Source organism: Janthinobacterium sp. BJB304, assembly GCF_002735765.1.
In the GTDB taxonomy this organism is placed as follows: Bacteria; Pseudomonadota; Gammaproteobacteria; order Burkholderiales; family Burkholderiaceae_D; genus Janthinobacterium.
Genome location: NZ_PDZN01000004.1, coordinates 170,593 through 224,879 on the forward strand (window position 1 = coordinate 170,593; position 54,287 = coordinate 224,879).

A 54,287-nucleotide genomic window follows, 5' to 3' on the forward strand; every position below is an offset into this window, starting at 1 on the left:
TCCGGGCTCAGCTCGACTCGTTCCGCGCCGTGCCCGTGGTGGCCGATGGCATGATGCCGACGCGCGCCTTCGTCGTCGATTCGACGGTCGGTTCCGACTTCACGCAAGGCCCGATGCAGCACACGGGCCGCGCGCTCGACGTGGCCGTGGAAAACGGCGGCTGGATCGCGGTGCAGTCGGCCGACGGTTCCGAAGCCTACACGCGCAACGGCGCCCTGAAGCTCAATGAAAACGGCATGCTGCAGACGCAGTCGGGCCTGATGGTGCAGGGCGATACGGGCCCCATGGCCATTCCGCCCGGCGTGACGGTGGCCATCGCCAGCGACGGTACGGTGGGCACGATATCCACGGACGTGCCGCCAGGCCCGTCGACGGTGCTGGGACGCATCAAGCTGGTCAACCCGCCCGAGCAGCAACTGGTGCGCGGCGACGACGGCCTGTTCCGTCTGAAGGATGGCACGGTGGCGCAGGCCGACCAGGCCGTCAAGTTGACCACCGGTGCCCTGGAAGGCAGCAATGTCAGCCCCGTCGACTCCATGGTCAGCATGATCGCCCTGGCGCGCCAGTTCGAAACGCAAATGAGCTTGTTGAAGAATGCCGAGAATAACGCGGCGAAAGCCACCCAGATCCTCGCTTTGAATTGATGGGGACCACCGCATAATGGTCACATAGAAATAGTCTACAGGGCTGACCAGCGCTGTTATTGGAGAAAAATTATGATTCGTTCCCTTTGGATAGCCAAGACCGGCCTGGAAGCGCAGCAGACGCAGATGGACGTGATCGCCAATAACCTGGCCAACGTCAGCACCACGGGCTTCAAGAAGTCGCGCGCCGTGTTTGAAGACTTGCTGTATCAAAATGTGCGCCAGCCGGGCGCGCAATCGTCGCAGCAGACCCAGCTGCCATCGGGCTTGCAGATCGGCACGGGCGTACGCACCGTGGCTACTGAACGCATCCATACGCAGGGCAATCCCCAGGCGTCGGGCAATTCACGCGATGTGATGGTCAACGGCACGGGCTTTTTCCAGGTGCTGCTGCCGGACGGCGCCACCGCCTACACGCGTGACGGCTCCTTCCAGACCGATTCCAACGGCCAGCTCGTCACTTCCGAAGGTTTTGTCATCCAGCCCGCCATCACCGTGCCGACCAATGCGCTGAGCCTGACCGTGGCGCGCGACGGCACCGTCTCCGTCACCTTGCCCGACACTGTTGCGCCATCGCAAATCGGCTCGCTGCAGCTGACCACCTTCGTCAATCCGGCCGGCCTGGAATCGAAGGGCGAAAACCTGTACATGGAAACGGGCGCCTCCGGCGTGGCGCAGACCAACACCCCGGGCACCAACGGCGCCGGTGTGCTGATGCAGGGCTATATCGAAACGTCGAACGTCAACGTGGCCGAGGAAATGGTCAACATGATCCAGACGCAGCGCGCTTACGAGATCAACAGCAAGGCAATCACCACGTCCGATCAAATGCTGCAGAAATTGTCGCAACTTTAATTTTCATAGTCGTCATGCCATCCGCCGCCGGATGGCAGCGGAGGTTCGTCATGCAATACCCCATCATCGCCCTGTTGTCCGCAGTCCTGCTGTCCGGCTGCGCCATCACGCCCACCTCGATCGTGCAGTACCCGACCACCACGCGCGCGCCGATGCCCGAACCCGTGGTCGTCAGCAACGGTTCCATCTACCAGCCGTCGACTTACCGTCCCGCCTTCGAAGACCGCCGCGCGCGCCACGTGGGCGACACCATGACGATCGCCATCACCGAGCGCACGAACGCCGTCAAGGCGGGCGCCAGTTCCGGCAACAAGTCGGGCAGCGTGGGCTTTTCCACGCCAGGCATGCTGCAGGGCCGTCTGGGCGGCACCGTCTCGGCGAATGGCGCCACCAAGTTTGCGGACGGCGACAACCAGTCCGCCAGCAACACCTTTTCCGGCACGATCGGCGTGACGGTGATTGAAGTGCTGCCGAACGGTAACCTGATCGTGGCCGGCGAGAAACAGATTGCCATGAACAAGGGCACGGAATTCATCCGCTTCTCGGGCATGGTCAATCCTGATACCATCGGCACGGGCAACGTCGTGCCATCGACCCAGGTGGCCGACGCACGCGTCGAATACCGTACCAACAGCCAGATCGACCGCGCCGAAATGGCCTCGATGGCGTCGCGCTTCTTCCTCAGCCTGCTGCCGTTCTGATCATGGCCACTTTTACTTTCCCCCGCTTTGCCGCTGTTTTCGGCCTGGCCATCTCCCTGCTGGCGCCCGTGGCGCAGGCCGAGCGCATCAAGGACCTGGCCAGCATCGCCGGCGTGCGCCAGAATCAGCTGATGGGCTATGGCCTCGTCGTCGGCCTCGACGGCAGCGGCGACCAGACCACGCAAACGCCATTCACCATCCAGAGCGTGGCGGCGATGCTGCAGCAGCAGGGCATTAACTTGCCACAAGGCACCAGTTTGCAACTGAAAAACGTGGCCGCCGTGATGGTGACGACGGCCTTGCCCGCGTTTGCCCAGCCGGGCCAGCTGCTCGACGTGACGGTCTCGTCGATGGGCAATGCGAAAAGCTTGCGCGGCGGCACTTTATTGATGACGCCATTGAAGGGCGCCGACGGCCAGGTGTACGGCATGGCGCAGGGCAACGTGCTGGTGGGCGGCGTGGGCGCGCAGGCGGCCGGCAGCTCCGTCGTCATCAATCACCTGAGCGTGGGCCGCATATCGGGCGGCGCCACGGTCGAGCGTACCGTGCCTTCGGCGCTGGGCGCCAACAACACGATACGCCTGGAATTGAACGCCACCGATTTCGCCACGGCCAGCCGCGTGGTCGACGCCATCAACAGCCGCTACGGCGCCGGCACGGCCGCCGCGCTGGACGGGCGCGTGATCCAGGTGCAGTCGCCGGGCGGCAGCGACCAGCGCGTGTCCTTCCTGGGCCAGCTGGAAAGCATCGAAGTCAATCCGGCCCGCCTGGCGGCCAAGGTCATCATGAATGCGCGCACCGGTTCCGTCGTGATGAACCAGTCCGTGACCCTGGAAACGTGCGCCATTTCGCATGGCAACCTGTCCGTCACCATCAATGTCGAGCCGCAGGTGAGCCAGCCGGCGCCGCTGTCGGGCGGACGCACGGTGGTCACGCAGACGGCGCAGATCGATATCAAGAAGGAACCGGGCAAGGTGATGCTGGTTAAGGGCGGCGCTTCGCTGTCCGACGTCGTCAAGGCCTTGAATGCCATCGGCGCCTCGCCGCAAGACTTGCTGGCCATCCTGCAGGCGATGAAGGCGGCAGGTTCGCTGCGCGCCGAACTCGAAATCATTTGATGGACACGCCATGATCAGCCAGACCGACCTCAGCAATACCGCCGCCTATGACGTCAAGGGTATGGATGGCTTGCGCCAGTCCGCCAAGGCGAAAGACCCCGCCGCCCTGAAAGAGGCGGCCACGCAATTCGAAGCCATGTTCATCAACATGATGATGAAAAGCATGCGCGAGGCCACGCCGCAGGACGGCATCATGGATAGCCAGCAGAGCAAGATGTACACCTCGATGCTGGACCAGCAGACGAGCCAGAACCTGGCCAAGCGGGGCACGGGCCTGGCGGACGTGCTGATCCGCCAGCTGTCGTCGTCGAACCAGGCGCTGGCCGCCGACGGCGCCGAAGCGCCGTCGCCCCGTTCGTCGAGCATGGCGCAGGCCCTGGCCGCGTTCCGCCAGCAGCAGGGCGCGCTGACCGAGGGTGCAGGCAGCGCCGCCGCCACCGGCAAGACCCTGAGCGACAAGGCCAACGCCACGCAGGCGCCGCATGTGCGCGCCTTCCAGGAAAAGCTGGGCGTGCATGCGGAAGAAGCGAGCCGCGCCACCGGCATCCCGGCCAAGTTCATGCTGGGCCAGGCGGCGCTGGAAACGGGCTGGGGCAAGCGCGAAATCATCAGCCGCGACGGCAGCAGCAGCCACAACCTGTTCGGCATCAAGGCGTCGAGCGACTGGAAGGGCAAGGTCACGGAAGCGGTTACCACGGAATATGTAAATGGCAAGGCGCAGCGCAAGGTGGAAAAATTCCGCGCCTACGACAGCTACGCGGACAGCTTCAAGGATTATGCGCAGTTGATTACCAACAACAAGCGCTACGAAAAAGTGCTGGCCAGCGCGGGCGACGCCAGCACGTTCGCCCAGGGCTTGCAAAAGGCCGGCTATGCGACGGACCCGAATTACGCTGCCAAATTGACAAAGATTATCAAGAATTCGCTGGTCGGTTAGTCCGCCTCCATACCCTTGTGCAGGCCGCGCGCTTCAAGTTTTCGCCGCGGCTGCCGTAAATACATTTGACGGTAACCAATAAGACACCATGACTTCGAATCTACTCAGCATCGGTAAGAGCGGTTTGCTTGCAGCGCAGGTGGGCCTGTCGACGACCGGGCATAACATCACCAACGCCAACGTGGCCGGCTACAACCGCCAGGTGGTGCTGCAGCAGACGTCGCAGTCCAACTATGCCGGCTATGGCTTTGTCGGCACGGGCACGGAAGTGTCGCAGATCAAGCGCCAGTACGACAGCTTCATGGCCACTCAGGTCAATTCCGCGCAAAGCGCGACCAGTGCGCTCGACGCGTATTACACGCAGATCAGCCAGATCGACAATCTGCTGGCCGATCCCACGGCCGGTCTGTCGCCCGCCTTGCAGGATTTCTTCAAGGGCGTGCAGGATTTCAGCTCCAATCCCTCGTCGGTCGCGTCGCGCCAGGCGCTGCTGTCGAGCGCCGGCTCGCTCGCTTCGCGCTTTCAGGGTCTGAGCGCGCGCCTGACGGAGATCGGTGACGGCGTCAATTCGCAGATCACGTCGAATGTGACGGTGATCAATACCTATGCCAAGCAGCTCGCCGAGCTGAACAAGTCGATTTCCCAGTTGTCGGTCGATGCCAGCAACCAGCCCAACGATCTGCTGGACCAGCGCGACCAGCTGATCACGGAATTGAACAAATATGTGAAGGCGACGGTGCAGCCCGCCGCCAACAATACCGTGACCATTTCCATCGGCGCCGGCCAGCCCCTGGTGGTGGCGGACCGCAGCTTCGAACTGGCGGCCACGCCTTCGCGGACGGACCCGAACCGTATCGAGGTGGGCTATGTCACGGGCAGTACCGTCACCGTGCTGCCGGACAGTTCCCTGACCGGCGGTTCGCTGGGCGGCTTGCTGGAATTTCGCAGCGGTACGCTGGACAATGTCCAGAACTCGCTGGGCAAGGTCGCCATTGCGCTGGCCAGCACCTTCAACGACCAGCACAAGCTGGGCCAGGACTTGAATGGCGCCATGGGCGGCGACTTTTTCAAGATACCCGACCCCGTGATCGGTGCCGACCGCGGCAACAACGCCAGCAGCACCACGGTGCTGTCGGCCAAGGTCAGCGACCCGACCAAGCTGACGGCCAGCGATTACAGCCTGAAATACGACGGCAGCAACTATGTGGTAACGCGCGAATCCGACGGCACGCACACCATCATCAATCCGTATCCGCAAACGGGGCCGCAAACCATCGACGGCGTCGATTTCTCGATCTCGGGCACGGCCGCCCAAGGCGACAACTACGTCATCAAGCCGACGGCGAATGGCGCGGCCGGCTTGAACGTGCTGATCACCGACCGCAACAAGATCGCGGCCGCCGCGCCGATCGCCACGTCGGCGCCGGTGGCCAATACGGGTTCCGGCAAGCTCAGCGCCGGCTCCGTCGACAAGGCCTACCTGACGCCGGGCAATGCGCTGACCGGTCCCCTGACCTTGACGTATGACAAGGCGACCACCTCGCTGACGGGTTTCCCGGCGGGCCAGGCGGTGACGGTCAAGGGCTTGAATGGCGCGACCACGACCTATCCGGCCGGCACGGCGAACATCCCCTACACGGAAGGCGACAACTTCAGCTTTGGCGGCATCAATGTCAGCATGACGGGCACGCCGGCGCAGGGCGATACCTTCGTCATCAAGCCCAATACGGGCGGCGTGGGCGACAACCGTAATGCCGCGCTGCTGGCGGGCTTGCAGACGAAGAATATCCTCGATGGCGGCAATGCCACGTTCCAGGGTTCGTATGCGCAAACCGTCAGCTTCGTGGGCAACAAGACGCGCGAAGTGCAGGTGAGCGGCCTGGCCAGCCTGGCCTTGCTGCAGCAGGTCAGCACCCAGCAGCAGGCCGTTTCCGGCGTCAACCTCGACGAAGAGGCGGCCAACCTGCTGCGTTACCAGCAGTCCTACCAGGCGTGCGGCAAGGTCATGCAGATCGCCAGCACCCTGTTCGACGTGGTCATCGGCCTGGGACGTTAATCAATTTTTGCCGCGGCGTAGCGCGCGGCGGCTTTCTGGAAGGGCAGCATCATGCGCATCAGCACACGAATGATTTATGACCAGGGCAGCTCGCAGCTGAACAATCTGCAGGGCGCCTTGAACCGTACGCAGATGCAGCTGTCGTCGAACCGCCGCAACCTGACGCCGGCCGACGATCCGATCGCCTCGGCGCGCGCGCTGGAAGTGACGCAGTCGCAATCGATCAACACCCAGTTCGTGACGAACCGTTCGAATGCGAAGAACTTCCTGTCGCAGGAAGAGCTGGCGCTGGCCAGCACCACCTCGCTGATCGCCGACGTGAAGGACCTGGTGCTCAAAGCCGGTAACCCTTCCCTGAAGGATGTCGACCGCGATACCCTGGCGAGGGAGCTGGAAGGCCGGCTGACCGACTTGCTGGGCATCGCGAACACGGCCGACGGCGCGGGCGGCTACCTGTTTTCCGGCTACAAATCCACGACCCAGCCATTCAGCCAGACGCCGACGGGCGCCAGCTATGTGGGCGACCAGGGACAGCGCGAACTGCAGGTGGGTTCGGCGCGCTACCTGGCCACCAGCGATTCCGGCGCCACCGTGTTTGAAAACAACCTGACGGGCAACGGCAAGTTCACGACGGCCGCCGCTACCGCCAACTTCACGCGCGGCGGCTCGGGCGTGATTTCGGGCGGCACGGTGACGGACCCGTCGGCATTGACGGGGCACAAGTATTCGATCGACTTCAAGGTCACGGGCACGGGAACGGACGCCGTCACCACCTATACCGTCACCGACGCCACCCTGGGCCAGACGGTGCCCAATCCTGCCGTGCCCATCCCCTACAAGGCGGGCGACGCCATCACTTTCGACGGCCAGCAAGTGAACATCACGGGCAAGCCGGCCGACCTGGACAGCTTTACCCTGGAGCCGAGCGCCAAGGAATCGTTGTTTACCACCGTGAAAAACCTGATCGGCGTGCTGCGCCAGCCTGGCAGCGGCGATGCGGGCCAGGCGCGCCTGACGAACGGCTTGAACGCCGCGCACAATATCCTCGATACGGCCTATGACAATGTGCTGTCCGTGCGCGCCGATGTCGGTTCCCGCATGAAGGAACTCGATTACCTCGACAGCGCCGGCGACGATCTCGACATCCAGTACGCCACCACCTTGTCGGATCTGCAAGACCTGGATATGGTGAAAGCCATTTCCACCTTCAGCCAGCAGCAAGTGACCCTGCAGGCGGCGCAAAAATCGTTCACTTCGATCTCGGGCTTGTCGCTGTTCAATTACATCAGCTGACGCACAGGCATCGCGGGATGGGCCGGCAAGCCGGGGCAGGGAGTGCATCTCCCACCCCGGCTTTTTTACGCGCGGAATCTGGCTGTTCTGGCAATATATGCAGGCAAACTGTGCAGTCTAACTGTATATCTGTTATAGTGGAGTCCGTTGATACACCACACGGCTACCATGACCACCGCGCAAGAAGACCACGAACAAGTTCTGCAACTGGCCGGCGAATTGCGCATCCTGGTCGGCAAATTGCGCCGCCGCCTGCGCGAAGAGGCGCACCTGGGAGACGTCAGCATGTCGCAGGCATCCGTGCTCAGCCGTCTCGAGCGCGACGGCCCCGCCACGGCCAGCAGCCTGGCGCGCGCCGAAGGCATGCGGCCCCAGTCCATGGCCGCCACCGTGCAAGCCTTGACGCAAGCGCGGATGGTGACGGGGTCGCCCGACCCGCTCGATGGCCGGCAGACGCTATTGACCCTGACGGACAGCTGCCGCGCCTGGATCGCGGCGAGCCGCGCCGCACGCGAAGACTGGCTGGCGCGCACCATCGAAACCCGGCTCACGCCGGCCGAAGTCACCGAGCTCGACAAGGCGGTGGCCTTACTCAAACGCTTGGCGGAGTGATCCGCTGAATTTTTCACCACGACCCCGGCAAGGAGCCCGCACGCCCAGATGAACAACACATTCCGTTCGCTACGCATTCCCAATTACCGTATCTGGGCCGGCGGCGCCCTCGTGTCGAATATCGGCACGTGGATGCAGCGCACGGCGCAGGATTGGCTGGTGCTGAGCGAATTGACGCAGCACAATGCCAGCGCCGTCGGCATCGTCATGGCCTTGCAATTCGGCCCGCAACTGCTGTTGCTGCCCCTGACGGGCATGGCGGCCGACCTGCTCGACCGCAGGAAATTGCTGCTGTGCACGCAGGCGGCCATGGGCTTGCTGGCGCTGGGACTCGGGATGTTGTGCATCAGCGGCCTGGTACAACTGTGGCATGTGTATGTGTTTGCGTTCCTGCTGGGCTGCGTGACGGCCTTCGATTCGCCCGTGCGCCAGACTTTCGTGGCTGAAATCGTCGGCGAGGAAGATTTGACCAATGCCGTGGCGCTCAATTCCACTTCGTTCAATGCGGCGCGCATGCTGGGTCCTGCCGTCGCCGGCTTGCTGATCAGCAGCGTCGGCAGCGGCTGGGTCTTCATCATCAATGCCGTCTCGTTTGCGGCCGTGATCGGTTCGCTGTTGCTGCTGCGCGTGGAACTGCTGCGCCATGCGCCGCGCGTCAAGGCCACGCGCGCCAGCCTGGGCGAGGGTTTCCGCTACGTGCGCCAGCGGCCCGACCTGATGGCCATTCTGCTGATGCTGTTCCTGATCGGCACCTTCGGCCTGAACTTCCCGATTTTCCTTTCGACCATGTCCGTGACGGCCTTTCATGCGGGCGCCGGCCAGTATGGCGTGCTCAGTTCCGTGATGGCTTGCGGTTCCGTGGCCGGCGCCTTGCTGGCGGCGGGGCGCGGCCAGCCCACCCTGGCCCTGCTGCTGGGCGCGGCCGCGCTGTTCGGCCTGGCCTGCGCACTGGCCGCCGTGATGCCCAATTACTGGCTGTTCGGCATCATGCTGGTGGTCATCGGCATCGCCGCGCAAACGTTTACCACCAGCGTCAACAGCAGCGTGCAACTGTCGACGGCGCCCGCCATGCGGGGCCGCGTGATGGCCATCCTTTTGGCGATCTCGGCAGGCGGCACGCCGCTGGGCGCGCCCATCGTGGGCTGGGTGGCCGACACCTTCGGCCCGCGCTGGGCGCTGGGCATCGCCGCCCTGTCGGGCCTGGCGGCAGCCCTCGTCGGCGTGCGCTACCTGGTCAAACATCGCCAGTTGCGCCTGAACGTCGACGTGCGGCGCCGGCGCTTCGCATTCAGCAGCGACCAGCCCTGACGCGGTCCGTCAGGGCGGCAGCAGGCCCGTGCGGGCGGCGGCCACGACGGCTGCGCTCAAGCCGTCGAGCAGGCCGGAGGCGGCGCGTGCCGTATGCCAGTGCAAGGGCACGTCCAGGGGCGTATCGGGCAGCAGTTCGACCAGGCTGCCATTGTCAAGATGCGGCTGGATCAGCGCCTGCGGGTGCAAGCCCCAGCCCATGCCGGCCAGGGCGGCCGTGACGAAGGCATGCGACGAAGGCAGGGCATGGCGCGGCAGCTCCACGTGCCGGTGGCACAGGCGCCGCACCCAGCGCGCCTGCAGTTCGTCCTTGGCATTGAAGACGAGGCTGGGTGCCAGCGCCAGGCTGGCGGCGCCCACGCCGTGGGCAAAATAGCGCTGCAGAAAGGCGGGACTGGCGGCCGCCAGGTAGCGCATGGCGCCCAGCGGGCGGCTGTTGCAGCCCGATGCGGGCCGGGCCGTGGCGCTGACGGCGGCCAGCACGGCGCCGCTGCGCAGCCATTCGGCCGTATGGTCCTGGTCGTCGACGGCCACTTGCAGCAGCACCGGGTGCCTGGCCGCAAAGGCGGCGATGGCGGGCGTCAGCCAGGTGGCCAGGCTGTCGGCATTCACGGCGACGGGCACGCTGGCGCGCGACACGCCCAGTGCTGTCTGCGCCAGCGCAGGCAAGGTGCCCTGCAAATCCTGTTCGAGCAACTGCACCTGGTCCACGTGCTGGCACAGGCGCCGTCCCGTTTCCGTGGCGCGGCAGGGCTGGTCGCGTATCACCAGCGCGCAGCCGACGCGCTCTTCCAGCAGGCGGATGCGCTGCGAAATGGCCGATGGCGTCACGTGCAAGGCGCATGCGGCGCGCTCGAAACTGCCTTCGCGGAGGACGGCGGCCAGGGCGGCGAGGGCGGCATAATCGAGCATGAATGAAGTTTTCCTTAACTTACTGCAGTAAAGGTAGTTTGCCTTCATTGCGTGCGGCTGGCAAGATCGCTGCATGACACTTTCGACCGCCACCACCCCACTCGTTTTTTCCGTCTTTCTCCAGGGCTTGACCCTGGGCCTGGGACTCATCGTTGCCATCGGCTCGCAAAATGCCTTTGTCTTGCGGCAAGGCTTGCGCCGCGAACATGTTGGCGCCATCGTGCTGTTTTGCGCGCTGGCCGACGCGGCCCTGATTGCCGCCGGCGTCCTGGGCATGTCCCGTGCGCTGGGGCAGCGCCCCTTGCTGGCCAGCGCGCTGGCATTGGGCGGCGCCGTTTTCCTGGCCGTCTACGGTTGGCAAGCGCTGCGGCGCGCGCGCCGGCCGCAGCAGCTGCGCGCGGCCGAAGGCGGTGCCGGGCTGGCGCTGGGCGCCATCCTGGCCCAGGCGGCCGCATTTACCTTGCTCAATCCCCATGTCTATCTGGATACAGTATTGTTGGTGGGAAGCATCGGCGCCCAGCAACCGGGCGCGCTGCGTGGCTGCTTCATCGCCGGCGCCAGCGCGGCCAGCCTGCTGTGGTTTGCCTCGCTCGGCTATGGCGCGCGCTGGCTGGCGCCGTGGTTTGCGCGGCCCCGGGCCTGGCAAGTGCTCGATGGCTTGATCGGCGTGACCATGTTCGTATTGTCGGCGCTGCTGTTGCGCCACGCGCTGGGCTGGCAGCCTTGATCAGCGCGCGGGCGGCAGCGGCGCAGGCGCAGGCAGTGCCGGGCGCAAGGGATGCGGCGGCGCGGGCGGCGGTGGCCGGTCGCGCGTGGCAAAGCCGCGCGGCAGCAGCCGTGCCGTTTCTATGCCGCGCAGGAACATGTTCTGGAACGGCGTGGCCAGATAGGGCAGGACCATGCCGATCACCAGCAAGCCCACGCCCAGGGTGACGGGGAAACCGATACCGAAAATGTTCAGCTGCGGCGCGGCCCGCGTCAAGATGCCCAGCGCCACGTTGGTCAGCAGCAGGGCGGCGATGATGGGCAGCGAAATTTGCAGGCCGGAACGGAAGATTTCTCCGCCCCAGGCCGCCAATTGCTGGAAACCGCCGCCGCTGATGGGACTCGATGAAATCGGCAGGCTGACGAAGCTTTCCGCCAGCGCCGCCAGCAAGACCAGATGGCCGTTGACGGTCAAAAACATCAAGGTGGCCAGCATGACGAGGAACTGGCTGATGGCGGACGACCTGCCCTTGGTTTGCGGATCGAAGAACGAGGCGAAGCCCAGGCCCATGGTCAGACTGCTGAGTTCACCGGCCATTTCAATGGCGGAAAACACGATGCGGATGGAAAAGCCCATGGCCAGCCCGACCAGCATCTCTTGCGTGAGGATCAGCAGGCCGGGCAGGGACATCGGGTTGATGGCAGGCAAGGCCGGCACGGTGGGGGCGATGATCATGGCCAGCAGCGCGCCCAGGGTCACCTTGACGGTGGCCGGCACGGCCGCGTTGCCGAACAGGGGGGCGGCCGCGATCAAGCCGAGGATGCGGCTAAGCGGCCACAGCAGTGCTGCGATCCACGTGTTCAGTTCGATGCTCGACAGGGTCAGCATGGCAACAATCGCTGCACTAGCCGACCAGGTTCGGGATGCCCGTGAACACCTGGCGCATGTAGTCGAGCATGACGGACAGCATCCACGGGCCGGCCACGACGATGGCGACGAAGATGCCGACCAGCTTGGGGATGAAGGACAGGGTCGCCTCGTTGATCTGCGTGGCCGCCTGGAAGATACTGACGATCAAGCCGATGATGAGGGCGACGAGCAGCATGGGTGCGGCCACCATCAGGGTGATTTCCATCGCATGGCGGCCCAGGGTCATGACGCTTTCGGGTGTCATCGTACTTCCCCTAGTAAAAACTCTGGGACAAGGAGCCCAGCAGCAACTGCCAGCCGTCGACGAGCACGAACAGCATCAGCTTGAACGGCAGCGAGATCGTCGCCGGCGACATCATCATCATCCCCATCGACATCAGCACGCTGGCGACCACCATGTCGATGATCAGAAACGGGATGAAGATGGCAAAGCCGATCTGAAACGCCGTCTTCAGTTCGCTGGTGACGAAGGCGGGCACGAGGATGCGCAGCGGCACGTCTTCCGGACCTTGCAGGGCCGCCGAGCGCGACATCTTGGCGAACAGGGCCAGGTCGGCCTGGCGCGTCTGCTTGAGCATGAAGGTTTTCAGGGGATCGACGCCCTTGTCCATCGCCTGCTGCATGCTGATCTTGTTTTCCTGATACGGTTGATACGCATCCGTATAGATCTTGTCGAACACGGGGCCCATGACGAACAGGGTCAAAAACAGGGCCAGCCCCACCAGCACCTGGTTCGGCGGCGCCGATTGCGTGCCGATGGCCTGGCGCAGCAGGGACAGCACGATGATGATGCGCGTAAAGCAGGTCATCATCAAGAGGGCCGCCGGCAGGAAGGTGAGCGACGTCATCAGGATGAGCGTCTGCACCGGCAGCGAGTAATTCTGGCCGCCGCCCGGCGCCGGCGTGCTGTTGAAGGCCGGGATGCCCGGTTCGGCCAGCGCCCACAGCGGCAAGGCCAGGGCGGCGGCCGCCAGCAGCCAGGTCAGGGGAGTCTTCAAGGTGGACCACGCCATCTGCTGCTTATTTCCCATTGCGTTTTTCGATGGTCTGTTTCAGCCACTCGGAAAAATTGGCGGCCGCGGGGCCGTTTTGCGCCGTCGCCAGTTGCGGCAACTCGCCTTCCTGGCGCGGCATGGTGGCCAGCGCGTTGATCCTGCCGGGCGAGGCGCCGACGACGATCCACTGGTCGGCCACTTCGACGAGGACGATGCGTTCGCGTCCGCCCAGGTTGAGCGAGCTGACGACGCGCATCTTGTTGTTGCCGCCCATGACCTTGGGGCCATAGCGTTTCATGAACCAGGCCAAGCCGATCAGCAGGGCGAGCACGAATACGAGCGCGAAGATGGTTTGCAGCAGGCTGCCGGCCGAGCTTGTCGGCGCCATCGTCATGGGCGCGCCCGCCGGCATGGCGGGCAGGGCGGCGGCAGGCGAGGTGGCCGGCACCGTTGCTGCAGCAACGGGCGGTGTCTCGCTTGCTGCCGCGACGGAAGCGCTGGCGGCGCTGGCCGCCGGCGCCGACGCGGCTGCCGGTTCCGCGTGGGCAATGCTGCATGCCGCCAGGAGCGGCAGCACGGTGGAAATCAACAGGCCAGGCTTCATTTATTCAATTTTCGGATACGTTCGGAAGGCGTGATGATGTCGGTCAGGCGGATGCCGAACTTGTCATTGACCACCACCACTTCGCCCTGGGCGATCAGGCAGCCGTTGACCAGCACGTCCATCGGTTCGCCGGCCAGGCCGTCGAGCTCGACCACGGAACCCTGTGCCAGTTGCAGCAGGTTCTTGATGGCGATCTTGGTGCGGCCCAGTTCGACCGTCAGCTGCACGGGAATATCGAGGATGAAATCGATATCGTTGTGCGTTTCCGACTTCGATGCCTGCTTGGAAAAGTCCTTGAACACGGCAGCGCTCGCCGCGCTGGCCGTAGTGGCAGCCTGGTTCTGCAGCGCTTCGGCTTCCGCCTTGGCCTGCTCGGCAATGGCCGCGCCCCAATCGTCTTCCGCGCTTTGGTCGTCTTGGTTGTCAGACATGTGTTTCTCCTGTTGTACAGATACGGACCGCAGCGCGATCCGGGTATTTCTTAATGGTTATTCATATTGTCGGCATTCGCCAGCAACTTTTCGACTTTGAGCGCATATTGTCCGTTCAACACGCCATACGTGCAATCCATCACGGGCACGCCGTCGACGGTGGCGGCGATCAGTTCGGGAATATTCAGGGGGATGATGTCGCCCACCTTCATGTTCAAAATCTCGTCGAACGACACGCGCGCCGTGCCCAGCGAGGCCACCAGCTCGACTTCGGCGATCTGGATCTGCTGCGTCATCAGGCGGATCCAGCGCTTGTCCACTTCCAGCGCCTCGCCCTGCAGGCTCGAGGTCAGCGAATCGCGGATCGGCTCGATCATCGAATACGGCATGCAGAAGTGGATTTGTCCGGAAACGGAACCCAGTTCCACCGTAAACGTGGACGCCACCACCACCTCGTTCGGCGTGGCGATGTTGGCGAACTGCGTGTTCATTTCTGAACGGATATATTCGAATTCGACGGGGAAGACCGGCTCCCACGACTTGGTATAGGCTTCGAAGACGATATCGAGGATGCGCAGGATGATGCGTTGCTCCGTCTGCGTAAAGTCGCGCCCTTCGACGCGTGTGTGGAAGCGTCCGTCGCCGCCGAACAGATTGTCGACCAGCAGGAAGACGAGGCCCGGATCGAAGACCATCAGGGCCGTGCCGCGCAGCGGCTTCATGTGCACCAGGTTCAGATTGGTCGGCACCACCAGATTACGGATGAACTCGCTGTACTTCGAGACGCGCACGGACCCGACCGACACCTCGGCGCTGCGGCGCAGGAAGTTGAACAGGCCCACGCGCAGCAGCCGGGCGAAACGCTCGTTGATAATTTCCAACGTCGGCATCCGGCCGCGCACGATGCGCTCCTGGGTTGCCAGGTTGTAGGTACGAACTCCCGTGACATCTTCCGGCGTCTGCGCGTCGTCCTGGTCTCCGTTGACGCCCTTCAGAAGGGCATCGACTTCTTCCTGGGAGAGGAAATTATCGGCCATGGCTGCTTATTGAATGATGAATGCGGTAAATAATACGTCCGTCACGTCCTGCTCCGGCCCTTTGTCCTCGAACGGCTGGTTCACCTGATTGATGATTTCGGCCGCCAGCTGCTGCTTGCCTTCCACGGTATTGAGTTCGGACGCCTTCTTGCCGGACAGCAGCAGCAACAAGCGGCTGCGCACTTTCGGCATGTTCAGCTTGATGCTATCCATTTCTTCCGGACTGCCCACCTGCAGAGTAAACGCGATCTGCAGATATTGCTCGCCATTTTCCGGCTGCAAGTTGACGGTGAAGGCATCGACGGGGACGAAAACGGGCGGACCTGCCTTGGAAGCGGCGTGTTTTTTCTTGCTCGGCGCCGCTTCTTCTTTATCGGCCTTGCCATGCAAGAAGTACCAGGCGGCACCGCCGCCGATGCCGCCGGCCACCAGCACCGAGGCCAGCACGATGATCAGAAGCTTCTTTTTCGAGGCGCCGGCGGGGGCCAGGCCTGCATCTGCTTTCGGATCTGCTTTCATTTTTGGATTTGCTTTCAATGGTACTCGGGTGCATGGAAGTGGATCACGACGCCATTATGTCATTATCGGCAAATTCTGCGCAGAAGGATGCAGTGAAAAGAGGGCGGAAGCGCCCTCAACTCGCTGTTTTTATACGAAAAGTTATGCCGCGGCGCGCGCCTGTGGCCTGCGGACGACGAATTGTCGTCAGGCAAAGGTATCCACGGCACTCAGGCTGGGTCGGCTGCGGCCGCCAGCTGCCGGCGCGATGGCGATCTCGCCGCCGGAGGTGCCGCCACCCTGGCCATTGCCACGGCGTTCGCCCGAGGCGGCGCGCTCGCCATGGTTTTGCTGTTCCGGCGTGCCGGCCGAGACGGTGGCGCTGCCGAAGGCGATGCCCGCTTCGCTCATCATTTCGCGCAGGCGCGGCATGGCCGCTTCCAGCGCCTGGCGTACTTCCGGCTGGGCCGACATGAAGGCGGCATCGGCCTGGTCATTGGTGACCGTCAGGACCACCTGCACGGGCCCCAGATCGGGCGGATTCAGGGTCAGGGTGGCGCTCTGGTCGCCGCCGGCCGCCATCCACACGACTTTCTGCCCCAGTTGCTGGTCCCAGGCCGGCGAGCCGACCCGGCCCGTCAGCTTGTCGGCCGGCACGGCCACGGCGGCCGCGGCCTGCTGCAGCGCGCCCGGCTGCAGCTGGGCCGCAAGGCGGCTCAGGTCGGCAGGCGTTTCCTTGAGGATCGGTTCGGCTACGGCGGCGCCCGCCCTGGCGGTGGCCGCCAACTGGGCGTCGACGGTCAGCTTGCCCGGTTCGGCCTTGCCTGCCGGCACGCTGGCGCCTGGTGTGGCGGCCGCCTTGCCCTGGGCCTGGCCCAGGCTGTCGGCAAAGTCGCCGCTGTCCGCTTGCGCGATGACGGTGGCGGCTGCCTTGCCGCTGCCCTGGCCGGCTGCCAGTAACGGCCCGGTTGCCAGGCCCTTGCCGTCGGCCTTGACGCTGGCGCGCGCCGGCAGTTCCGGCACGGCCTTGGCGGCTGCCGCCGGCGGTTGGATGGCCAGCCGGATGCTGCCCACGAGGGCCAGCATCTCGGCGGCCGGGTCGGCTGGCGGCATGACTGTCGTCGCGGGAACGGCGGGCACGCTGGCCTCTGCCGTGGCGCTGTCATTGTCGCCGTTGGCGGGGGGCGCCGCCTCGGTAGCTGGTGCGGGCGGCTGCTCGCTGCTGGCCGCCTGTTCGGTGCCCGCTTGCGCCGGCTTCGCTTCATTGGCGGGCGCCGGCGTTGCGGGTGCTGGCGCGGCCGCAGGGCTGGCGGGGCGTGCCGGCGCCGGCGCTGGCGCTTGCGCCATATTACGGCTGGCCTGGCGTTGCTCGATCTGGCGGTTCAGGGTGCGCTGGAAGTCGCCCGCCGCGCCGCTGGTGGAGGGCTGGCTGCGGTTGGCGGCACCGGGCGTGGCGTTTGGCGAGATGATCTGGGAAATCGGTGTTGGCTGGGTTTGCATGATGCTGCCTCAGTGTTGCTTAGCGTTTGTAATAGGCTTGTCTCGCCGCGTGCTCATCCATTGCTTTCTGGTCGCGCTTGTTTTCCAGCTTCAGCGCCTGTTCCTGCGCCCGGTTGTTCAGGGTGGTGTACGACATGCGCTTGCGTTCGGCCAGCTGCCAGCGCATCTTTTCATTCTCGCTGCGCGTCTGCGCATGCTCGACCACTTGCTGCTGGCCCAGGATGGCGCTGTCGAGCTTGACCATGAAGGCCTGGAAGTTGCGGTAAGCCATGGGCGTGATGCCGTTGCTCATGCTCGCCTCGAAGCGCTTGGCATAATCGTCGCGGTAGCCGGACAGCATGTCGAGCTTCTGGCGGCAATCGTCGAGCGCTTTCAGGGCCGCGCCCAGGCGCTTGGCGCAATCGTCCGTTTCGCGCTGGGCAAGGTCGATCAGGGTTGCAAGTTGGGAAGGAGAAGCCATGGCTGATTATATTCCCGCTATGCAAGTCCTAATCAGTCGAATAGAGCGGTAAGTTGCCCCAAGCTCTCATCCATGCTGACCCGCTCCGTGATTTGCTGTTGCAAAAACGCCTCGATCTTTTCATGCAGGGCGATGGCCTGGTCCAGCACGGGGTCGGTGCCGGCGCTGTAGGCGCCCACGCTGATGAGGTCGCGGCTGCGCTCGTAGCGCGAATACAGCTGTTTCAGCTTGCGCGCCTGCTGCTGGTGCTCGTGCGTGGTGATCGAGTGGGCGGCACGCGAAATCGATTGCTCGATGTCGATGGCCGGATAATGGCCCGCTTCGGCCAGGCGGCGGTTGAGCACGATATGCCCGTCCAGGATGGCGCGCGCCGAGTCGGCGATCGGGTCCTGCTGGTCGTCGCCCTCGGTCAGCACGGTGTAGAAGGCCGTGATCGAGCCGCCGCCTTCCTCGCCATTGCCGGCCCGTTCCACCAGCACGGGCAGCTTGGCGAAGACGGATGGCGGATAGCCCTTGGTGGCGGGCGGCTCGCCGATGGCCAGGGCGATTTCGCGTTGCGCCATGGCGTAGCGGGTCAGCGAATCCATGATCAACAGCACATTTTGCCCCTGATCGCGGAAATGTTCGGCAATCGCCGTCGCATACGCGGCCCCTTGCAGGCGCATCAGCGGCGGCGTGTCGGCCGGCGCGGCGACGACGACGGAACGGGCCAGGCCTTCGGGGCCGAGGATTTGCTCGATGAATTCCTTCACTTCGCGGCCCCGTTCGCCGATCAGGCCGACGACGATCACGTCCGCTTCCGTGTAGCGGGCCATCATGCCCAGCAGCACGCTCTTGCCGACGCCGGAACCGGCGAACAGGCCCATGCGTTGGCCACGGCCCACGGTCAGCATGGCATTGATCGAGCGCACGCCCACGTCGAGCGTATCGACGATGGGCGCGCGGCCCAGGGGATTGGCGGGGCGTACGTTGATGGGGGCGCTGTCGGTCGTGTGCAGCGGGCCCAGCTGGTCAAGCGGACGGCCCGCGCCGTCGAGCACGCGGCCCAGCAGTTGCGGCCCCACGGGCAGATGGCGCGCGCGGTCGCTGGGGCGGCGGCGCGGGTGCGCCACGCTGCCGGGGCGGGGGATGGCCGGCTCGACGGAAAACACGCGCGTGCCGGGCACGATGCCCTCGACGTCGCTTTGCGGCATCAAAAACAGGCGGTCGCCTTCAAAACCCACCACTTCCGCCTCGACCCGGCCGCCATTGGGCAGCGGCACGGTACAGGCGGCGCCGACGGCCAGGCGCAAGCCCACGGCTTCCATCACCAGGCCGGCCACGCGCGTGACCCGGCCTGAAATTTGCATCGGTTCGACAAAGCCGACCACGGCCGAACAATCGCTCAGGTAGGCGCGCCAGCGCGCCGCATGGGCAGTGGGGCCTTTGACGGGCTCGCTCACGGCGCCAGCCAGTCCAGGTCTTTGCCCAGCGCATGCGTCAGGCGCTGCCAGCGGGTGGATGCCTGCGCGTCGATCTGATTGCTGGCCGTGTCGATCTTGCAACCGCCGCGTTCCACGGACGGATCTTCGATGACGCGCCAGCCACCTTTGTCGAGTTCATCGCCGATACCGTCGCGTACTACTTGCGCGTCTTCCGGGTTGAGCATCAGCAAGGCCGGTTGTTGCAGCACAGGCAAGTATTCGATGGCTTCGCGCACCATCGGCAGCATCAGTTCGGGGCGCACGGGCAAGGCGGTCTTGAGCATGCTCTTGGCCAGCTGCAGGGCCAGTTCCATCACGTCGTTGGCGATCAATTCGTCGGCCTGGTGCACGGCCGTGCCGAAGTCGACGGCGATGGTTTGCAGGTGCGCCAGTTCCACGGCCGAGGCAGCCTTGCCTTGTGCATACGATTCGGCATGGCCGTCGGCATGCCCGGCCGCGTGGCCTTCCGCATAGCCGGCAGCGCGGCCTTCCTCGAAGGCCGTGGCGCGCGCTTCCTCGCGGATGGCGTCGAGTTCTTCCTGCGTCGGGTATTCGAGCGGCGGGGCCGGCTCTTCCTCGTGCAGCTCGGCAAATGGATCGAATTCCGGTTCGGGATCCGGTTCGAGCAGCTTGCGCGCCGCCACCACGCTGGGGCGCTCGTCGCCAAACGAGGTCATTTCCCAGCGCTGGTACGCGGTTTGCTGCTCTTTGGGAATCAAATTAGACAAACGAATCCTCGCCTTTTCCGCCTAAGACAATCTGTCCTTCGTCCGCCAGGCGGCGCACGATCTGCAGGATCTGTTTCTGCTGCGATTCCACTTCCGACAGGCGCACGGGGCCTTTCGATTCGAGGTCTTCGCGCATCATCTCGCCAGCGCGCTGCGACATGTTCTTGAAGATCTTGTCGCGCAGTTCCTGCGAGGCGCCCTTCAGGGCGATGATCAGCATTTCCGACTGCACTTCGCGCAGCAGCAGCTGGATGCCGCGGTCGTCGATATCGATCACGTTGTCGAACACGAACATTTCGTCCATGATCTTTTGCGCCATGTCGTTGTCGTAGTTCTTGATATTGTCCATGACGGAGCCTTCCTGCTCGCCGCTCATGAAGTTCAGGATTTCGGCTGCCGCGCGCACGCCGCCCAGTGACGATTTCTTGATGTTTTCGTTACCCGACAGCAGTTTTGTCAGCACGTCGTTGAGTTCGCGCAAGGCAGCCGGCTGCACGCCGTCCAGGGTGGCGATGCGCAAGACCACGTCGTTGCGCAGGCGGTCCGTGAAGTGGCCGAGGATTTCGCAGGCCTGGTCGCGTTCCAGGTGGACGAGGATGGTGGCGATGATCTGCGGGTGTTCGTTGCGGATCAGCTCTGACACGGATTGCGAGTCCATCCATTTCAGCGATTCGATGCCGGAGGCATCCTTGCCGCCCAGGATGCGCGACAGCAGCACGGACGCCTTGTCGTCGCCCAGCGCCTTGGTCAGCACTTGCCGGATATATTCGTCCGAATCGAGGCCGACGGTGGAATTGAGTTCCGTCTGCGCGCGGAAGTCGCCGAGCACCTCGACCACCTGCTCGTGCGCGATGCCCTTCATGGTGGCCATGGCGGCGCCCAGTTTCAGCACTTCGCGCGGGCCGAGGAATTTCATGACCTCGGCCGCTTCGCTCTCGCCCAGTGCCAGCATCAGGATCGATGCTTTTTGCAGTCCCGTTGTCTCAGTCATTATTGCCTATCCATGCTTTGATTACGTTGGCCACCACGCGCGGGTCTTCCTGCGCCAGTTTTCTGGCCATGGCCAGGTTTTCGCGATAACCGCGCGCCGTATCTTCTTCCAGTTCTTCCAGCTCCGCTTCGCTGAGCAGGACTTCGTTTTCTTCGCCCTCCTTGGCCAGTTCCGGCTCGATGACGGGCGGCGGAGCGCCGAAATCGTCGATCTTGCGCATCACGGGGCGCAGCATCGGGCGCACGATCTTGATGAAGATGTACAGCAGGATCAGGGCCGTGATGAGGAATTTCGCCAGTTCCTTGGCCAGCGGCAAGTTGGCCGGGTCGCGCCACCACTCGAGCTTGCCTTCCGGCGCGCGGTCGATGCCGTCGAACGGCGAGTTGGCCACGCTGAAGCTGTCGCCGCGCTCCTTGTTGTAGCCCATCGCTTCCTTGACCAGATTGTTGATCTGGACCATTTCGGCAGGGGAAATCGGCTTGACCGTGACCTTGCCATCCTTGTCGAAGCTGCGGCGGTAGTTGACGACGACGGCCACCGACAGGCGGCGCAGGCCGCCCATGGATTTCTGCTCGTAGCGCACAGTCTTGTCGACTTCATAATTCGTCGTCGATTCCTTCTGTGTGGGCGCCGTCGGCGCGCCAGCCGGGGCGCCCGGCGCCTCGGCCGTCAATGGCGCCGTCGCCACGCCTGGCGGCTGGTTCGACAGCGCGCCCGGCACGCCGGACGGGTTGGCATTGCCGGCGCCCGTCGATTCGCTCGTTTGCTGGCTGCGGATGGTGGACGCTTCCGGCGGCGAGTTCGGCTTGTAGGTTTCGGCCGCCTGTTCGCTTTGCGAGAAATCGACATCGGCCGTCGCTTCGGCGCGCACATTGCCTTCGCCGACGATGGGCAGCAAGATCGATTCGACCTGCTTGATCACGCTTTGCTGCAATTGCTGCACGTATTTCAGCTGGTTCGGGTCCAGGCTCTTGATGCCGTTGGCGCGGTCCTTGTCCTTTTCCTGGTTCGACAGCAGGGTGCCGGCCTGGTCGACCACGGTGACATTGATTGGCAGCAATTCCGGCACGCTCGACGCCACCAGGTGCACGATGGCGCTCACCTGCAGCTGGTCCAGGCCGCGGCCCGGGTGCAGGTTCAGCAGCACGGAAGCCGTCGGTTTTTGCTGTTCGCGCACGAAGACGGAGGGTTTGGGCAGCGCCAGGTGGACACGCGCCGTATCGACGGCGGACACGGATTCGATCGATTTCGCCAGTTCGCCCTCGAGGGCGCGCTGGAAATTGACCTGTTCGAGGAATTGCGAGACACCGAGCTTCTGGTTTTCCATCAGCTCGAAGCCCACGTTGCCGCCCTTCGGCAAGCCTTGCGCGGCCAGTTTCAGGCGGGCGTCATGGACTTGCTCGGACGGCACGAGAATGGCGCCGCCGCCTTCGGAAAACTTGTGCTTGATGCCCAGCTGGTCCAGCGAAGCGGTGATGGCGCCGCCGTCGCGGTCCGTGTAGTTGGAGAACAGGACCTTGTACTCGGGCGGCTGGTTCCACATGTACAGGGCCACGCCGATGGCAACCAGTGCCGCCACGCCCAGGCCGCGCAGGAAATTCTTGCCCATCGGCGTCTTGGCGAAAGCTTGCACGGACTCCACGGGCGAGCGGCCAGGCACCGGTTCCGGTGGTATGCGGTTCACATCGATTTCTTCGGCTACAGCCATGATTGCCTTCCGGGGCGCGTATGTTGGGTAGTGAGTGGGGGCCGCTTCCACTGGAGGAGGGGGCGATATGCAGAATTATCCGCCACTGTCACGCGCTTCAATCGTCCAAATAGAAGGCGCTTTTGCCGCCTGCTCGGCCGAGCGGCTGGCGTTGGCGCTGGTATTGTGGAACCCTGGCAACATGTGACGGAAGTTATTGTACCCGTCGTTGCCTTGCAAGCCAGGGTTTTGTTCTCTGGGTGCAACAGGCATGGAACAGTTATGAAGCACACCAGAATCGGGAGGCGAAGTGAAAACAGGCGGTATCGATAGCAGCAGGATCGAGGCGATGATCGCGCAACTGAAGTCGGCGGCCACGCGGCCGGAGGCGAAAATACCGGCGATCCAGACCGAGATGCCGGCGGCGAAGGTGAATTTTGCCGATGCCTTCAAGAGCGCGCTCGATTCCGTGAGCGGCGCGCAACAGGCTTCGTCGGCGCTGGGGCAGCGCTTTACCATGGGTGACGAAAAGGTCAGCCTGTCGGACGTGATGGTATCGATGCAAAAGTCGAGCATCGAATTCCAGGCGACGGTGCAGGTAAGGAATAAATTAGTTGCTGCATATCATGAGATCATGAATATGCAAGTTTAACGTATCGCCAAAGCTACTGCGCGGCGCGCTTTGCGGCCTGCGATGCTCGCTGTGCTATAGCACAGCTGCGCGTCTCGGCCGCAAATCATCGCCGCTCGCTACGCTTTTGCGAAACGTTAAGCTTTGACTCTGGATTGAATTAACCCAGCCCCGCCATGCGCGCATTGCGTTCTCGTTCAAGGCGCGTGATATAGCGCTGCACGTGCGCCAGCATGCTGCGCGGCAGGTCGACGAACTGGCAGCCGAGGCGGCGGTTCAGCTTATTGTTGAGCAGGGTCATGTCCAGCGAATTGCGAATCTGCAAAGTCGCGGTGACGATGCCGACGTCGGGCAGGTCAATGCGGCAACCGGGATAGTCCCTGCCGATGGTTTCGCCCAGCATCAGTTTATTGTCGAGGATGGCGATGCCGCCGCAGCTGATGTCGGCCAGCGGAAACAGGGTGTCGGCGCCGCCCAGCGAGGGCGGCAGGGGAATCGAGACGCGCACGGGATTGCTCACGGGCGTCGTCATGCGGTAATACTCGCGCCGCTGCAGGCGGATCAGTGTTTCAGGAATGGCAATTTTCAGGGCGGGCGTGCCGCCATAGTTGCACTCTTCCACCAGGGCGCTGGCAAACAGGATACGGATCTTGTCGAGCGAGGTTTCAAACGAAATGCCGGTGGCGGCCACCATGCGCCGGTTCTGGTCGGCGTTCACGGAACGGTCGAGGATGACGGTGTTGTGGTCGGCATCGACTTCCAGGATGGACGTGACGCACACATCGGATTCACCGTGGATCAGCATGCGGATCAGCTGGTTCTTTTCGCTGATGCCGCGCAGCAAGGCAATGATTTCCCGCCGCGATTCCACTTCAAAATCGTGCCAGTTTTCGAGGCCGGAATCCATAATATGTGCTTGCATTGATGCCTGTCTATGTATCGGTGAGGTTGACGCTGGTGTCGGGCGGCGGCGGAATCGGCCCGCCATTCGCAGATTCAATATGATATAACCAGGCCAGCAGTTCCGCAATCGCCCGATACAGGCCGGGCGGAATCTGGCGGTCCAGGTCGACATCCATCAGCAGCGCCACCAATTCCTTCGACTCATGCACGAAGACGCCATGTTCGCGCGCCGTGCTGATGATCTGGTCCGCGATCAGGCCGCTGCCCTTGGCCACCACCTTGGGCGCCGGCGTGCCGCTCTGGTAAGCGAGGGCGACGGCTGTCTGCGGCACCTTGCGCTTGGTGTCGTCAAGCATCGTCTTCTCCAGCCGCCTGCGGCTTGCCGGCGATCGTCAACGATGACAATGGCCATCCGGCCGCGGCCAGCGACGCTTCCAGCCGCGCCGCATGCTGGCGCAAGGTATCGGCGCTGCCTTCGCTGCCCGCTTGCAGCTGGATGGCCACGCTGCCGCCCTGCAACACCACGTGCGCGGCCAGGTCGCCCAGCAGGGGGAACTGGAAGCGCACATTGCTGCGCCAGGCCGTCGCTTCCTCGTCTGCGTCACGGCTCTCGTGCTGCTGTCCTTCCGGCGCATCGCGGCTGATATCCCATTGCATCTTCTGCCCGGGCCAGGCTTCGCCCTGCCATTGCACGCGCGCCTGTTCGTGCGTATGCAGCTGCAAATTGATCAGTTGCGCCGATGCCAGGTCGGTGCCCGTCCTGGCGACGTCGCCCTGTGCCGCCTTCTGCATTTGCGGTTCCAGCAACAGCGAGGCCAGCGGCCGCTTGCCCTCGGCCCATTCGGCCACATGCGATTCATAGAACAGGCCGCTGCTGCCGACGGCATCCTGCAGTTTCTGGGCCACCTGGGCCGGGGCGGCGTTTGGCGAGGCCATCAGCGGCGTCTTGCCGACCAGGGACAGGGGCGCGCCGGGCACGCTTTCCGCCTGGCTGAGCACTGTGCTGATGGCGCGCGCGGTGGTACTCAGCTCCGGCGCCGGCGTGTCGCCGGCCAGGGCGGGCAGCAGATTGGCTGGCGTCAGCGGTGCGCGGCTGAGCAGGGTGGCGGCCGTGCTGCTGGCGCGCGTGCCGGCCTGGGCGGCGCCGGCCTGGGGGCCGCGCAGGTCGGCAGCCTCGGGCTCGGCTTCCGCGTCCGCATATGTCAGCAGGGCGCTGGCGGGCTGGTCGCGGTTATTGCCGATTTGAAAAGAAGGGCGGGGATTGATGCCAATCAAGGTCAGCGGGATTTCCGTGCCCGCCTGGGCGCCCGCGGGCAGCTGCATGCGGGCTGGCGTGCCGGCCACGCGCACGAGAAAGCTGCCGTCGCCCATGCGGGCCAGCACTTGTCCCTGCATGGATTTGCCGATCAGTCCCTGCAGCGAGCGCTGGAACTCGGCCTGGCGCGGGTCGGCGACGGCATCGGCAGCCCGCGTGGGCTTGACCGGGGTCAGGGGCGTCATGCCGATCGCATCCATCTTCGGCAACATGATAGCTAGCCTTGCCCCGTGGGCGTTTAGACGCCGTAGGCGTTGGCCAGGCGCCGCTCGGTGCCCGTGCTGTTGATCAGCTTGGACAATTGCGCCATCCACGGCATGGTCAGGTCGCGGATCTTGCGGTCGTCTTCCAGTATCTGCTTGATCAGGGCGACCTTGCGCTGGCGGCCGGCGGTCTCCAGCACGACTTTTTCTTCGTTCGCCTTCAGCGTGGCCACATGCGCGCTGATGCGCTGTTCCAGCGCTTCGAGCTCGTCCCAGTCGGCGTTGGTGGCGGCGGTCACCATCCGGCCCGTCAGGGTCTGCATGGCTTCGTAGGTGGTCAGGACTTCTTGGTGGGTCATCATGGATCAGGCGCTCGCAAGGCTGGGCATACGTTTTAAATCGGCGCCGGGAATGGCGGCCGGCGTGGCGCCGATGGCGTTCCAGGTTTCGCGCAGGTCGGTCAGCAGGCGCTGTACTTCCTCCAGCATGCCAAGATCGTTGCGGATGTTGGCCGCCAGCAGACGCGCGCTCATGTATTCATACAGGGCGTCGAGGCCTTCGGCGATCTGGCCGCCCACTTCCTTGTCCAGGCTGGCGCGCAAGCCATTGTCGATGATCTGGATGGCTTTCGAGATGGATTTGCCCTTTTCCGGGATGTTGCCTGAATTCATGTGCATCTGCGCGCTGAGCACGGCCACCAGGGCGCCGTCGTACAGCATGACGATCAGCTTGTGCGGCGAGGCCGAGCCGATGCCCGTTTCCAGGCCGACCTTGGCATAGGCGTTGACGCCGCGTTGTTGGGTTCCAAACATATATTTCTCCTGATGATAGCGCTTAACGGTTGGCGGCGATGGAAGCCAACTGCTGGGTCAAATAAGTTTGCGTGGACTGCAATTTGCTTAGCGTAACGTCGAGGCGCGTGTATTGGGCGCGGTAGCGTGCTTCGATTTCGGTCAATTTTGCGCTGAATTTGTCGCGCTGCGCCGCCACTGACTTCAGGGTTTCATTGATGCCGTTCGTACGTCCGGTGATCATGCCATCCGTGCCCAGGAAGGAAGTCGCCAGGTTGTTCAATTGGTAGGCATACCCTTGCGAAAAGCTGACCGTGCCGCGCGAGCCGATGACGCCTCCGGTGACTTCAATTTTCAAGCCTTCGGCTGGCGAGCCCGGGGCGCCCGTCAGAGTCTGGCCCGAGCCGACGACCGGTTGCCCGCCCAGCGTACCGGCCACGTCGCTGCCTTTGACGGGTTTGGCTGTGCCAAACAGGGTTCCAATGCCAGTCCCGGTGTCGCTGCTCACGGCGAGGTTGGAGACGGAACCATAGCGACTTGAGGAAAGGACCAGTTTGCCGGTGCCATCGATCGCGGCGGAAACCGTGGTGCCATTGTCCGAGAAAGCTTTGATGCCGTTGATTGACGATTGCACCAGTGATGCCAGCTGCGTCGGGGTGTAGGTGCCGGCCGGGATCGTCACCTTGGCCGTGTTCTTCGCGGCCGAGGGTTCCGTATCGTTCACGGTGACATTCCAGGTGGTATCGCTGGCAATCGTGGTGCTGGCCGGTATCGCAGCATCCGATGTGAGCGAACCCTGGCTGGCCATGGTGGTGATGGTCAGGTCATAGGTCCCGGGCTTGGTGGCCGCGGTCGAGCTGGTAAACGCGACGTTGCTGTCGCTGGCCTTGCCGATGGCCGAGAACAGGCCGGCGATGTCGCTGAAGTTCGCGCTGATCGCCTTGTCGAGTTTGCTTGTATCCAGAGTCAGGTTGCCATCCTTCTGAAAGGAGATACCCACCTGGCTCAAGGTGTTCATGCTGCTGCCCAGGCCTGTAATCGGCACGCCCAGCTGCCGACGCAACTGGGTCTGGATCGATTGCACGGTGGAGTCGCCGAGCAGAACCCCGCCAGTCTTGGTATCGGGGTTATACGCCGTCATTTTGCCGATCGCGGTGTTCAGATCGTTGTAGGCCTTGACGAAGGCGGTGATGCTGGTTTTGACCGTTGTTGTATCTTTGGCCACCGACAGGCTGGACGTGCCTATTTTGGTAATGCCCAAGGTGACGCCTTCGATCGCCGTATCGACGCTGTTCGAACTGCTGGTGATGGCGATGCCGTTGACGCTGAACATGGTGTTCTGGGCCGCGCTGTTCTGTTTCAAGTTTTGTGCGCCAGCCACATCGTAGGCCAGCAAACCGCTCAAGGCGCTGTCGGCGGGCTGGCCATCACTGCCGCTGAGTGTGATCTTCATGGCTGAATTGGCGCCCGTCTTTGTCGAGCTGAGCACCAAGTGATACGGCTTGTCGCTGCCATCGGAAACGATGCTGGCGGTCACGCCGAGACTGGCGTTGTTGATGGCGTCGCGTATGCCCTGCAAGGTGTTGTTGGTGGAGTCGATCACCACCGAACCAGTGGCTTGCGTGCCATCCTGCGTGAAGCCCGTATTCATATAGGCGCCGCCCGAACCTGCCGTCAGTCCGGCTGCCGCTGGATTGCTGCCGGCGATGGTGATGGGGCTGGCATTGCCCGAAGCCAGGGTGATCGAACTGGCAATCGTCACGTTCGAACCGCTGTTGGCGGCATTGGAGGCATGGCCGATGCCGCCCATGGTGCTGCCCGTGACCACTTCCTCGATATTGATATTGGAACCATCGGCGCGCGTAAATTGCAGATTGCCGCCAGCTGCCGTGCCTGTGACGGTGATATTCGCGGCGGCCAGCGCGTTCGAGACGGCATTCGGGCCCGCCAGTGTCGTATCGAGCGAAGCGGCCGTGATGCCGCTGCCTGCGGCAACGCCGTTGCCTTGCGTAACGATCTCGATGCCGCCAACCGACAGTGAATACGTGCCGTCCGCGCCGGTGGCAATGTTGCCGAAACCGGTGAACATGCTGGCGCTGCTGGCCGTCGGCTGGGCAGTGGCCGTCACGCCCGTGGTGCTGCTCTTGGCGTTGATGGCGTCGGCCAGCGCACGCGCGCTCTTGGTGCTGGCATCGGTCGGGATGGCCGTGCCATTGATAATCAGCGAGCCGTTGCTGACGCCCGTGAGCAGGGTGCTGCCGCCCAGTGCCGTGCCTGTTACACCAAATGTGCCGCCGGCGAGTGCGCCAAGCTGGAAGGACACCGTGGTCTTGGCGCCGCTGCCGATGGTCGACAGTTTGCTGGCCATGCCGCCGGACGTGAGTGTCTGGGCCTGGGCCAGCTGGGAAACATTAATGTTGTAGCTGCCGGCCACTGCCTTGGCGCCAGCGCTGGCCGACAACACCAGCGGGTCCGATGGCGTGGCACTGACGGCGCGGAAGTTATTCGAGTTGGTCAGTGCCGACAGCGAACTCTGAAAACTGCTGACGGAACCGCTGAGCGTTCCCAGCGCGCTGAGCTTGGCCTGGTAGGACGCTGTTTTCTTGTCAAAGGTATTCAGTGGCACGGCTTCGGCCGCCATCAGCTTGTCGATGATGGCGTTCACGTCCAGGCCGCTGGCGCCGGCGGCGATGCCAACGGATGAAATTGTAGGGGTGATGGCCACGGAATGCTCCTAGGAAAACGCTAATATAAGCTGTTATCGGCAGAATCAATCAGGACTTGAGAGGGGGAATTACCGCGCTGTTTTCAGGCGAAACGAAAAGGCGGGAGGAAAAAAGGGAATATTGCTGTATTTGTAATAAAATACGAGGCCCGGTAGTCAGGCTACCTGGCCCCGGTAAACTGCTGATGCGTGCTGCCACGATGCTGCGCTTCCGTGGACAATGCCATCATCTTATGCGCTTTGGCTAATCAGGGAACCCTTGGCCGAATCGAACGTCTTGGCCAGCTCCAGCGCTTCCCGGGTGGGAATCTGGCGCAGCACTTCTTTGGTTTCCTGGTCGATGACCTTGACCACCGTGCGTTGGCTGTCCTCGTCGATGGAAAATTCAATGCCTTGCGTTTTTATTTGCGATGACTGGTTCAGCTCCGATACCGCCTTGTTCAACTGCTCGCGGCTGGGTTCTTTGCTGGCTTGTTGTGGTGCAACTGCGTCGTTTTCCGTCGTCGTGCGTGGCGTTGCCGGGCGCGCCGCCGACGTATCCGTCGCGGTGTAACTCTTGTCTATCCTGGCCGCGGAGGCGGCCGCTATCGTATCGATAGTCATGGTGCTCTCCTAGTGAAAATTCCCCTGCCGAAAAAATCCGGCAGGGGAATCAGAGTTCTACGCTGTTGCCTGGCTAATCGGAGATTAGCCGCGCAGCAGACTCAGGACGCCGTTTGGCAGCGAGTTCGCTTGCGCCAGCATGGCCGTACCAGCTTGTTGCAGGATCTGGCCGCGGGTCATGTTGGCCGTTTCCGACGCAAAGTCCGTATCGACGATGCGGCTGCGCGATGCCGACAGGTTTTCCGTGGTCGATTGCAGGTTCGAGATCGCCGAAGCGAAGCGCGATTGCAATGCACCGTACTGAGCACGTTGGCCATTGACCGTCGACAAGGCTGCATCGGCGATTTTCAAGGCCAGCTGAGCGCCATCGAACGTCGTGATGTCGATCGACGCGACGGACTTCAGTGACGAACCTTGGTTGGCGGCGCCTGCACCAGTCGCACCCAGACCCAGACCGGAACCGGCATCGGTGACGGAGAAGCTGCTGTCCGAGTCGAACGTCACGGTGCCGTTTGCAACAGCGACAGCTACAGCGCCTTTGTTATCGACCGCTGTGGTCTTGGTGCCGTCGAGCTTGTAGCTTGCGACATCGAACTTGGTGTTCGCAGTAGCGCCGTTGGTGAGCTTGATGTCAGCGCCATTGGCATTGCTCAGCTTAATACCGCCGTTTTTCGTGTCGTACTGAGCCGTCACGCCGGTCTTTGCCGATTGGGCATTGATGGCGTTGATGCCTGCTGCGAAGTCGGTGGCGCTGCTTGCGCTGCCGCCAACTGCGAAGGACACGGTGACAGGAGTCTGGGCTGGATCGTTGTCCGATGCGATCTGGAACGAGTACGATTCGGCGGCCAGGGCCAGGTTGGTTTCCGTTTTTGCCGTAGCGGTGACACCGGTAGCGCTGGTTTTCTGGTTGATGCCAGCAGCGATCGATTTAGCCGTGTCCGACAGGACAGCTGGAGGACCTACGGCAGCGGTAGCCGTAGTGTAGGTGGCGGAACCGAGCTTGCCGTTGATGGTGATGGCTTTTGCATCGGCAACGTTGGTTGACGTTGCTTTGACTGCAACAGCATCATTCTCAATACGGTTGTTGCCGTAGGTATTGGTCAGGAAGTTTGCGCCGCTGGCCGAAATCAGCTGATTCGCGTCCGCGCCGACCTGGAAGTTGGCCGTGCCCATGGTGCCGTCCAGCAGCGCCTGGCCGTTGAACGAAGTGGTTTGAGCGATGCGGTTCAATTCCGAACCCAGTTGACCAACCTCGGTTTGCAGAGCCTGACGGTCGCTCGACGAGTTGGTGGCGTTCGACGATTGAACTGCCAGTTCGCGGATACGTTGCAGGATGTCGCCCGAGCTCGACAGTGCACCCTCGGCCGTTTGAGCCAGCGAGACGCCGTCGTTTGCATTGCGGGTTGCCTGCGTCATGCCGCGGATTTGCGACGTCATGCGGTCGGAAATCGCCAGACCAGCAGCGTCATCCTTGGCGCTGTTGATGCGCATACCGGAAGACAGGCGTTGCAGCGAGGTGGTCAAGGCCGATTGCGAAGTCGACAGGTTGCGTTGCGAGTTCAGGGAGGCGATGTTGGTATTAATTACTGCAGCCATGATAATTCTCCAAACAGGTACTACATTGCGCTATGTGCTAGTCACTTTGGCCTGCCCCGCTGTTCCGGGACAATCAAGCCGCTGTTGTTTAGGGTAACGGTTGCTCTGCGGGAAAATTTATAGCGGAAAGTGCTTTAAATTTTAATTTTTAGCCCTTCAGTTTGTGCCTGACTGCGCGCTAGACGACGGCGTTTGAGAAAACTTGAGGGTAAAAATAATTTTATTTTGCTGGGCTGGCTAGGACTATGAGCAGATCGTATCTCCTGGAGTGTTGCAAATGAAATCTCCTGGAGTGTTGCAAATGAAGTCTCTTGCGTGCCCAAGTCGTTGACGGCAGCGTCTTGCTGTTACAGCTTACCTACTTCAGGATGTGGCAGGAATTGTTCTTGTTCAGGCTGCAGCTATCCTCCAATTTCTCGGCTCATCCATCTGATTTTAATATTCTTGATTTTAATTATTTCCCAATGGTCTTTCCAGCGTTATAATTATTTTTTTATCATGTTTGATATTTTTTTTGTTTTAAGACGTCAAATATCATTGGGGTTTATTTTTAATTATATATGCGATGTGCTTGATATGCTCAAAGGAAGGAAGTTGGTATGAAATGTAATAGGATTATTTTTTCTGTGCTGCTATTGCTGGGGGAGGCATTATTTGCACAGCAAAGTTTTGCGAAAGCCGTTGTTATTGCGCCTATGGAAGATGTTTCGGTCTACGGCAATGGGCGCAACGGTAATACCTATTTTTATAGTGGAATTTATGCGGGAAATGTTTTTAATGGAGGCGTAGCCAGAATGTATGAGAAGTTCAGCTTGCCTGCATATGTTGCCGGAAATTCCGTGACATCTGCACTGTTCGAAATATCGTACTCACCAGGGCAGAGCTATATGAATGGTCCCCCCCTGCAAATCTGGGCGATGTCAAATGACTGGGATGGCGGCACGCTGACCCGGGGTAGAACGCCGGTTATCGATTACACTACATTGCTGGGGAAAATCAAGACCGGCATCAATTCCACGGTCTATATCGATATGACTGACTTCGCCAATCAGCAGTATCAAAAAAATGCCGGAGCGATGAGTTTTGTGATCATGTCGAAGAATGAGGGGCGGATAGCGGATGATTTTACTTATTTTAAAGAGAAGAAGTCACTGAATGTGACGTTGACTTCGGCGGTTCCGGAACCATCAACATATGCGATGATGTTGATCGGACTGTTAACACTGCTCTCACAGAAAACTCTATTCTCTCAAGCACTTGGTTCTTGGCGTAGCCGTCAGCGCGGTTAGTTATTGTCAGCAAATGATGAGAAGGTGCCGCTGCCGCTGCCGCGGCACCAACGGAGGTAATTGACTCAATCCGCCACCACCACCCGATTCTTGCCCGTCTGCTTGGCCTGGTACATGGCGCGGTCGGCGCGTTTGACGAGTTCGGCCTGGTCTTCGTTGGGCAGGCGCAGGGCCACGCCGGCGGAGAAGGTGATCAAGACTTTTTCGTTGTCGTGCAGGAAGAAATGCCGGGTCAGTTCGCGTTGCAGCCGCGTCATCGTCGATGAGGCCGCTTCGACCGTGGTTTCCGGCAGCAGGATGAGGAATTCCTCGCCGCCGAAGCGGGCGATGACGTCCATCGAGCGCAGGGTTTCCTTGACGATTTTCACCAGATGTTTCAGCGCGGCGTCGCCGGCCAGGTGGCCATAGGTGTCGTTCAGGCGCTTGAAGTCGTCCAGGTCCAGCATGGCGATGCACAGGGGCGTGCCGCGGCGGTCCGAGCGGGCCGTCTCGCGCTCGAACACGTCGTCCAGGCCTCGGCGGTTCAGGCTGCCCGTCAGCTGGTCTTCCCGCACCAGTTCGCTCATATGCTGGAGCTTCGCTTCCAGCGTGTGGATGCGCTGTTCCGCATCCTGCACTTCCTGGCGCGCCAGCACCATCTTGTCGCGCGCGCGCAAGGCCTCGTTCTGCACCATGCGCGTTTCGCGCAAGACTTCGTCGAGAACGCTGTTCAACTCGCTGATATTTTCCGCCTGGCTGATCTTTTCCGAATAGCCGCCGATTTTTTCATGGAAGTCGCCCGTGCTGGCCGCCACTTGCCCCAGGCGGTCGATGAAGGTCATCATCATGTTTTTGACCGTCAGCTTGACGTCGGACAGGCTGTGCTTGAGCTGGCTTTGCTTGTAGATGACTTCCTTCAGGCTGCGCGTGGCGTCTTCCAGCGCGCGCTGGTCGAGCGGACCGGCGATCAGGTTCTGCACGGCGTCGACCTGGCCGCGCAGCCAGCTGTCGTCGTCGAGCAACTGGCTGACGTTGTCCAGCAGCAGCTTGAACAGGCGCAGCAGCAATTCCTGCTGCTCGGCCGTGTCGCCGCTTTTCAGTTCGATCTGGTAGCACAGTTGTTTCAGGCGCAGGGCCGCTTCGTTCAGCGCTTCTTCCGTATGGGCCAGCTTGATCGCCGCGCCCAGGGACTCTGCCTCTTCCACCAGCGCGGGCGTGCCCGTCAGCAAGGTGGCGACGGCAAAGCCCAGGGTGCGGCTGAGCAATTCACGCAGGGTGCGCGTCTGTTCGCCGTCCGGCAGGGGCGGCAATTCGATGCCGCCGCTTTTCTTGACCTGTTTCTCGGCCAGTTGCGCCAGGGTACGTGCATAGCCATCCCAGTCGCGCGCTTTCAGGGCGCGCTGGAAACGCTTGCCAAAGTCGCCCAGTTCGCCCGCCGATTCGCTCATCTTGGCGGCGAATTGCGTGAGGACGTTTTCCGCGCCGCTCTCCGTGGGTGCGCTGGCAGCCAGTACGGCTCCCGGCGTAGCCGGCGTCTCGGCCGCTTCGCTGATGCCGGCGATTTCATTGTAGATGTCGCGGTAGGCGCTCGGCGTGGGGGCGATGCGGCGCGTGGCCAGGCGGCGAAACGCTTCGCGGGCGATATCGGCCGGGTTCATCGCCGCAGCGGCGGCGGTATTCGTGGTGCCAGCGGGAGCACCTGCTGGTGAAGATGGCAATTTACTGGACATGTAGGCACAGCCTTTTTAGATATTTCTCATTATCCTCATGATATGCGAGTTGGCAAAGAACTTATTGTGCGAGAAGCAAGGAGAAGTCCTGTCAATTCGCCCGATGCCAGCGGGCATGCCGCTTTGCCGTCAATCCACCAGCTGGTTGCGGATGGCGTAATGCGTCAGTTCCGCGCTGTTCTTGAGCTTCATCTTGACCAGCAAGCGGGCGCGGTATTCGCTGACGGTTTTCACGGACAATTTGAGCTCTTCGGCGATAGCGCCCACCGCCTTGCCCGAGGCAATCATGACCAGCGTCTGGTACTCGCGGTCCGACAAGGTGTCGTGCAAGGCCGTTTCGTGGTCTTCGCCCACCGTGTTGGCCAGTTCCTGCGCCAGCGAGGCGCTGATGTATTTCAACCCTTGCGCCACTTGGCGGATGGCCGTGACCAGCTCGCGCGGCGCGCTCTGTTTCGTCAGGTAGCCGGCCGCGCCCGCCTTGAGCGAACGGATGGCGTACTGGTCTTCGCGGTGCATGGACAGCATCAGCACGGCCAGTTCCGGTTTTTCCTTCTTGATCTGCTTGAGTACCTCGATGCCGCTGCGGTCGGGCAGTGAGATGTCAAGCAACAACACCTGGCATTTCGAGCCGCGGAACAGTTTGATGGCGTCGTGGCCATTTTCAGCTTCGCCGGCCACGATGATGTCCTTCGTGTCGGCGAGGATTTGCTTCAAGCCTTCGCGCACGATCGCGTGATCGTCGGCGATGAATACCCGGATGGTGGCTTTTTCTTTCATGACTGCATTGTTTCCTATCTAATTCACCCACTAGGCCGCGTCTGGCGGCGGCCCGCTGTGCGCGGGCGCACTGGCTGCAGCCGCTATTATCGCCTCTCGCGGGGTGGTCAGACGGATTTTTATGCTCAGGATGGTGCCGCCGTCCGGCCCATCCATCAGGCTCAGGCTGCCGCCCAGCGCGCTGGCCCGTTCGGCCATGCCGCGGATGCCGAACGACTGCGGCTTGGCGCGGTCGGACAGGCGCATGCCGACGCCATTGTCGGCGATGGTCAGGCTGATATGCTGGCGCTGCCGGGCCAGGCGCACGCTGACCTTGCTCGCCTGCGCATGCTTGGCGATATTCGTCAGCGCCTCCTGGGCGATGCGGAACAGGCTGGTCGCCTGGTCCAGCTCGAGGTCGATGTGCTGGCGGTTGGAAATGAACTGGCACTCGATGCCGGCCTGGCGCGCGAATTCCTTGACTTGCCAGTCCAGCGCGGCGACCAGGCCCAGGTCCAGCATGGACGGGCGCAAGTCCAGCGAAATGCGGTGCACGGCATCGATGCTGCGGTCGACCAGGGCATCGACATAGTCGGCCTTTTCCTGCAACTGCGGGTCGTCCGGCGGCAGGCGGCGCGCCAGCATGGCCAAGGCCATCTTGATGGCCGTCAGGTTGCCGCCCAGGTCATCGTGCAATTCGCGCGCCAGGCGCGTGCGTTCGTGCTCCTTGACCTTGTCGATATGCGCAGTCAGCTCGGCCAGGCGGGCGCGCGACTGGCGCACTTCGCTCTGTTCCAGCCGGCTTTCCGTGATATTCGTCATGATGCCTTCCCACTGCACCGTGCCGTCGGCCAGCGCGCGCGGCGTCGAGCGCAGGTTGATCCATTTGACGTCCTTCCAGGCATCGATCCAGATCCGGCCTTCCCAGTTCCAGCTCCACAAGGCGCTTTTTGAGGCTTGCATCGATTCCAGGTACGAGGCGCGGTCGTCGGCCAGGATCAACTGGTAAAACAGTTCCGGGCGCGCGTGCAGCAGCGCCGGGCTCAGGCCCAGCAGGGCCTGGCAGCCTTCGCTCAGGTAGGCAAAGGACGCCCGTCCATCCGCATGCAGGCAGAACTGGTACACGAGGCCCGGCGTATTCGAGACGATGGCGTTGAAGCGCGACTGCACCTGCGCCAGGGCGGCGGCCGTCGCCTGCGGCGTGCGCAAGTCTTCGCCCTCGGCCAGCAGCAGGGGGCGCCCCTGGCGCTGGGCACGCGACAGGTGCAGGCTGAGCGAATACAGGCTGCCATCGCGGCGCCGCTGCTGCACGTGCAGCCTGGCTTGCGCGCCGATGCTGTCGTCCAGGGTGGCCAGCACGGCGGCCAGCTGCTGCGCGTCGAGCTGCGGCGCCAGCGTGAAGGGCGTCATCGCCAGCAATTCCTTGCGCGCATACTGCAAGTTGTCGCAGGCGGCATCGTTGGCGTCCAGCAATTGCAAGCTGGCCGCGTCGTACAGGTAGATTTCCGGCGCCGCCGCGCGCAGGGCGGGGGCCAGCCGGGGAGTGTCGTGCATGGAGTTGCCTTTCTTCATCAGCGGCGGGCGCGCCAGAAGGCGGCAAAGCGGCGCAGCACCCTGGCTGGGCGGGAATTATGACGCCCTGGCGTGCCCTTGCGCAAGCGCTGCCACCAGGCGCGGCGGGCGCGGCCCAGCGCGGCCGACAGGCGGCTGACACGGCGCCACGGGCGCGTGGCGCGCAGCCGGGCGATCCAGCGGTCCTTGGTTTCCATGAAGAGGCCATGCCAGCGCGCAAACCACGGCAAACTGAGCAGGGTAGGGCGCGTCAGCGAATACAGGCGCGCGACGGCGGCCGCGCCGCCCAGCTTGGCGATGACGATCACGCCGATGCCGGAAAACGCATGGCCGCGCGCGATCGCCAGCAGGGCCAGCAGCTTGACGGGAAACAGCAGCACGGCCGGCAGCACGAAGATGGCCAGCGCCCAGTACGGCGGCAGGCGCTTGATCCACGCTTCAAGCGCATGCAGGGGCGGAAATTGCGACACCACCTGCATGATGCGCGCGCCCGTCGCCCATAGCCATTCCTCGATCAGCAGGCAGATGGCGGCCAGGTAGACCAGCGGCGCGAACAGCCAGCGCCTGACTCTGTAGAATTTTTTCATCCGTCTCCGTGTGCGGCCCACGTTTGCCGCGATTGCCACGATGATACGTCAAAAAAGCCCGCCTGCCCCCGCATCCCGTGTGCCCATGGCTCCCTGGCGGGGCTACAATAGGCGGATGAATAAAGCCTTTGTAAAAGAATCGGACAACGACGACGATGAAGAAGCGGCCGCGCTGGCGTTGGCCATTCCCGCCGGCGCCAAGAACTACATCACGCCGGCCGGCTACCAGCGCATCAAGGAAGAGCTGCTGCAGCTGATCGACGTTGACCGTCCGGAAGTGGTGCGCATCGTCCATTGGGCGGCGTCGAATGGCGACCGTTCGGAAAATGGCGACTATATCTATGGCAAGCGCCGGCTGCGCGAAATCGACCGCCGCATCCGCTTCCTCACCAAACGCATGGACCTGGCCGCCATCGTCGACCCCAGCGTGCACCATGGCAACGACCAGGTGTTTTTCGGCGCCACGGTTACCTACCGCACCAGCGACGGCGAAACGCACACCATCACCATCGTCGGCATCGACGAATTCGACCCCCTGAACGGCAAGATCAGCTGGGTCTCGCCCATGGCCCGCACCATCACCAAGGCGCGCGAAGGCGATGTGATCACCCTCAACACGCCGTTGGGCGAGCAGGAACTGGAGTTGCTGGAAGTGACGTATCCGGCGCCGGGGGAGGGGTAAGCTTGCGGTGACGCAGGACGCCAGAGGCGCGCGCTGGCACACTGACCTTTCAGTTGGTATCAGGAGTTGCCATGCCCCGTCGCCTTCGGCTCGTCTTGCCCGGCGTTCCCTTACATGTGGTGCAACGTGGCATGAATCGCCAAGCTTGCTTTATTGATGGGCAAGACAAGCAGCGTTATCTGGATTATCTGCACAGTTGTTTGGCGCTTGCACCATGCCATCTGCATGCGTATGTGCTGATGAATAATCATGTGCATCTATTGCTTTCCACGCAAAGCACAACGTCCCTGTCGTCACTGATGAAAATGCTGAACCAGCGTTATGTGCAGTATTTCAACTGGCGTTATGGCTGCACCGGCAGTTTGTGGGAAGGCCGCTACAAATCTTGCCTGGTGCAGGGCGAGCGTTATTTATTGATTTGCCAGCGCTATATCGAACTTAACCCTGTCAGGGCCGGTATCGTGGCATTGCCTGGTCAATATTGCTGGTCCAGTTATCGAAGCAATGCGCAGGGCGTGCATGATGATCTGCTGTCTCCGCATTCTTTATATATGCAACTTGGATGTGATGTGCTTGAGCGGCAAAAGACATACCAATCGTTATTTCAGGATGAATTAGGCGATCGCTGCATCGGACAACTGCGAGAAGCAGTCAATGCTGAATTTGCGGTGGGTGATCAGGCGTTTTTACGACGCGTTGCGGAACTGAACCGGTAGCCCGCAGCGGAGATCCGGGGTCAGTCGCTTCGCGATCGGAATACGTCCCATTGGGACGTATTCCCCCGGCGGGTCTGACCCCAGCTTGTTGCCGCGTGAATCAGTTACGCTCGCGCAGGATGCGGTTGACGCCGGCCACTCTGCGCACATTGCGCAGCAGGGCGGCCAGGTGGACCCGGTCCTTGACCTGCACGGTGAAGCGCAACTGGTCGAGCACGTTGTCCTTGTCTTCGTCCATGCCGACATAGATGATGTTGGCGTCGGACTCGCCGATTTCGGCGGCCACGCGGGCGAGGATGCCCCGTTCGCTGTTGATCAAGACCTTGATGCGGCAGTCGAAGCGGCGGTTCAGTTCGGTTCCCCAGCGCACGGCGATCCAGCGGTCCGGTTCCTTGGCGCGCTGGCGTTTCGCTTGCGAGCAGTCGCTCGTGTGCACGAGCAAGCCCTGGTCGCGGCGCAGCTGGCCGATGATCTGGTCGCCGGGAATCGGCAGGCAGCATGGCGCCAGTTGCACGGACACGCCTTCGCTGCCGCAGATGGTGACGGGGTCGAGTTCGCTGCCGCTGTTGTGTTCCACGGGCATGCTGGCCGCTTCGCCGCCGATCAAGCCGAAGATGTGGCGCGCCACCAGGGTGGCCATGCGCTTGCCGATGCCGATGTCCGCGTACAGCTCGTCCATGGAATTGGCGCTCGATTCGTTGAGCAGGCGTTCGACCAATGGCGCTTGCAGGTCGGCGTCGATGTTCAGGGTGTGCAGCGCCTGTGACAGCAGTTGCTGGCCCAGGGCGATCGATTCGGGCAGGTTGATCGTGCGCAAGTGGTGGCGGATGGCCGAACGGGCCTTGCCGGTGCGCACGAACGACAGCCACGTCGGGCTGGGGCGCGACGAGGAATCGGTGATGATTTCCACGATGTCGCCATTGTGCAGCTCGGTGCGCAGGGGCGAGGTTTCGTTGTTGATTTTCACGGCCACGGTCTGGTCGCCGATGCCCGTGTGGATCGAGTAGGCGAAGTCGATGGCCGTGGCGCCGCGCGGCAGGGCGATAATCTTCGATTTCGGCGTAAACACGTAGACGGAATCGGGGAACAGGTCGACCTTGACGTGTTCGAGGAATTCGGCCGAGTCGCCCGTCTGCTGCTGGATGTCGAGCAGCGATTGCAGCCACGCATGGGTGCGCTGCTGCAGGTCGGACGGGTTCGATTCGCCGCTCTTGTACAGCCAGTGCGCCGCCACGCCCGATTCGGCCGTGCGGTGCATTTCCTGCGTGCGGATCTGGAATTCCACGGGCGTGCCGTACGGGCCGATGACGGTCGTGTGCAGCGACTGGTAGCCGTTCAGCTTGCGGATCGCGATGTAATCCTTGAACTTGCCCGGCATGGGCTTGTACAGGCTGTGCAGGGTGCCCAGGGTTACGTAACAGTCGGCAAAGCTGCCCACCACCACGCGGAAACCGTACACGTCCAGTACTTGCGAGAACGACAAATGCTTGCTGCGCATCTTTTTATAGATGTCGTACAGGGTCTTTTCGCGGCCCGTGACGTCGGCTTCGAGCTCGGCCATGGACAGGGTGCTTTTCACCGCTTCCATGATCTTGTTGACCACCTCGCGCCGGTTGCCGCGCGCCGCCTTGACGGCTTTCGCCAGGGTGCGGTAGCGCATCGGATACAGGTGCGAGAACGACAGGTCCTGCAGCTCGTGGTAGATGTTGTTCAGGCCGAGGCGGTGCGCGATCGGCACGTACACTTCCATGGTCTCGCTGGCGATGCGGCGTTTTTTCGCCGCCGTCATGAAGTCCAGGGTGCGCATATTGTGCAGGCGGTCGGCCAGTTTGATCAGGATCACGCGCACGTCGGACGCCATGGCCAGCAGCATCTTGCGGAAGTTTTCCGCCTGCGCTTCGATCTGGCTCTGGAATTCGATCTTTTCCAGCTTCGACAGGCCGTCGACCAGGTGCGCTACCGGAGCGCCGAAGCGCTCGATCAATTCTTCCTTCTTGACGTCCTGGTCTTCCATGACGTCATGCAGCAGGGCGGCCATGATGGCTTGCGCGTCGAGCTTCCAGTCGGCGCAGATTTCGGCGACGGCGATCGGATGCGAGATATACGGCTCGCCCGAGCGGCGCATCTGGCCCAGGTGCATTTCGTCGGAGAAGCGGTAAGCTTCCTTGACTTTTTTCAGGTCGGCGGGAGACAGGTATTCGGCCAGCTTGTCGGCCAGGTGGCTGACGGAAGCCACGCCGAGGGCGGGCGCTGGCGGTACTGCGGGGGTGTTGCTGCCGGACGTGCCGGCGCCGGGCGCGGAAGCGCCCTGCGATTTTGCCGCCTGGCGCGAGGCCAGGGGCGGCAGTGCTGCGGAAGTCGTGTCGGCTGGGGTCAGACTCATAAAACGTCGCGTTGCTTCACAGTGTGAATAAAGGATACGGTAGAACCAGGGGTCAGCACTGTTCCGGCACGCGGGTTCCCACTTACATCGGGACCTTTTTCAGCATTTCGATACCGACTTTACCGGCAGCGATTTCACGCAGTGCGACGACGGTAGGCTTGTCCTTGGCTTCGACCTTTGGGGTGTGGCCTTGCAACAACTGACGTGCGCGATAGGTCGCAGCCAGGGTCAGCTGGAAACGGTTAGGGATCTGCTTCAGGCAATCTTCGATTGTGATACGGGCCATAGTAACTCCTAAAATTTTTGCGTGGTGCTGTGTGAACTGGCGTGCCGTTGCAGCGTTTTTACTCTGCGTGCAGGCCCAGCTGGGCGAATAGCGATGCGTTGCGGGCCGCTTGTTGCGCAAACCGGCAACGGGCCGCTCTCACGATCGCGCTCAGTTCGGACAAAGCGACCGTAAACTCTTCATTGATAATAACATACTCGAACTCGGGAGCGTGTGCGATTTCGCCGCCGGCCGCCAGCAGGCGGCGCGTGATCACGTGCGGCTCGTCCTGGCCGCGCTTGTTCAGGCGTTCTTCCAGCGCATCGATCGATGGCGGCAGGATGAAAATGCCGGCCGCGCGGGGAAATTGCTTGCGCACCTGGCGCGCGCCCTGCCAGTCGATTTCCAGCAGGATATCCGTGCCGGCGGCCATTTGCTGTTCCACCATGATGCGCGAGGTGCCGTAGTAATTGCCGTGCACTTCCGCCCATTCCAGGAATTCGCCCTGGTCGGCGCGCGCGACAAAGTCTTCCGCCGTCGTGAAATAGTACTCGCGGCCATGCTGCTCGCCCGGACGCGGGGGGCGCGTGGTGGTCGAGATCGACAATTTGATGCCGGGCTCTTGCGCCAGCAATGCATTGACCAGTGTCGATTTGCCGGCGCCCGATGGCGCGGCGACCACGAACAGGCTGCCGGAGAAGGCGGTAGGGTGGCTCATGCGGATCTTTCCATTTGCGTGTGATGGCGGCGTGTGCGCTTGCATGGGCGCCGCCCAATTCGGTATTTTACCAAGAGGCAAGGCGACGAGCCAGCCCTGCGATGCGCCTGCACATATTTTGCTTGTTATCCTGAAGAAATAGTTATCTAATTTGGAATATTTTTTCTTTATCGACAGGATGTGCGCATGAAAAATTTCCCGTTTCTCAGTATTGCCCAGGCCATGCTGTTGCTGCGCGTGGCCATCGCCGTGATGTTCATGGCGCATGCCATCACGCGCATCGCCAACGGCACCATTCCCCGCTTTGCCGGTTTTCTGGAAGACAAGGGATTTATCTATGGCCTGGCTGTCGTGTGGGCGATTACCATCGTCGAGATCGTTTGCGGCAGTTTGCTCATCGCCGGCAAATACATGCGCTGGGCGGCGGCCGGTCTGATGGTGATCTGCCTTGGCGGCATCGTCATCGTGCATGCGGCGAAGGGCTGGTTCGTGGGCGAGCATGGCGCCGGCGGCGTGGAGTACAGCATCGTGCTGTTTGTCGCCTGCGTCGTCATCGCCGCCAGCGACAGGGCGCGCACCGGAGCGCGCCTGGCGTAAGTTGCGTGCCCTGTTTCAGCGGGGCAGCCGGCCCAGGGCGATTTCGCCGCTATTGAGAACGATGGCCCGTCCATTCACATCGGTGCAGTCGCGGTTGCTGATGCGCACGATGGCGCTGTCGACCGAGACTTCCGCGCCCAGGTTGCTGCGCGAGCAGATGCGGTAGGAGGCGGCGTCGGCGCCCGTGTAGATGGCGGCGCCGCGTTCCTTGAGAGCGAAACACCCGGAGGCGCAGCCTTCAACCGCATACGGCGACGGCTGCTGCGCAGGTTGCGCTTGCGCGCCTGCCGCCAGCAGCGCCAGGGTGACGCTGGCGAGCGTCAGGATGCGTGGTGCGGTCATGGTTTATTCCAGGTTCTGCACCTGTTCGCGCATCTGCTCGATCAGCAGCTTCAAGTCCATCGAGGCGTCGGCCAGCTCCTTGACGGACGCCTTGGCGCCCAGCGTATTGGCTTCGCGGTTGAGTTCCTGCATCATGAAGTCGAGGCGCTTGCCCACTTGCCCGCCCTTGGTGAGGATGTGGCGCGTTTCGCCCAGGTGGGCCGACAGGCGCGCCAGTTCTTCGGACACATCGATGCGGATGCCGTACAGGATCACTTCCTGGCGGATGCGTTCCATGGCGTCCTGGCGCGACAGGGCCGAATTCGAGCCCTGGCTGGCCAGGCCCAGCGCATCCTGCATGCGCTCGATGGCTTTTTGCTGGAAGGCCGCCACCACTTGCGGAATCAAGGGCGTGATGCGCTTGACGATGGCTTCCATCGCTTCGATGCGCGACACCAGCACCGCTTCGAGCGCCGCGCCTTCGCGCTTGCGGCTGTCGACGAAGGCGGCCACGGTGCGGCGGGTCAGCGCGCCCACATCCGCCTGCAGGGACTCCTGTCCCACTTGCGCTTCTTCGATGACGCCAGGCCAGCGCAGCAGTTCTGCCACCGTCATGACGGGGGCGGAGACAAAATGCTGGCCCACTTCGTTTTGCAGGCGCGCCAGTTCGGTCAGCAGGGGCACGTTCAGCGCCTGCGTGCCGGCGGTCGCAGCCTTGCGGCCAAAGCTCAGGCGTACCTCGACTTTGCCGCGCGTGATGGCGGACATGACGGCGGCGCGCAAGTCAGGTTCCAGGGCCCGCAGATCGTCGTTGATCCGGAATTGCAGGTCGAGAAAGCGTGAGTTGACGCTCTTGATTTCAATTGTCAGTGTGCCTGCAGCACCTTCGCTGGTGGCAACCGCGTAGCCTGTCATGCTTGAAATGCTCAAAGGATTCCCCGATTTGATCTTGTATACAGTCACTTATACACTTAATCAGCCAGCGCAGGCAATACTGCCCGCGCCGCGAAACAGGACCGAAGTGCCCGATGGCCTGAAAATTGCTGAATAGTGTGCGTTTTACGGCATTGTAAAGAAAATTGTGTTTGGCGGGGCAGGATTGTAGGGATCATGTGTGCGCGGCCCGCCATTGCGCCCTGCGCTGTTGCATGGCTGCAAATGGGTGGGCGCGCGGTGGTAGAATCGCTGCCGCAACCCCAATCACACAGGACATCCCCATGACATTCGAATCCCGCCCGAGCGGCCGCGCCGTCGATGCGCTGCGCGCCATCCGCATCACCCGCCAGTACACCAAACATGCCGAAGGGTCGGTGCTGATCGAGTGCGGCGACACCAAGGTCATCTGTACCGCCAGCATCGAAGACAAGGTGCCGGGCTTTCTGAAGGGCAAGGGCCAGGGCTGGTTGACGGCCGAGTACGGCATGCTGCCGCGCTCGACGCACACGCGCATGGACCGCGAAGCGGCGCGCGGCAAGCAGTCGGGCCGCACGCAGGAAATCCAGCGCCTGATCGGCCGCTCGCTGCGCGCCGCCTTCGATTTGCAGGCGTTCGGCGAACGCACCCTGCACCTCGATTGCGACGTGATCCAGGCCGACGGCGGCACGCGCACGGCCTCGATCACGGGTGCCATGGTGGCCGCGTATGACGCGTTTTCCCAGCTGCAGGCGCGCGGCGCGATCGCCGCCATCCCCGTGAAAAGCTTCGTCGCAGCCATCTCGGTGGGCGTCTACCAGGGCATGCCGGTGCTGGACCTCGACTACGTGGAAGACTCGGGCTGCGACACGGACATGAATGTGGTGATGACGGAAGCGGGCCACTTCATCGAAGTGCAGGGCACGGCCGAAGGCGCCGCTTTTGACCGCGCCGGCATGAACCGCCTGCTGGACCTGGCGCAGGGCGGCATCGCCGACCTGATCGCCCTGCAAAAGCAAGCTCTCGGCATGTAATTTTTACATAAATTTACATGTCTTCGCCCGCTGCGCCGGGCAAAAAGCCCGCACCTGCCGTTTTTTTTCGGCAGCGGCGGGCCAGGGTGAGGGGAGCGCAAAAGGTTTACAATGTCGGCACTTCAACCGGACTACTGACATGACCCAACGCCTCATCCTCGCCTCCAACAACGCCGGCAAGCTCAAGGAATTCAACGAGCTGCTCTCGACCATCGGTTTTTCCGTCCACGCCCAGGGCGAATACGATGTGCCGGAAAGCGACGAACCGTTCCACACCTTCGTTGAAAACGCCCTGCAAAAGGCGCGCCACGCATCTCGCCTGACGGGCTTGCCGGCGCTGGCCGACGATTCGGGCGTGTGCGTCAATGCGCTCGGCGGCGCGCCCGGCGTGTATTCGGCCCGCTATGCGGGCGAGCCGAAATCGGATGCGGCCAACAGCGCCAGGCTGATCGCCGACCTTGAGGCGCATGCCGACAAGTCCGCGTATTACTACTGCGTGCTGGTGTATGTGCGCCATGCGGACGACCCGCAGCCGGTGATCGCCGACGGCCGCTGGAACGGCGAGATGATCGCCACGCCACGCGGCAACGGCGGCTTCGGCTACGATCCGCATTTCTTCATTCCCGCGCTGGGCAAGTGCGCGGCCGAACTGACGTCCGATGCAAAGAACGCGCTGTCGCACCGCGGCCAGGCCCTGCGCGCGCTGGTGGAAAAGCTGCGATGATCCCGATCAAACTGGTGGGCGCCGTTGCCCAATCGGCCGCCAAGTCGGCAGCCAGGCCCGTGCCGCAGGAAGGCATTTCCGGCGCGGCCGGGGCGGCCCTGAAGTACCTGCAGCCGGGCGCGCTGAACCTGACGGCCCTGCCGCCGCTGTCGCTGTACATTCACTTTCCGTGGTGCGTGAAAAAATGCCCGTATTGCGACTTCAATTCGCACGAGGTGCGCGGCGACTTGCCGGAAGCCGAATACCTGGCCGCGCTGCGGCTGGACCTGGAGATGGCGCTGCCGCTGATCTGGGGCCGCAAGATCCACACCATCTTCATCGGCGGCGGCACGCCCAGCCTGATGTCGGCGGCGGGCCTGGACCGGCTGATGTCGGACGTGCGCACCCTGCTGCCATTGGAGCCCGATTGCGAAATCACCATGGAAGCCAATCCGGGCACCTTTGAAGCGGAAAAATTCAAGTCTTACCGGGCCAGCGGCATCAACCGGCTGTCGGTCGGCATCCAGAGCTTCAATGGCCGCCATCTGCAGGCGCTGGGGCGCATCCATGACGACAGCGAGGCGCGCCGCGCGGTGGAGATCGCGCACGCCAACTTCGACAATTTCAACCTCGACCTGATGTACGCGCTGCCCACGCAGACGCTGGACGAAGCGCGGCAGGACCTGGAAACGGCGCTGTCGTTCGCGCCGCCGCACCTGTCGCTGTACCACCTGACGCTGGAACCGAACACCCTGTTCGCCAAGTATCCGCCCGCGCTGCCGGACGACGACGAGAGCGCCGATATCGCCGATATGGTGGCCGCGCGCGCCGCACAGGCCGGCTATGGCCGCTATGAAGTGTCGGCCTATGCGCAGCCGGGCCGCCAGGCACGTCACAACCGCAATTACTGGGAATTTGGCGACTATCTCGGCATCGGCGCGGGCGCGCACTCGAAGATTTCGTTCCCGCACCGCGTGCTGCGCCAGGCCCGCTACAAGCAGCCGCGCGCCTACATGGACGCGGTACTGGCCGGTAATCCGGTGCAGGAAGAGCGCGAACTGGCGCGCGAGGAAATGGGCTTCGAATTCATGTTGAATACCCTGCGCCTGACGCAGGGCTTTGCGCCGAACCTGTTCGCCGAGCGTACGGGCCTGGCCCTCAACGCCATCGAGCAGCCGCTCAATGCGGCCGAAGCGAAAGCCTTGCTGTACCGCGACCACCAGGTCATCCGTCCGACGGAACGGGGATTGTGCTTCCTGAATGACCTGCAGCAGATGTTCCTGGAGGATTAATGCGTGGTGACGGCGCGCAGGCGCTGCAGCTTGGCCGCATACAGAGTATGGTCGCTGCGCGTGGTGCTGTTGTTCATCGCCAGTTCCAGCTGCTTGCCGGCCTGCTCCATCTGGCCCAGGCGCGCATAGGCTTGCGCCAGCCAGAAGTGAAATTCGTGGTAGTACGGGTCGCGCGCGATTTCACGTGAAAACAGCTGTATCGCCCGCACGTAATCGTTTTGCTGCATGGCCGCCTTGCCCAGGTTGAAGTAGTGGAAAGGCGGCTGCGGCTGCAGCGCCAGCAGGCGCCGGCGCAGCGGCAGCGCTTCTTCGGGCAGGCCGGACGCTTCCAGCACCTGCGCCAGGTTCGACAGCAGCACCGTGTTGTCCGGCGTGCGCGTCAGCGCATGGGCGAAAGTGCGCCGCGCTTGTGCCAGGTCGCCATGGCGGAACTGGATCACGCCCAGGGTGTTGTAGGCGCCGCTGAACGAGGGGTCTTGCAGCAGCGCTGCCCGGGCCCACCAGTACGCCTGATTCAGCTGGCCCTCGCTCATGGTTTCGGCGGCGCGGTTGTTCATGTACATGGCGAGCACGGTCGCTTCGTCGAGTTCTCGCGTGCGGTAGCCGCCTATCTCCGCGGACGGCAGGAAATCGATCACCATCATGCCCTTGGCATCGTACCTGCCGGATTTGTCGTCCAGCCGCTGGCCCAGTACCAGGTTGACGTGGCCGGCGACAAAATACATGTCGCCGCTGCGGCTCCAGCTTTCTTCGCCGAGCACCTCCTGGTAGCGCACCTGCAAGCCCATTTCATGTGCCAGCGCCGCCGTCATGATCACCAGCGACAGGCAGTTGCCCTGACGCGCGGCGAACGTTTCGCGCGCATTGCGGGTCATGGCCGCATCGTACTCGAGTTTCAGCCTGCTCTTGTCGTACAGGGCGTCATACAGGGCCGCGCGGTCATTCTTGTTGCGCGCTTCGCGCCGCACTTGCGTGCGCACATACTGGCGCATGGTCTCGTCGATGGCAAAGACCTGGCTGGCGTCAATGGCGGCGGCCGGCGCGAAATCGCTGTCGTTGAAGATGGGGGGCAGGCTGGCTGGCGGTGCTACGCTGCAGGCCGCCAAAGCGCCGCAGAGCAGGGCGGCGCCCAGGCGCTTGAAGCAAGCGGCGAAAACAAGATAGGGGCGCATGGTCTCTCCCTGGAGGCGCCGGCTGTCTCATGTCGCGGTGGCGCGCCAGTCCCACCTGAAACCAGTATCGGCGCGCCTGGCGCCGCTGTCAAATGGTTTCAAGCGCCTTGCCGCCGCCTGCACGGTGCTTGAAAGCGGGTTTAACGCCGGACTTAAAACCGCGGGCTTAAAATTCCTCCCAGTCCTGCTCGCCGGCGATGTGCGATGGCGTTTTGCGCGCCGCAGCGCTGGCCGCCTTGGGTGCCGCCGGTTTGCCGGCCCTGGCCTGGGGCGGGCGTGGCGCGAGTTTTTGCGTGGTGGCAATGGCGGCCCTGGCCGGCCGCGCGGCGCGCACCGGCGCCGCCGTGGCCACGTGCTCGAGCTGGAAGCCGGCCGCCACCTGCGCCAGGCGCGCCGCCTGGTCCTGCATGCTTTCGGCCGCCGCCGCCGCTTCCTCCACCAGCGCCGCATTTTGCTGCGTCACCTGGTCCATCTGCGCGATGGCCTGGTTGACCTGGTCGATGCCCATGCTTTGCTCGGCGCTGGCGGCAGTGATCTCGGCCATGATGTCGGTGACCCTGCGCACGCTGTCGACCACTTCGCCCATGGTGCTGCCGGCCTGCTGCACCAGCCGCGTGCCGTTGTTGACTTGCTCCACCGAGTCGCCGATCAGGGTCTTGATTTCGCGCGCCGCGGCGGCCGAGCGCTGCGCCAGGCTGCGCACTTCCGTGGCGACGACGGCAAAGCCGCGCCCCTGCTCGCCGGCGCGCGCCGCTTCGACGGCCGCGTTCAGGGCCAGGATATTCGTCTGGAAGGCGATGCCGTCGATGACGCCGATGATGTCGACGATTTTCGTCGAGGCCGTATCGATGGCGCCCATGGTGTCGACCACCTGGCTGACGATACTGCCGCCCCGTTCGGCCACGCCGGAGGCGGCCACCGCCATCTGGTTGGCCTGGCGCGCATTGTCCGCATTCTGCTTGACGGTGCTGGTCAATTCTTCCATCGACGACGCCGTCTCTTCCAGCGAACTGGCCTGCTGCTCCGTGCGCGCCGACAAGTCCTGGTTGCCGGCGGCGATTTCGCCCGACGCCGTGGCGATCGCGTTGGTGCCCGTCTGTACTTCCGACACCACCTTGCGCAGCGCCTCGTTCATGCCGTGCAGCGCGCGCATCAGGTCGCCGATTTCATCGCTGGCAGGCGTGCCGAAATGCGTGCGCAAGTCGCCGTCGGCCACCGTTTCGGCCACCTTCACGGCGGCCTTCAACGGCTGCGTGATCGAACGCGTGATCAGCCAGGCGCAGACGCTGCCCAGCGCCACCACCAGCGCGCACAAGGTCAGCAGCAGGGTGAAGCTGCGCCCGTTGGCCGCCTCGATCGCGTGCGCCGTGGCGTCGATGGCCTGGCGCTGCTGCGACAGCAGGGCCTTGACGTTGTTCTGGTACTTGGCGGCGGCCGGCGCGAAGCTGTCGCGGTAGACGCTTTCCGCCTGCGCCGCATTGCCGCCCTTGCGCGCATTCATCACCAGGGTCTTGGCGTCCTGGTACTCGACGCGCTCGGCAATGGACGCCTTGAAAATGGCCTTTTCCTCGTCGCTGACGAGCAGGGTTTCGATTTGCTTCAGCAGCTCGCCGCCCTGCTTGGTGCTGTCGGCGATGGTGTCGGCAAACACGTTCGACAGGGTTTCATCCGTGCTCCTGGCGATCATCGAAGTGCGCGCGATGGCCGAGTAAATCAGCACGTACCAGTCCGATACGAGGCGTTCCTTGGCCAGCGGCTTTTCCATCATTTGCCGCGTCGCTTCGGCATTCACGCTGGCGCTGTACAGCGCGTACGAGGTGGAGATCACGGACAGCAGCAGCACCAGCGCGAAGCCTGCAGCCAGGCGCGTGCCGATACGGAGGTGGGAGAGGGCGTGCATGGTTGGAGCTCCTGTCGCAGAGGGATTAAAGGTTGCCTGTGCGACATAGTATGCACTGATAAGTGACCAAGAGGCGAGGGAAAAGCGCGCTTGTCTTTGCGCCTGTTGCAGCCACGCCCGTGCTACAGCTCGCCCGCCTGGCGCAAGTCCGGCTGCTCGGCCCAGCGGGCGAAGGCGGCCGCCATGCGCTCGCTTTCCGCGATGGCGCGGCGCCAGTCGCGCATGCGCGCCGCGTGGTCCTGGCCGTAATGGGGGAAGTCGCGCCGGTCCGGCAATTTGCCGTTGGGCAGGCTGGCCACGAAGGCGGGCGAGGGCGAGACGAGGATCATGTTGTCGAGTGCGCCATCGCCGCGGCGCGCGCGGCGCCAGGGCATGGTCTTGTCCAGCCAGCCCGGCACGATATGGTCGGCAAAATGCGGGTACAGCACCAGGTCCGGTTCGCGCTGGTAGGGCAGGTGCAAATGATAGTCGATCAGGCCGCCGTCCCAGTAGCGCCCTGGCGGCGCGCCGGCGATGTCCGTGACCGCGTCGAGCACCAGCGGGATGGAGCCGGAAGCGAGCAGCGCGTCGCGCAGGTTGTTCTGCGCCAGCGGCACGAAATGCGAATGAAAGGCGTCGAAGCGCGAGCGCAGCCAGCTGGCGCCGTCCGGTCCGGCATGGAACACGGTGCGTTCGAGCGAGGCGGCCAGCCGCGCGCGCGCCACGGCGTTGCCGGCGGCCGCCAGCAGGAAGCCGCGCCGGTCGCGCCATTTGCCAGGCTGCGCCAGCGCGCCGATGCCGCGCACGGCCAGCACCGACAGGCTATGGCGCTCGTGCCGCAGCAGTTGCGCATCCTGGCCATCGAGGACGGCGTCGAGCAGGGCGCGGCACGTGCGGCTGACGTGCGCCGCATCGGGTTTGTCGGGATAGCGCTGGCCCACGTATTCGCGCACCAGGCGCCGCTGCGCGGCCACCGGGTCGGGGAACACGGCGGCGGCCATGCGCCAGGCGCCGATCGAGGCGCCGACGAACTGGCGCGGGCGCGGCGCCTGCGGCAGGAAGTCGCCGAACAGCCAGCAATCGAGCTGGTGCAGGATCAAGCCTTTCGGCCCGCCCGCGGCGGCGGGGACGATGGCGATGTCGCTGGCGCGCACCCCGTTTTCGGCGATGCGCGCCCGGGCGCGGCGGCCCAGGCGGATGGTGATCGGTGATTGCATGAGTAGTCGCTGGCGGCCTGTAGCCAGGTATTTTACCGCCAGCGCGGCGACACGGCACAGACGCGCTCGGTATAGTCACATTGTTAGTATTAATAAATTTCTTTAATGCAACCATTCTATTGAGAAATGTTGCATAATATTGGATGTTGAATTTTTGGCATGTGCCAAGGATTCCTTATGCCTTGCTTTTTTTTATTGGAATCATATGCAACTGAATCACGCTTTTGTTCTGACCCTGATCGCCGCTTCGCTCGCCGCTTGCGGTGGCGGCGGTTCGTCTTCCCCATCCGACACGACGGCTGTCGTGAATACGGCCAAGCCTGCCGATCCGGTGGCGCCCGTCGTTCCCGTCGTGCCAACGGCCACCGGCGAAAACACGGGGGCCGTCAGCGCCCGTTTCGCCAATGGCGACAACAGCCGCTACATCTTTACGTCGATCGGCTTGCAGAGCAGTGGCAAGGCCAGCCCGCTGGTACAGGATGCCTCCGGCGCCCTGAGCACGATCAGCGGCATCGTCTTCACCGGCAACCCGGCCGTGACGCGCGAAATCAGCGGCGACGCGGCCTTTGCGCAGGGACGCTGGTTCAAGGGCGCGTTCAGCAATAGTACGGGCGCCACTACGTTGAGCGGCAACAATGCCAGTGGGCATTACGTCGCCTATAACGTGCTCGCCGCGCTGCCAGCGACCGGCACGTTCACCTGCGATGCGGGCACGTTCACGGCGCCTAGCTATACGGGCGGCAGCAGCGTCTCGTCGACCGCCAACTTCGGCACGGCCAGCGGCACTGCCAGCATGTCCTTCGATGCCTCCGGCGCCAAGGTCGTGCTGGCCATCGACGCCAGCGCCGGCGGCAGCGCGGGCAAGGTATCGGCTTCGACGACCATGGCGTCGGCCGCGTCGAGCAGCATCACCGGCGGCTACCTGTCGAATGGCACGGGCGCGCAGCTGATGCTGGGCGACGGCGGCGCTGGCCGCTATCTGCTGATCGCCGCCTACAAGGCGCAGCTGGCGAATGGCGCCAACTACCAGGGCGTGGCCACCTTCCGCTGCTCCTGATGACGCCTGACGGCACCTGCTGCGCGTCGTGATTTGCGGCCGCTCGCAATGGTGCCGTCAGTCGCCCTGAGGCCAACGAGGACGACTAGAATAAAAAAAGCGGCGTCCGTGCAATGCACGGCGCCGCTTTTTTTTCGCCCGTCGTAATGATGCGCTTACCGCAGCGCCGCGATCATCTGTTTCAGCTTGCCGGAATCGACGCAGAAGGCGCGGATGCCTTCGGCCAGTTTTTCCGTCGCCATCGCGTCCTCATTCATCATGAAGCGGAAGGCTTCTTCGTTCAGCGACATTTGCACGATATTGGTCGATGGCGCCGCTTCGGCGCTCAGCTTGCGCTCCACCGGCGCATCGCTGTCGGCCAGCTTTTGCAGCAGGTCGGGGCTGATGGTGAGCAGGTCGCAGCCGGCCAGTTCGAGGATTTGCGATGTGTTGCGGAAGCTCGCGCCCATCACCTCGGTCTTGTAGCCGAACTTGCGGTAGTAATTGTAGATGCGGCGCACCGATTGCACGCCCGGGTCTTCCGCGCCCATGTAGTCGATGCCCGTCGATTTCTTGTACCAGTCGTAGATGCGGCCGACGAACGGGGAAATGAGCTGGGCGCCCGCTTCGGCGCAGGCAATCGCCTGGGCCAGCGAGAACAGCAGGGTCATGTTGCAGCGGATGCCTTCCTTTTCCAGGATGGCGGCGGCGCGGATGCCTTCCCAGGTGGAGGCGATCTTGATCAGCACGCGCTCGCGTGCAATGCCCGCGTTCGAATACAGGGCGATCAGGTCGCGGCCCTTGGCCACCGTGCCCTGCGTGTCGAACGACAGGCGCGCATCGACCTCGGTGGAGACGCGTCCGGGGATGGTTTGCAGGATTTCCACGCCAAAGGCGATCAGCAGGCGGTCGATGATCTCGGTGGTCGAGGCGTTCGGATGGTCGCGCACGGCCTTTTCCAGCAGCGGCTTGTATTCATCCTTCTGCACGGCCTTCAGGATCAGCGACGGATTCGTCGTCGCATCGCGCGGCGTGTAGGCCTGGATCGATTGGAAGTCGCCGGTGTCGGCCACCACGGTAGTAAATTGCTTCAGTTGTTCGAGTTGGTTCATGGCTGCACAGGAAAGAGTGAATGGGCTTGCCAGGGTATTGTACCGAATGCGGGACGGTGGCGGCGCTTTTAACCCAAGGGCTAAAGTGCCGGGGTCGTACCCGGCGGGTCTGGCCCTGGATTGCCGCTTTTTAGCCGATAAACGAATCAAACTGCATGTCGAATTCCTGCAGCGCCTTTTGCGCATTCTGCATCTTCTTGCGGAATTCCGGTCCCCGTTGCAGGGCCAGGCCCACGGCCAGCACGTCGATCACGACCAGGTAGGCCAGGCGCGCCGAAATGGGCGTGTAGGGGTCGGTGTTGAAGACCAGGTCGATCGGGATCAGCACGGTGGCCAGGTCGGCCAGCGGCGTGCCCGATGGGGCCAGCACGACGACGTCGGCGCCGCCGCGGCGCGCCAGTTTCACGGAGCGCACCAGGGCGGGGCTGTTGCCGCGCTGCGAGATGGCCACCAGGCAGTCGCCGCCGCGCAGCAGGGCCGCCGCGATGCTGTGGATGTTCGGGTCGCTGTAGGCCACCGTCGGCACGCCCGAGCGGAAGAACTTGTGCTGCGCGTCGGCCGCCACGATACCCGACGTGCCCTGGCCATAGAATTCGATCTTGCTGGCGCGCGACAGGATGTCGAGCGCGCGCTGGATCGCTTCCGGATTCAGGTTGTTGCGCAGGTCGAGCAGGGTATTGATCGAGCGGCTGCAGATTTTATTCACCAGGTCGGCGGCCAGATCGTCCTGCGCCGGCTGCTCGTTCGCGCCCGGCATGGCCAGCGCCAGGCCCTGCGCCAGTTTCAGCTTGAATTCATGCCAGCCGTCGTAACCCAGCGTGCGGCAAAAGCGCACCACGGTCGGTTCCGACACCTGCGCGCTTTTCGCCAGCGCCGTGATGTTCTGGCTGACCGTCTGGTTGGGCTGGTCTAGCACGGCCAGCGCGACTTTTTTCTCCGACTTGGAGAGCGAATCGAGCTGGGTGCGGATGGAGTCAAGCAGCATCAGGGTAGTCTTCTGGTAGGTGTTCAGGATGGTAGGGATAATAGATAAAGGGCCTGCCCACCTGCTGGCAGGCCCTTGTCTTGCCTGTTAATCCTCAGGTAAGGCCTCTTCACGCCA

The 54,287-nt window shown here is 63.1% G+C and carries 57 protein-coding genes (2 of these 57 only partly in view); 19 read left to right on the forward strand and 38 right to left on the reverse strand.

From position 1 onward, the window contains the following. The 9 genes from CSQ95_RS06460 to CSQ95_RS06500 all read left to right on the forward strand — a co-directional run. A protein-coding gene (locus tag CSQ95_RS06460; RefSeq protein WP_034787153.1) for a flagellar basal body rod protein FlgF crosses the window boundary here: on the forward strand, positions 1 to 644 show its 3' portion. Its footprint begins 100 nt before the window's first position; 644 of the gene's 744 nt are visible here — the last part of the coding sequence; its start codon lies off the left edge, out of view; it ends in the stop codon at positions 642 to 644. A gap of 72 nt (positions 645 to 716) precedes the next feature. Beyond that, complete coding sequence (flgG, locus tag CSQ95_RS06465) at positions 717 to 1,499, forward strand: flagellar basal-body rod protein FlgG (RefSeq protein WP_099408910.1); 783 nt, start codon at positions 717 to 719, stop codon at positions 1,497 to 1,499. A 50-nt stretch (positions 1,500 to 1,549) separates the two neighbouring features. Beyond that, positions 1,550 to 2,200 (forward strand): flagellar basal body L-ring protein FlgH, encoded by a 651-nt coding sequence (locus tag CSQ95_RS06470; RefSeq protein ID WP_070220153.1) that lies wholly within the window; start codon positions 1,550 to 1,552, stop codon positions 2,198 to 2,200. A gap of 2 nt (positions 2,201 to 2,202) precedes the next feature. Further along, entirely contained in the window at positions 2,203 to 3,318 is a 1,116-nt protein-coding gene (locus CSQ95_RS06475) for a flagellar basal body P-ring protein FlgI (protein WP_099408911.1), read from the forward strand. Between the two features lie 10 nt (positions 3,319 to 3,328). Next, positions 3,329 to 4,255, forward strand: coding sequence for a flagellar assembly peptidoglycan hydrolase FlgJ (flgJ, locus tag CSQ95_RS06480; RefSeq protein ID WP_099408912.1), 927 nt, complete (start codon positions 3,329 to 3,331; stop codon positions 4,253 to 4,255). An 88-nt stretch (positions 4,256 to 4,343) separates the two neighbouring features. Continuing rightward, positions 4,344 to 6,311, forward strand: coding sequence for a flagellar hook-associated protein FlgK (gene flgK, locus CSQ95_RS06485; RefSeq protein WP_099408913.1), 1,968 nt, complete (start codon positions 4,344 to 4,346; stop codon positions 6,309 to 6,311). 51 nt (positions 6,312 to 6,362) lie between these two features. Continuing rightward, positions 6,363 to 7,604, forward strand: coding sequence for a flagellar hook-associated protein FlgL (gene flgL / locus CSQ95_RS06490; protein ID WP_070220145.1), 1,242 nt, complete (start codon positions 6,363 to 6,365; stop codon positions 7,602 to 7,604). Positions 7,605 to 7,772: 168 nt separating this feature from the next. Continuing rightward, positions 7,773 to 8,216 carry a MarR family winged helix-turn-helix transcriptional regulator gene (locus CSQ95_RS06495; protein ID WP_070312130.1) on the forward strand — a complete coding sequence of 148 codons (444 nt, stop codon included), beginning with the start codon at positions 7,773 to 7,775 and terminating at the stop codon, positions 8,214 to 8,216. Positions 8,217 to 8,264: 48 nt separating this feature from the next. Continuing rightward, positions 8,265 to 9,524: an MFS transporter gene (locus tag CSQ95_RS06500; protein ID WP_099408914.1), complete on the forward strand. Its 1,260-nt coding sequence runs from the start codon at positions 8,265 to 8,267 to the stop codon at positions 9,522 to 9,524. Between the two features lie 9 nt (positions 9,525 to 9,533). On the opposite strand, the gene CSQ95_RS06505 is transcribed toward CSQ95_RS06500, so the two are convergent. Continuing rightward, entirely contained in the window at positions 9,534 to 10,436 is a 903-nt protein-coding gene (locus CSQ95_RS06505; RefSeq protein WP_099408915.1) for a LysR family transcriptional regulator ArgP, read from the reverse strand. A gap of 73 nt (positions 10,437 to 10,509) precedes the next feature. Between CSQ95_RS06505 and CSQ95_RS06510 the strand changes: the two genes are divergently transcribed. Then, a complete protein-coding gene (locus tag CSQ95_RS06510) occupies positions 10,510 to 11,163 on the forward strand; it encodes a LysE/ArgO family amino acid transporter (protein ID WP_099408916.1) in 654 nt (217 codons plus the stop codon). Here CSQ95_RS06510 and fliR read toward each other — a convergent pair whose 3' ends face one another. The 14 genes from fliR to CSQ95_RS29995 form a co-directional block, all read right to left on the reverse strand. Continuing rightward, positions 11,164 to 12,030 (reverse strand): flagellar biosynthetic protein FliR, encoded by an 867-nt coding sequence (gene fliR, locus CSQ95_RS06515; RefSeq protein WP_099408917.1) that lies wholly within the window; start codon positions 12,028 to 12,030, stop codon positions 11,164 to 11,166. It lies immediately after the preceding gene. 16 nt (positions 12,031 to 12,046) lie between these two features. Beyond that, positions 12,047 to 12,316 (reverse strand): flagellar biosynthesis protein FliQ, encoded by a 270-nt coding sequence (fliQ, locus tag CSQ95_RS06520; RefSeq protein ID WP_034754044.1) that lies wholly within the window; start codon positions 12,314 to 12,316, stop codon positions 12,047 to 12,049. 10 nt (positions 12,317 to 12,326) lie between these two features. Next, entirely contained in the window at positions 12,327 to 13,085 is a 759-nt protein-coding gene (gene fliP, locus CSQ95_RS06525; RefSeq protein ID WP_373631560.1) for a flagellar type III secretion system pore protein FliP, read from the reverse strand. A 7-nt stretch (positions 13,086 to 13,092) separates the two neighbouring features. Further along, entirely contained in the window at positions 13,093 to 13,671 is a 579-nt protein-coding gene (gene fliO, locus CSQ95_RS06530; RefSeq protein ID WP_070220132.1) for a flagellar biosynthetic protein FliO, read from the reverse strand. Then, positions 13,668 to 14,102 (reverse strand): flagellar motor switch protein FliN, encoded by a 435-nt coding sequence (gene fliN / locus CSQ95_RS06535; protein ID WP_070220130.1) that lies wholly within the window; start codon positions 14,100 to 14,102, stop codon positions 13,668 to 13,670. The genes fliO and fliN overlap by 4 nt, the downstream gene beginning before the upstream one ends. A gap of 50 nt (positions 14,103 to 14,152) precedes the next feature. Next, the gene (fliM, locus tag CSQ95_RS06540; protein WP_070220128.1) at positions 14,153 to 15,139 is read right to left on the reverse strand and encodes a flagellar motor switch protein FliM; all 987 of its coding nucleotides are present in this window, start codon (positions 15,137 to 15,139) and stop codon (positions 14,153 to 14,155) included. A gap of 6 nt (positions 15,140 to 15,145) precedes the next feature. Next, positions 15,146 to 15,658 carry a flagellar basal body-associated protein FliL gene (fliL, locus tag CSQ95_RS06545; protein ID WP_070220126.1) on the reverse strand — a complete coding sequence of 171 codons (513 nt, stop codon included), beginning with the start codon at positions 15,656 to 15,658 and terminating at the stop codon, positions 15,146 to 15,148. Between the two features lie 186 nt (positions 15,659 to 15,844). Next, positions 15,845 to 17,137 carry a flagellar hook-length control protein FliK gene (locus CSQ95_RS06550; RefSeq protein ID WP_099408918.1) on the reverse strand — a complete coding sequence of 431 codons (1,293 nt, stop codon included), beginning with the start codon at positions 17,135 to 17,137 and terminating at the stop codon, positions 15,845 to 15,847. A gap of 19 nt (positions 17,138 to 17,156) precedes the next feature. Further along, positions 17,157 to 17,597, reverse strand: a complete 441-nt coding sequence (fliJ, locus tag CSQ95_RS06555; RefSeq protein ID WP_070220122.1) for a flagellar export protein FliJ — start codon at positions 17,595 to 17,597, stop codon at positions 17,157 to 17,159. Between the two features lie 32 nt (positions 17,598 to 17,629). Then, complete coding sequence (gene fliI / locus CSQ95_RS06560; RefSeq protein WP_227742184.1) at positions 17,630 to 18,946, reverse strand: flagellar protein export ATPase FliI; 1,317 nt, start codon at positions 18,944 to 18,946, stop codon at positions 17,630 to 17,632. Between the two features lie 89 nt (positions 18,947 to 19,035). Further along, on the reverse strand, positions 19,036 to 19,737 hold the full coding sequence (locus tag CSQ95_RS06565) for a flagellar assembly protein FliH (protein ID WP_099408992.1): 702 nt from the start codon (positions 19,735 to 19,737) through the stop codon (positions 19,036 to 19,038). 43 nt (positions 19,738 to 19,780) lie between these two features. Continuing rightward, the gene (fliG, locus tag CSQ95_RS06570) at positions 19,781 to 20,779 is read right to left on the reverse strand and encodes a flagellar motor switch protein FliG (RefSeq protein ID WP_034754023.1); all 999 of its coding nucleotides are present in this window, start codon (positions 20,777 to 20,779) and stop codon (positions 19,781 to 19,783) included. Continuing rightward, positions 20,772 to 22,487, reverse strand: coding sequence for a flagellar basal-body MS-ring/collar protein FliF (fliF, locus tag CSQ95_RS06575; protein WP_099408919.1), 1,716 nt, complete (start codon positions 22,485 to 22,487; stop codon positions 20,772 to 20,774). The genes fliG and fliF overlap by 8 nt, the downstream gene beginning before the upstream one ends. A 75-nt stretch (positions 22,488 to 22,562) precedes the next feature. Then, entirely contained in the window at positions 22,563 to 22,919 is a 357-nt protein-coding gene (locus CSQ95_RS29995; RefSeq protein ID WP_254670553.1) for a hypothetical protein, read from the reverse strand. Between CSQ95_RS29995 and fliE the strand changes: the two genes are divergently transcribed. After that, positions 22,816 to 23,118 carry a flagellar hook-basal body complex protein FliE gene (gene fliE, locus CSQ95_RS06580; RefSeq protein WP_230502628.1) on the forward strand — a complete coding sequence of 101 codons (303 nt, stop codon included), beginning with the start codon at positions 22,816 to 22,818 and terminating at the stop codon, positions 23,116 to 23,118. The genes CSQ95_RS29995 and fliE overlap by 104 nt on opposite strands. 139 nt (positions 23,119 to 23,257) lie before the next feature. On the opposite strand, the gene CSQ95_RS06585 is transcribed toward fliE, so the two are convergent. The 8 genes from CSQ95_RS06585 to CSQ95_RS06620 form a co-directional block, all read right to left on the reverse strand. Next, positions 23,258 to 24,004, reverse strand: a complete 747-nt coding sequence (locus tag CSQ95_RS06585; RefSeq protein WP_092711001.1) for a flagellar brake protein — start codon at positions 24,002 to 24,004, stop codon at positions 23,258 to 23,260. 25 nt (positions 24,005 to 24,029) lie between these two features. Continuing rightward, positions 24,030 to 24,356, reverse strand: coding sequence for an EscU/YscU/HrcU family type III secretion system export apparatus switch protein (locus CSQ95_RS06590; RefSeq protein WP_035821344.1), 327 nt, complete (start codon positions 24,354 to 24,356; stop codon positions 24,030 to 24,032). Next, positions 24,349 to 25,527, reverse strand: coding sequence for a flagellar hook-length control protein FliK (locus CSQ95_RS06595; protein WP_099408920.1), 1,179 nt, complete (start codon positions 25,525 to 25,527; stop codon positions 24,349 to 24,351). The genes CSQ95_RS06590 and CSQ95_RS06595 overlap by 8 nt, the downstream gene beginning before the upstream one ends. A gap of 26 nt (positions 25,528 to 25,553) precedes the next feature. Further along, the gene (locus CSQ95_RS06600; RefSeq protein ID WP_070289139.1) at positions 25,554 to 25,880 is read right to left on the reverse strand and encodes a flagellar protein FliT; all 327 of its coding nucleotides are present in this window, start codon (positions 25,878 to 25,880) and stop codon (positions 25,554 to 25,556) included. 3 nt (positions 25,881 to 25,883) lie between these two features. Then, positions 25,884 to 26,330, reverse strand: coding sequence for a flagellar export chaperone FliS (gene fliS / locus CSQ95_RS06605; RefSeq protein WP_070222372.1), 447 nt, complete (start codon positions 26,328 to 26,330; stop codon positions 25,884 to 25,886). A gap of 22 nt (positions 26,331 to 26,352) precedes the next feature. Further along, positions 26,353 to 29,034 (reverse strand): flagellar filament capping protein FliD, encoded by a 2,682-nt coding sequence (fliD, locus tag CSQ95_RS06610; protein WP_254679472.1) that lies wholly within the window; start codon positions 29,032 to 29,034, stop codon positions 26,353 to 26,355. 231 nt (positions 29,035 to 29,265) lie between these two features. After that, a complete protein-coding gene (locus tag CSQ95_RS06615; protein WP_070289140.1) occupies positions 29,266 to 29,637 on the reverse strand; it encodes a flagellar protein FlaG in 372 nt (123 codons plus the stop codon). An 84-nt stretch (positions 29,638 to 29,721) separates the two neighbouring features. Beyond that, the gene (locus tag CSQ95_RS06620; protein WP_070222376.1) at positions 29,722 to 31,233 is read right to left on the reverse strand and encodes a flagellin; all 1,512 of its coding nucleotides are present in this window, start codon (positions 31,231 to 31,233) and stop codon (positions 29,722 to 29,724) included. Positions 31,234 to 31,832: 599 nt separating this feature from the next. Between CSQ95_RS06620 and CSQ95_RS06625 the strand changes: the two genes are divergently transcribed. Continuing rightward, a complete protein-coding gene (locus CSQ95_RS06625) occupies positions 31,833 to 32,522 on the forward strand; it encodes a DNRLRE domain-containing protein (RefSeq protein WP_099408921.1) in 690 nt (229 codons plus the stop codon). A gap of 65 nt (positions 32,523 to 32,587) precedes the next feature. Here the strand turns inward: CSQ95_RS06625 and CSQ95_RS06630 are convergent, their stop codons facing one another. The 4 genes from CSQ95_RS06630 to CSQ95_RS06645 form a co-directional block, all read right to left on the reverse strand. Next, positions 32,588 to 34,159: a diguanylate cyclase gene (locus CSQ95_RS06630; RefSeq protein ID WP_070222378.1), complete on the reverse strand. Its 1,572-nt coding sequence runs from the start codon at positions 34,157 to 34,159 to the stop codon at positions 32,588 to 32,590. A 201-nt stretch (positions 34,160 to 34,360) separates the two neighbouring features. Continuing rightward, complete coding sequence (locus tag CSQ95_RS06635) at positions 34,361 to 35,008, reverse strand: response regulator transcription factor (protein ID WP_034753998.1); 648 nt, start codon at positions 35,006 to 35,008, stop codon at positions 34,361 to 34,363. Positions 35,009 to 35,038: 30 nt separating this feature from the next. Next, the gene (locus CSQ95_RS06640) at positions 35,039 to 36,541 is read right to left on the reverse strand and encodes a sensor histidine kinase (protein ID WP_257217969.1); all 1,503 of its coding nucleotides are present in this window, start codon (positions 36,539 to 36,541) and stop codon (positions 35,039 to 35,041) included. A 17-nt stretch (positions 36,542 to 36,558) separates the two neighbouring features. Further along, entirely contained in the window at positions 36,559 to 37,146 is a 588-nt protein-coding gene (locus CSQ95_RS06645; RefSeq protein ID WP_099408922.1) for a hypothetical protein, read from the reverse strand. A gap of 115 nt (positions 37,147 to 37,261) precedes the next feature. Between CSQ95_RS06645 and greB the strand changes: the two genes are divergently transcribed. Both greB and CSQ95_RS06655 read left to right on the forward strand, forming a co-directional pair. Continuing rightward, entirely contained in the window at positions 37,262 to 37,828 is a 567-nt protein-coding gene (gene greB, locus CSQ95_RS06650; RefSeq protein WP_077407784.1) for a transcription elongation factor GreB, read from the forward strand. A 71-nt stretch (positions 37,829 to 37,899) separates the two neighbouring features. Beyond that, the gene (locus tag CSQ95_RS06655; protein WP_099408923.1) at positions 37,900 to 38,544 is read left to right on the forward strand and encodes a transposase; all 645 of its coding nucleotides are present in this window, start codon (positions 37,900 to 37,902) and stop codon (positions 38,542 to 38,544) included. A 100-nt stretch (positions 38,545 to 38,644) separates the two neighbouring features. Here the strand turns inward: CSQ95_RS06655 and CSQ95_RS06660 are convergent, their stop codons facing one another. From CSQ95_RS06660 to gmk, 3 genes are all read right to left on the reverse strand, one after another. Further along, positions 38,645 to 40,927, reverse strand: a complete 2,283-nt coding sequence (locus tag CSQ95_RS06660) for a bifunctional (p)ppGpp synthetase/guanosine-3',5'-bis(diphosphate) 3'-pyrophosphohydrolase (RefSeq protein WP_099408924.1) — start codon at positions 40,925 to 40,927, stop codon at positions 38,645 to 38,647. Between the two features lie 82 nt (positions 40,928 to 41,009). Then, positions 41,010 to 41,213: a DNA-directed RNA polymerase subunit omega gene (gene rpoZ, locus CSQ95_RS06665; protein ID WP_010400723.1), complete on the reverse strand. Its 204-nt coding sequence runs from the start codon at positions 41,211 to 41,213 to the stop codon at positions 41,010 to 41,012. Positions 41,214 to 41,271: 58 nt separating this feature from the next. Further along, positions 41,272 to 41,910, reverse strand: coding sequence for a guanylate kinase (gene gmk / locus CSQ95_RS06670; RefSeq protein ID WP_099408925.1), 639 nt, complete (start codon positions 41,908 to 41,910; stop codon positions 41,272 to 41,274). A gap of 186 nt (positions 41,911 to 42,096) precedes the next feature. Between gmk and CSQ95_RS06675 the strand changes: the two genes are divergently transcribed. Beyond that, the gene (locus tag CSQ95_RS06675; protein WP_071650226.1) at positions 42,097 to 42,507 is read left to right on the forward strand and encodes a DoxX family protein; all 411 of its coding nucleotides are present in this window, start codon (positions 42,097 to 42,099) and stop codon (positions 42,505 to 42,507) included. A 15-nt stretch (positions 42,508 to 42,522) separates the two neighbouring features. On the opposite strand, the gene CSQ95_RS06680 is transcribed toward CSQ95_RS06675, so the two are convergent. Both CSQ95_RS06680 and CSQ95_RS06685 read right to left on the reverse strand, forming a co-directional pair. After that, entirely contained in the window at positions 42,523 to 42,849 is a 327-nt protein-coding gene (locus CSQ95_RS06680) for a hypothetical protein (protein ID WP_070222386.1), read from the reverse strand. A 3-nt stretch (positions 42,850 to 42,852) separates the two neighbouring features. Beyond that, entirely contained in the window at positions 42,853 to 43,743 is an 891-nt protein-coding gene (locus tag CSQ95_RS06685; RefSeq protein WP_070289142.1) for a YicC/YloC family endoribonuclease, read from the reverse strand. 302 nt (positions 43,744 to 44,045) lie between these two features. Here CSQ95_RS06685 and rph point away from each other — a divergent pair, with 302 nt between their 5' ends. The 3 genes from rph (at position 44,046) to hemW (ending at position 46,769) form a co-directional block, all read left to right on the forward strand. Next, positions 44,046 to 44,774 (forward strand): ribonuclease PH, encoded by a 729-nt coding sequence (gene rph, locus CSQ95_RS06690; RefSeq protein WP_046685905.1) that lies wholly within the window; start codon positions 44,046 to 44,048, stop codon positions 44,772 to 44,774. A 139-nt stretch (positions 44,775 to 44,913) separates the two neighbouring features. After that, positions 44,914 to 45,498 carry an RdgB/HAM1 family non-canonical purine NTP pyrophosphatase gene (rdgB, locus tag CSQ95_RS06695; RefSeq protein ID WP_070289143.1) on the forward strand — a complete coding sequence of 195 codons (585 nt, stop codon included), beginning with the start codon at positions 44,914 to 44,916 and terminating at the stop codon, positions 45,496 to 45,498. Next, on the forward strand, positions 45,495 to 46,769 hold the full coding sequence (gene hemW, locus CSQ95_RS06700) for a radical SAM family heme chaperone HemW (RefSeq protein ID WP_099408926.1): 1,275 nt from the start codon (positions 45,495 to 45,497) through the stop codon (positions 46,767 to 46,769). Before rdgB ends, hemW begins: the two co-directional genes overlap by 4 nt. Here hemW and CSQ95_RS06705 read toward each other — a convergent pair. The 3 genes from CSQ95_RS06705 to CSQ95_RS06715 form a co-directional block, all read right to left on the reverse strand. Then, on the reverse strand, positions 46,766 to 47,941 hold the full coding sequence (locus tag CSQ95_RS06705; protein ID WP_099408927.1) for a tetratricopeptide repeat protein: 1,176 nt from the start codon (positions 47,939 to 47,941) through the stop codon (positions 46,766 to 46,768). The two genes, hemW and CSQ95_RS06705, sit on opposite strands and share 4 nt — an antisense overlap. 166 nt (positions 47,942 to 48,107) lie before the next feature. Then, positions 48,108 to 49,841, reverse strand: a complete 1,734-nt coding sequence (locus CSQ95_RS06710; RefSeq protein ID WP_099408928.1) for a methyl-accepting chemotaxis protein — start codon at positions 49,839 to 49,841, stop codon at positions 48,108 to 48,110. A gap of 122 nt (positions 49,842 to 49,963) precedes the next feature. Further along, the gene (locus CSQ95_RS06715) at positions 49,964 to 51,037 is read right to left on the reverse strand and encodes a patatin-like phospholipase family protein (RefSeq protein ID WP_099408929.1); all 1,074 of its coding nucleotides are present in this window, start codon (positions 51,035 to 51,037) and stop codon (positions 49,964 to 49,966) included. 205 nt (positions 51,038 to 51,242) lie between these two features. On the opposite strand from CSQ95_RS06715, the gene CSQ95_RS06720 reads away from it, so the two are divergent. Continuing rightward, the gene (locus CSQ95_RS06720; protein ID WP_099408930.1) at positions 51,243 to 52,094 is read left to right on the forward strand and encodes a hypothetical protein; all 852 of its coding nucleotides are present in this window, start codon (positions 51,243 to 51,245) and stop codon (positions 52,092 to 52,094) included. A 155-nt stretch (positions 52,095 to 52,249) separates the two neighbouring features. Here the strand turns inward: CSQ95_RS06720 and tal are convergent, their stop codons facing one another. The 3 genes from tal to zwf form a co-directional block, all read right to left on the reverse strand. Beyond that, entirely contained in the window at positions 52,250 to 53,185 is a 936-nt protein-coding gene (gene tal, locus CSQ95_RS06725) for a transaldolase (RefSeq protein ID WP_070312027.1), read from the reverse strand. A 130-nt stretch (positions 53,186 to 53,315) separates the two neighbouring features. Next, positions 53,316 to 54,170: an SIS domain-containing protein gene (locus CSQ95_RS06730; protein WP_034750862.1), complete on the reverse strand. Its 855-nt coding sequence runs from the start codon at positions 54,168 to 54,170 to the stop codon at positions 53,316 to 53,318. Between the two features lie 87 nt (positions 54,171 to 54,257). After that, positions 54,258 to 54,287 carry the end of a glucose-6-phosphate dehydrogenase gene (zwf, locus tag CSQ95_RS06735; RefSeq protein WP_034750861.1) on the reverse strand. It continues 1,443 nt past the right edge of the window, so only the last 30 of its 1,473 coding nucleotides appear in the window; its start codon lies off the right edge, out of view — the gene reads right to left on this strand; its stop codon occupies positions 54,258 to 54,260.

What these genes read in the sequence shown, in the direction of transcription:
- flgG (WP_099408910.1), top strand. Translation starts at nt 717, where the DNA reads ATGATTCGTTCCCTTTGGATAGCCAAGACCGGCCTGGAAGCGCAGCAG.
- CSQ95_RS06470 (WP_070220153.1), top strand. Translation starts at nt 1,550, where the DNA reads ATGCAATACCCCATCATCGCCCTGTTGTCCGCAGTCCTGCTGTCCGGC.
- CSQ95_RS06475 (WP_099408911.1), top strand. Translation starts at nt 2,203, where the DNA reads ATGGCCACTTTTACTTTCCCCCGCTTTGCCGCTGTTTTCGGCCTGGCC.
- flgJ (WP_099408912.1), top strand. Translation starts at nt 3,329, where the DNA reads ATGATCAGCCAGACCGACCTCAGCAATACCGCCGCCTATGACGTCAAG.
- flgK (WP_099408913.1), top strand. Translation starts at nt 4,344, where the DNA reads ATGACTTCGAATCTACTCAGCATCGGTAAGAGCGGTTTGCTTGCAGCG.
- flgL (WP_070220145.1), top strand. Translation starts at nt 6,363, where the DNA reads ATGCGCATCAGCACACGAATGATTTATGACCAGGGCAGCTCGCAGCTG.
- CSQ95_RS06495 (WP_070312130.1), top strand. Translation starts at nt 7,773, where the DNA reads ATGACCACCGCGCAAGAAGACCACGAACAAGTTCTGCAACTGGCCGGC.
- CSQ95_RS06500 (WP_099408914.1), top strand. Translation starts at nt 8,265, where the DNA reads ATGAACAACACATTCCGTTCGCTACGCATTCCCAATTACCGTATCTGG.
- CSQ95_RS06505 (WP_099408915.1), bottom strand. Translation starts at nt 10,436, where the DNA reads ATGCTCGATTATGCCGCCCTCGCCGCCCTGGCCGCCGTCCTCCGCGAA.
- CSQ95_RS06510 (WP_099408916.1), top strand. Translation starts at nt 10,510, where the DNA reads ATGACACTTTCGACCGCCACCACCCCACTCGTTTTTTCCGTCTTTCTC.
- fliR (WP_099408917.1), bottom strand. Translation starts at nt 12,030, where the DNA reads ATGCTGACCCTGTCGAGCATCGAACTGAACACGTGGATCGCAGCACTG.
- fliQ (WP_034754044.1), bottom strand. Translation starts at nt 12,316, where the DNA reads ATGACACCCGAAAGCGTCATGACCCTGGGCCGCCATGCGATGGAAATC.
- fliP (WP_373631560.1), bottom strand. Translation starts at nt 13,085, where the DNA reads ATGGCGTGGTCCACCTTGAAGACTCCCCTGACCTGGCTGCTGGCGGCC.
- fliO (WP_070220132.1), bottom strand. Translation starts at nt 13,671, where the DNA reads ATGAAGCCTGGCCTGTTGATTTCCACCGTGCTGCCGCTCCTGGCGGCA.
- fliN (WP_070220130.1), bottom strand. Translation starts at nt 14,102, where the DNA reads ATGTCTGACAACCAAGACGACCAAAGCGCGGAAGACGATTGGGGCGCG.
- fliM (WP_070220128.1), bottom strand. Translation starts at nt 15,139, where the DNA reads ATGGCCGATAATTTCCTCTCCCAGGAAGAAGTCGATGCCCTTCTGAAG.
- fliL (WP_070220126.1), bottom strand. Translation starts at nt 15,658, where the DNA reads ATGAAAGCAGATCCGAAAGCAGATGCAGGCCTGGCCCCCGCCGGCGCC.
- CSQ95_RS06550 (WP_099408918.1), bottom strand. Translation starts at nt 17,137, where the DNA reads ATGCAAACCCAGCCAACACCGATTTCCCAGATCATCTCGCCAAACGCC.
- fliJ (WP_070220122.1), bottom strand. Translation starts at nt 17,597, where the DNA reads ATGGCTTCTCCTTCCCAACTTGCAACCCTGATCGACCTTGCCCAGCGC.
- fliI (WP_227742184.1), bottom strand. Translation starts at nt 18,946, where the DNA reads ATGCAAATTTCAGGCCGGGTCACGCGCGTGGCCGGCCTGGTGATGGAA.
- CSQ95_RS06565 (WP_099408992.1), bottom strand. Translation starts at nt 19,737, where the DNA reads ATGACCTCGTTTGGCGACGAGCGCCCCAGCGTGGTGGCGGCGCGCAAG.
- fliG (WP_034754023.1), bottom strand. Translation starts at nt 20,779, where the DNA reads ATGACTGAGACAACGGGACTGCAAAAAGCATCGATCCTGATGCTGGCA.
- fliF (WP_099408919.1), bottom strand. Translation starts at nt 22,487, where the DNA reads ATGGCTGTAGCCGAAGAAATCGATGTGAACCGCATACCACCGGAACCG.
- fliE (WP_230502628.1), top strand. Translation starts at nt 22,816, where the DNA reads ATGATCGCGCAACTGAAGTCGGCGGCCACGCGGCCGGAGGCGAAAATA.
- CSQ95_RS06585 (WP_092711001.1), bottom strand. Translation starts at nt 24,004, where the DNA reads ATGGATTCCGGCCTCGAAAACTGGCACGATTTTGAAGTGGAATCGCGG.
- CSQ95_RS06590 (WP_035821344.1), bottom strand. Translation starts at nt 24,356, where the DNA reads ATGCTTGACGACACCAAGCGCAAGGTGCCGCAGACAGCCGTCGCCCTC.
- CSQ95_RS06595 (WP_099408920.1), bottom strand. Translation starts at nt 25,527, where the DNA reads ATGTTGCCGAAGATGGATGCGATCGGCATGACGCCCCTGACCCCGGTC.
- CSQ95_RS06600 (WP_070289139.1), bottom strand. Translation starts at nt 25,880, where the DNA reads ATGATGACCCACCAAGAAGTCCTGACCACCTACGAAGCCATGCAGACC.
- fliS (WP_070222372.1), bottom strand. Translation starts at nt 26,330, where the DNA reads ATGTTTGGAACCCAACAACGCGGCGTCAACGCCTATGCCAAGGTCGGC.
- CSQ95_RS06615 (WP_070289140.1), bottom strand. Translation starts at nt 29,637, where the DNA reads ATGACTATCGATACGATAGCGGCCGCCTCCGCGGCCAGGATAGACAAG.
- CSQ95_RS06620 (WP_070222376.1), bottom strand. Translation starts at nt 31,233, where the DNA reads ATGGCTGCAGTAATTAATACCAACATCGCCTCCCTGAACTCGCAACGC.
- CSQ95_RS06625 (WP_099408921.1), top strand. Translation starts at nt 31,833, where the DNA reads ATGAAATGTAATAGGATTATTTTTTCTGTGCTGCTATTGCTGGGGGAG.
- CSQ95_RS06630 (WP_070222378.1), bottom strand. Translation starts at nt 34,159, where the DNA reads ATGAACCCGGCCGATATCGCCCGCGAAGCGTTTCGCCGCCTGGCCACG.
- CSQ95_RS06635 (WP_034753998.1), bottom strand. Translation starts at nt 35,008, where the DNA reads ATGAAAGAAAAAGCCACCATCCGGGTATTCATCGCCGACGATCACGCG.
- CSQ95_RS06640 (WP_257217969.1), bottom strand. Translation starts at nt 36,541, where the DNA reads ATGCACGACACTCCCCGGCTGGCCCCCGCCCTGCGCGCGGCGGCGCCG.
- CSQ95_RS06645 (WP_099408922.1), bottom strand. Translation starts at nt 37,146, where the DNA reads ATGAAAAAATTCTACAGAGTCAGGCGCTGGCTGTTCGCGCCGCTGGTC.
- greB (WP_077407784.1), top strand. Translation starts at nt 37,262, where the DNA reads ATGAATAAAGCCTTTGTAAAAGAATCGGACAACGACGACGATGAAGAA.
- CSQ95_RS06655 (WP_099408923.1), top strand. Translation starts at nt 37,900, where the DNA reads ATGCCCCGTCGCCTTCGGCTCGTCTTGCCCGGCGTTCCCTTACATGTG.
- CSQ95_RS06660 (WP_099408924.1), bottom strand. Translation starts at nt 40,927, where the DNA reads ATGAGTCTGACCCCAGCCGACACGACTTCCGCAGCACTGCCGCCCCTG.
- rpoZ (WP_010400723.1), bottom strand. Translation starts at nt 41,213, where the DNA reads ATGGCCCGTATCACAATCGAAGATTGCCTGAAGCAGATCCCTAACCGT.
- gmk (WP_099408925.1), bottom strand. Translation starts at nt 41,910, where the DNA reads ATGAGCCACCCTACCGCCTTCTCCGGCAGCCTGTTCGTGGTCGCCGCG.
- CSQ95_RS06675 (WP_071650226.1), top strand. Translation starts at nt 42,097, where the DNA reads ATGAAAAATTTCCCGTTTCTCAGTATTGCCCAGGCCATGCTGTTGCTG.
- CSQ95_RS06680 (WP_070222386.1), bottom strand. Translation starts at nt 42,849, where the DNA reads ATGACCGCACCACGCATCCTGACGCTCGCCAGCGTCACCCTGGCGCTG.
- CSQ95_RS06685 (WP_070289142.1), bottom strand. Translation starts at nt 43,743, where the DNA reads ATGACAGGCTACGCGGTTGCCACCAGCGAAGGTGCTGCAGGCACACTG.
- rph (WP_046685905.1), top strand. Translation starts at nt 44,046, where the DNA reads ATGACATTCGAATCCCGCCCGAGCGGCCGCGCCGTCGATGCGCTGCGC.
- rdgB (WP_070289143.1), top strand. Translation starts at nt 44,914, where the DNA reads ATGACCCAACGCCTCATCCTCGCCTCCAACAACGCCGGCAAGCTCAAG.
- hemW (WP_099408926.1), top strand. Translation starts at nt 45,495, where the DNA reads ATGATCCCGATCAAACTGGTGGGCGCCGTTGCCCAATCGGCCGCCAAG.
- CSQ95_RS06705 (WP_099408927.1), bottom strand. Translation starts at nt 47,941, where the DNA reads ATGCGCCCCTATCTTGTTTTCGCCGCTTGCTTCAAGCGCCTGGGCGCC.
- CSQ95_RS06710 (WP_099408928.1), bottom strand. Translation starts at nt 49,841, where the DNA reads ATGCACGCCCTCTCCCACCTCCGTATCGGCACGCGCCTGGCTGCAGGC.
- CSQ95_RS06715 (WP_099408929.1), bottom strand. Translation starts at nt 51,037, where the DNA reads ATGCAATCACCGATCACCATCCGCCTGGGCCGCCGCGCCCGGGCGCGC.
- CSQ95_RS06720 (WP_099408930.1), top strand. Translation starts at nt 51,243, where the DNA reads ATGCAACTGAATCACGCTTTTGTTCTGACCCTGATCGCCGCTTCGCTC.
- tal (WP_070312027.1), bottom strand. Translation starts at nt 53,185, where the DNA reads ATGAACCAACTCGAACAACTGAAGCAATTTACTACCGTGGTGGCCGAC.
- CSQ95_RS06730 (WP_034750862.1), bottom strand. Translation starts at nt 54,170, where the DNA reads ATGCTGCTTGACTCCATCCGCACCCAGCTCGATTCGCTCTCCAAGTCG.